At 64.6% G+C, this 55,954-nt stretch carries 57 protein-coding genes and 2 pseudogenes (1 of these 59 cut by a window edge); 12 read left to right on the top strand and 47 right to left on the bottom strand.

Annotation, left to right across the window (positions count from 1 at the left end; genetic code table 11):
- Window positions 1-48: 48 nt before the first annotated feature.
- The 19 genes from AAC640_RS10585 to AAC640_RS10675 form a co-directional block, all read right to left on the bottom strand.
- A complete protein-coding gene (locus tag AAC640_RS10585) occupies window positions 49-1,347 on the bottom strand; it encodes an AAA family ATPase (RefSeq protein WP_340266091.1) in 1,299 nt (432 codons plus the stop codon).
- A 24-nt stretch (window positions 1,348-1,371) separates the two neighbouring features.
- Window positions 1,372-2,709 (bottom strand): hypothetical protein, encoded by a 1,338-nt coding sequence (locus AAC640_RS10590; protein WP_340266092.1) that lies wholly within the window; start codon window positions 2,707-2,709, stop codon window positions 1,372-1,374.
- A complete protein-coding gene (locus tag AAC640_RS10595; protein ID WP_340266093.1) occupies window positions 2,706-3,608 on the bottom strand; it encodes a DNA adenine methylase in 903 nt (300 codons plus the stop codon). The genes AAC640_RS10590 and AAC640_RS10595 overlap by 4 nt, the downstream gene beginning before the upstream one ends.
- A 257-nt stretch (window positions 3,609-3,865) precedes the next feature.
- On the bottom strand, window positions 3,866-5,860 hold the full coding sequence (locus AAC640_RS10600) for an ATP-binding protein (RefSeq protein ID WP_340266094.1): 1,995 nt from the start codon (window positions 5,858-5,860) through the stop codon (window positions 3,866-3,868).
- Window positions 5,853-7,250 (bottom strand): SIR2 family protein, encoded by a 1,398-nt coding sequence (locus AAC640_RS10605; protein WP_340266095.1) that lies wholly within the window; start codon window positions 7,248-7,250, stop codon window positions 5,853-5,855. The genes AAC640_RS10600 and AAC640_RS10605 overlap by 8 nt, the downstream gene beginning before the upstream one ends.
- Before the next feature lie 195 nt (window positions 7,251-7,445).
- Window positions 7,446-9,431: an ATP-binding protein gene (locus tag AAC640_RS10610; protein ID WP_340266096.1), complete on the bottom strand. Its 1,986-nt coding sequence runs from the start codon at window positions 9,429-9,431 to the stop codon at window positions 7,446-7,448.
- Between the two features lie 36 nt (window positions 9,432-9,467).
- Window positions 9,468-9,599, bottom strand: coding sequence for a hypothetical protein (locus tag AAC640_RS10615; RefSeq protein ID WP_340266097.1), 132 nt, complete (start codon window positions 9,597-9,599; stop codon window positions 9,468-9,470).
- A gap of 325 nt (window positions 9,600-9,924) precedes the next feature.
- Window positions 9,925-10,506: a class I SAM-dependent methyltransferase gene (locus AAC640_RS10620; RefSeq protein WP_340266098.1), complete on the bottom strand. Its 582-nt coding sequence runs from the start codon at window positions 10,504-10,506 to the stop codon at window positions 9,925-9,927.
- A 139-nt stretch (window positions 10,507-10,645) separates the two neighbouring features.
- Entirely contained in the window at window positions 10,646-11,098 is a 453-nt protein-coding gene (gene fabZ / locus AAC640_RS10625; RefSeq protein WP_340266259.1) for a 3-hydroxyacyl-ACP dehydratase FabZ, read from the bottom strand.
- Window positions 11,099-11,117: 19 nt separating this feature from the next.
- On the bottom strand, window positions 11,118-11,399 hold the full coding sequence (locus tag AAC640_RS10630; protein ID WP_340266099.1) for a hypothetical protein: 282 nt from the start codon (window positions 11,397-11,399) through the stop codon (window positions 11,118-11,120).
- 25 nt (window positions 11,400-11,424) lie between these two features.
- Window positions 11,425-12,051 (bottom strand): MATE family efflux transporter, encoded by a 627-nt coding sequence (locus AAC640_RS10635; protein ID WP_340266100.1) that lies wholly within the window; start codon window positions 12,049-12,051, stop codon window positions 11,425-11,427.
- 74 nt (window positions 12,052-12,125) lie between these two features.
- Window positions 12,126-12,863: an MATE family efflux transporter gene (locus tag AAC640_RS10640; RefSeq protein ID WP_340266101.1), complete on the bottom strand. Its 738-nt coding sequence runs from the start codon at window positions 12,861-12,863 to the stop codon at window positions 12,126-12,128.
- Window positions 12,864-12,886: 23 nt separating this feature from the next.
- Window positions 12,887-13,690, bottom strand: coding sequence for an oxidoreductase (locus AAC640_RS10645; protein ID WP_340266102.1), 804 nt, complete (start codon window positions 13,688-13,690; stop codon window positions 12,887-12,889).
- Window positions 13,691-13,751: 61 nt separating this feature from the next.
- A complete protein-coding gene (locus tag AAC640_RS10650) occupies window positions 13,752-14,654 on the bottom strand; it encodes an NmrA family NAD(P)-binding protein (RefSeq protein ID WP_340266103.1) in 903 nt (300 codons plus the stop codon).
- Window positions 14,651-15,010 carry a winged helix-turn-helix transcriptional regulator gene (locus AAC640_RS10655; protein ID WP_340266104.1) on the bottom strand — a complete coding sequence of 120 codons (360 nt, stop codon included), beginning with the start codon at window positions 15,008-15,010 and terminating at the stop codon, window positions 14,651-14,653. Before AAC640_RS10655 ends, AAC640_RS10650 begins: the two co-directional genes overlap by 4 nt.
- Complete coding sequence (locus AAC640_RS10660) at window positions 15,007-15,213, bottom strand: hypothetical protein (RefSeq protein ID WP_340266105.1); 207 nt, start codon at window positions 15,211-15,213, stop codon at window positions 15,007-15,009. The genes AAC640_RS10655 and AAC640_RS10660 overlap by 4 nt, the downstream gene beginning before the upstream one ends.
- Before the next feature lie 28 nt (window positions 15,214-15,241).
- Window positions 15,242-18,427 carry an efflux RND transporter permease subunit gene (locus tag AAC640_RS10665; protein ID WP_340266106.1) on the bottom strand — a complete coding sequence of 1,062 codons (3,186 nt, stop codon included), beginning with the start codon at window positions 18,425-18,427 and terminating at the stop codon, window positions 15,242-15,244.
- Window positions 18,424-19,539 carry an efflux RND transporter periplasmic adaptor subunit gene (locus AAC640_RS10670; RefSeq protein ID WP_340266107.1) on the bottom strand — a complete coding sequence of 372 codons (1,116 nt, stop codon included), beginning with the start codon at window positions 19,537-19,539 and terminating at the stop codon, window positions 18,424-18,426. Before AAC640_RS10670 ends, AAC640_RS10665 begins: the two co-directional genes overlap by 4 nt.
- 52 nt (window positions 19,540-19,591) lie before the next feature.
- Window positions 19,592-20,206, bottom strand: a complete 615-nt coding sequence (locus AAC640_RS10675) for a TetR/AcrR family transcriptional regulator (RefSeq protein WP_340266108.1) — start codon at window positions 20,204-20,206, stop codon at window positions 19,592-19,594.
- A 90-nt stretch (window positions 20,207-20,296) separates the two neighbouring features.
- Between AAC640_RS10675 and AAC640_RS10680 the strand changes: the two genes are divergently transcribed.
- From AAC640_RS10680 to AAC640_RS10690, 3 genes are all read left to right on the top strand, one after another.
- A complete protein-coding gene (locus AAC640_RS10680; protein WP_340266109.1) occupies window positions 20,297-21,748 on the top strand; it encodes an efflux transporter outer membrane subunit in 1,452 nt (483 codons plus the stop codon).
- Window positions 21,749-21,988: 240 nt separating this feature from the next.
- Window positions 21,989-22,912, top strand: coding sequence for a LysR family transcriptional regulator (locus AAC640_RS10685; RefSeq protein WP_340266110.1), 924 nt, complete (start codon window positions 21,989-21,991; stop codon window positions 22,910-22,912).
- Between the two features lie 19 nt (window positions 22,913-22,931).
- A complete protein-coding gene (locus AAC640_RS10690; RefSeq protein WP_340266111.1) occupies window positions 22,932-23,240 on the top strand; it encodes a hypothetical protein in 309 nt (102 codons plus the stop codon).
- A gap of 15 nt (window positions 23,241-23,255) precedes the next feature.
- On the opposite strand, the gene AAC640_RS10695 is transcribed toward AAC640_RS10690, so the two are convergent.
- The 11 genes from AAC640_RS10695 to trbB are packed head-to-tail and all read right to left on the bottom strand — an operon-like array spanning window position 23,256 to window position 32,791.
- Window positions 23,256-23,480, bottom strand: a complete 225-nt coding sequence (locus tag AAC640_RS10695) for a DUF2274 domain-containing protein (protein WP_340266112.1) — start codon at window positions 23,478-23,480, stop codon at window positions 23,256-23,258.
- Entirely contained in the window at window positions 23,477-24,682 is a 1,206-nt protein-coding gene (locus tag AAC640_RS10700; RefSeq protein WP_340266260.1) for a TraB/TrbI/VirB10 family type IV secretion system protein, read from the bottom strand. Before AAC640_RS10700 ends, AAC640_RS10695 begins: the two co-directional genes overlap by 4 nt.
- Window positions 24,683-24,696: 14 nt before the next feature.
- Window positions 24,697-25,713 (bottom strand): P-type conjugative transfer protein TrbG, encoded by a 1,017-nt coding sequence (gene trbG, locus AAC640_RS10705; RefSeq protein ID WP_340266113.1) that lies wholly within the window; start codon window positions 25,711-25,713, stop codon window positions 24,697-24,699.
- Window positions 25,710-26,393, bottom strand: a complete 684-nt coding sequence (gene trbF, locus AAC640_RS10710) for a conjugal transfer protein TrbF (protein WP_340266114.1) — start codon at window positions 26,391-26,393, stop codon at window positions 25,710-25,712. Before trbF ends, trbG begins: the two co-directional genes overlap by 4 nt.
- A 6-nt stretch (window positions 26,394-26,399) precedes the next feature.
- A complete protein-coding gene (gene trbL / locus AAC640_RS10715; protein WP_340266115.1) occupies window positions 26,400-27,707 on the bottom strand; it encodes a P-type conjugative transfer protein TrbL in 1,308 nt (435 codons plus the stop codon).
- Between the two features lies 1 nt (window position 27,708).
- Window positions 27,709-28,011 carry a putative entry exclusion protein TrbK-alt gene (gene trbK-alt / locus AAC640_RS10720; protein WP_340266116.1) on the bottom strand — a complete coding sequence of 101 codons (303 nt, stop codon included), beginning with the start codon at window positions 28,009-28,011 and terminating at the stop codon, window positions 27,709-27,711.
- Between the two features lie 5 nt (window positions 28,012-28,016).
- Window positions 28,017-28,775, bottom strand: a complete 759-nt coding sequence (gene trbJ, locus AAC640_RS10725; protein ID WP_340266117.1) for a P-type conjugative transfer protein TrbJ — start codon at window positions 28,773-28,775, stop codon at window positions 28,017-28,019.
- The gene (trbE, locus tag AAC640_RS10730) at window positions 28,772-31,207 is read right to left on the bottom strand and encodes a conjugal transfer protein TrbE (RefSeq protein ID WP_340266118.1); all 2,436 of its coding nucleotides are present in this window, start codon (window positions 31,205-31,207) and stop codon (window positions 28,772-28,774) included. The genes trbJ and trbE overlap by 4 nt, the downstream gene beginning before the upstream one ends.
- Window positions 31,204-31,476, bottom strand: a complete 273-nt coding sequence (locus AAC640_RS10735) for a VirB3 family type IV secretion system protein (protein ID WP_340266119.1) — start codon at window positions 31,474-31,476, stop codon at window positions 31,204-31,206. The genes trbE and AAC640_RS10735 overlap by 4 nt, the downstream gene beginning before the upstream one ends.
- A complete protein-coding gene (locus AAC640_RS10740) occupies window positions 31,476-31,808 on the bottom strand; it encodes a TrbC/VirB2 family type IV secretion system protein (RefSeq protein WP_340266120.1) in 333 nt (110 codons plus the stop codon). The genes AAC640_RS10735 and AAC640_RS10740 overlap by 1 nt, the downstream gene beginning before the upstream one ends.
- Complete coding sequence (gene trbB, locus AAC640_RS10745) at window positions 31,805-32,791, bottom strand: P-type conjugative transfer ATPase TrbB (protein WP_340266121.1); 987 nt, start codon at window positions 32,789-32,791, stop codon at window positions 31,805-31,807. Before trbB ends, AAC640_RS10740 begins: the two co-directional genes overlap by 4 nt.
- A gap of 155 nt (window positions 32,792-32,946) precedes the next feature.
- Here trbB and AAC640_RS10750 point away from each other — a divergent pair, with 155 nt between their 5' ends.
- Window positions 32,947-34,134: a hypothetical protein gene (locus AAC640_RS10750; protein WP_340266122.1), complete on the top strand. Its 1,188-nt coding sequence runs from the start codon at window positions 32,947-32,949 to the stop codon at window positions 34,132-34,134.
- Window positions 34,135-34,178: 44 nt separating this feature from the next.
- Here the strand turns inward: AAC640_RS10750 and AAC640_RS10755 are convergent, their stop codons facing one another.
- The 11 genes from AAC640_RS10755 to AAC640_RS10805 form a co-directional block, all read right to left on the bottom strand.
- Entirely contained in the window at window positions 34,179-34,610 is a 432-nt protein-coding gene (locus tag AAC640_RS10755) for a ribbon-helix-helix domain-containing protein (protein ID WP_340266123.1), read from the bottom strand.
- 9 nt (window positions 34,611-34,619) lie between these two features.
- The gene (locus AAC640_RS10760; protein WP_340266124.1) at window positions 34,620-36,593 is read right to left on the bottom strand and encodes a conjugal transfer protein TraG; all 1,974 of its coding nucleotides are present in this window, start codon (window positions 36,591-36,593) and stop codon (window positions 34,620-34,622) included.
- 19 nt (window positions 36,594-36,612) lie between these two features.
- Window positions 36,613-38,370, bottom strand: a complete 1,758-nt coding sequence (locus AAC640_RS10765) for a relaxase/mobilization nuclease domain-containing protein (RefSeq protein ID WP_340266125.1) — start codon at window positions 38,368-38,370, stop codon at window positions 36,613-36,615.
- A 238-nt stretch (window positions 38,371-38,608) separates the two neighbouring features.
- Window positions 38,609-39,520 (bottom strand): lytic transglycosylase domain-containing protein, encoded by a 912-nt coding sequence (locus AAC640_RS10770; RefSeq protein ID WP_340266126.1) that lies wholly within the window; start codon window positions 39,518-39,520, stop codon window positions 38,609-38,611.
- A 4-nt stretch (window positions 39,521-39,524) separates the two neighbouring features.
- Window positions 39,525-39,860 carry a DUF736 domain-containing protein gene (locus tag AAC640_RS10775; protein ID WP_340266127.1) on the bottom strand — a complete coding sequence of 112 codons (336 nt, stop codon included), beginning with the start codon at window positions 39,858-39,860 and terminating at the stop codon, window positions 39,525-39,527.
- A 36-nt stretch (window positions 39,861-39,896) separates the two neighbouring features.
- On the bottom strand, window positions 39,897-40,442 hold the full coding sequence (locus tag AAC640_RS10780) for a S26 family signal peptidase (protein ID WP_340266128.1): 546 nt from the start codon (window positions 40,440-40,442) through the stop codon (window positions 39,897-39,899).
- Window positions 40,439-40,945 carry a DUF2840 domain-containing protein gene (locus AAC640_RS10785; protein ID WP_340266129.1) on the bottom strand — a complete coding sequence of 169 codons (507 nt, stop codon included), beginning with the start codon at window positions 40,943-40,945 and terminating at the stop codon, window positions 40,439-40,441. Before AAC640_RS10785 ends, AAC640_RS10780 begins: the two co-directional genes overlap by 4 nt.
- A complete protein-coding gene (locus AAC640_RS10790; RefSeq protein ID WP_048578566.1) occupies window positions 40,942-41,208 on the bottom strand; it encodes a helix-turn-helix transcriptional regulator in 267 nt (88 codons plus the stop codon). The genes AAC640_RS10785 and AAC640_RS10790 overlap by 4 nt, the downstream gene beginning before the upstream one ends.
- A 131-nt stretch (window positions 41,209-41,339) precedes the next feature.
- Window positions 41,340-41,870, bottom strand: coding sequence for a DUF2285 domain-containing protein (locus AAC640_RS10795; protein ID WP_340266130.1), 531 nt, complete (start codon window positions 41,868-41,870; stop codon window positions 41,340-41,342).
- Between the two features lie 31 nt (window positions 41,871-41,901).
- The gene (locus AAC640_RS10800; RefSeq protein WP_340266131.1) at window positions 41,902-42,123 is read right to left on the bottom strand and encodes a transcriptional regulator domain-containing protein; all 222 of its coding nucleotides are present in this window, start codon (window positions 42,121-42,123) and stop codon (window positions 41,902-41,904) included.
- Between the two features lie 147 nt (window positions 42,124-42,270).
- Window positions 42,271-42,543 carry a DNA -binding domain-containing protein gene (locus tag AAC640_RS10805; protein WP_340266132.1) on the bottom strand — a complete coding sequence of 91 codons (273 nt, stop codon included), beginning with the start codon at window positions 42,541-42,543 and terminating at the stop codon, window positions 42,271-42,273.
- 174 nt (window positions 42,544-42,717) lie between these two features.
- On the opposite strand from AAC640_RS10805, the gene AAC640_RS10810 reads away from it, so the two are divergent.
- A complete protein-coding gene (locus AAC640_RS10810; protein WP_340266133.1) occupies window positions 42,718-42,939 on the top strand; it encodes a helix-turn-helix domain-containing protein in 222 nt (73 codons plus the stop codon).
- A gap of 158 nt (window positions 42,940-43,097) precedes the next feature.
- Here AAC640_RS10810 and AAC640_RS10815 read toward each other — a convergent pair.
- Both AAC640_RS10815 and AAC640_RS10820 read right to left on the bottom strand, forming a co-directional pair.
- Window positions 43,098-43,939 (bottom strand): annotated as a pseudogene (locus AAC640_RS10815) (DUF932 domain-containing protein).
- Between the two features lie 286 nt (window positions 43,940-44,225).
- Window positions 44,226-44,525 carry a DUF736 domain-containing protein gene (locus AAC640_RS10820; RefSeq protein ID WP_340266134.1) on the bottom strand — a complete coding sequence of 100 codons (300 nt, stop codon included), beginning with the start codon at window positions 44,523-44,525 and terminating at the stop codon, window positions 44,226-44,228.
- A gap of 377 nt (window positions 44,526-44,902) precedes the next feature.
- Between AAC640_RS10820 and AAC640_RS10825 the strand changes: the two genes are divergently transcribed.
- Complete coding sequence (locus AAC640_RS10825; protein ID WP_340266135.1) at window positions 44,903-45,703, top strand: TIGR02391 family protein; 801 nt, start codon at window positions 44,903-44,905, stop codon at window positions 45,701-45,703.
- Between the two features lie 5 nt (window positions 45,704-45,708).
- On the opposite strand, the gene AAC640_RS10830 is transcribed toward AAC640_RS10825, so the two are convergent.
- The 3 genes from AAC640_RS10830 to AAC640_RS10840 all read right to left on the bottom strand — a co-directional run bounded on the left by AAC640_RS10830 (window position 45,709) and on the right by AAC640_RS10840 (window position 50,573).
- A complete protein-coding gene (locus AAC640_RS10830) occupies window positions 45,709-47,451 on the bottom strand; it encodes a retron Ec67 family RNA-directed DNA polymerase/endonuclease (RefSeq protein WP_340266136.1) in 1,743 nt (580 codons plus the stop codon).
- 294 nt (window positions 47,452-47,745) lie between these two features.
- The gene (locus AAC640_RS10835; RefSeq protein WP_340266137.1) at window positions 47,746-48,312 is read right to left on the bottom strand and encodes a hypothetical protein; all 567 of its coding nucleotides are present in this window, start codon (window positions 48,310-48,312) and stop codon (window positions 47,746-47,748) included.
- Window positions 48,313-48,500: 188 nt separating this feature from the next.
- The gene (locus AAC640_RS10840; RefSeq protein ID WP_340266138.1) at window positions 48,501-50,573 is read right to left on the bottom strand and encodes a ParB/RepB/Spo0J family partition protein; all 2,073 of its coding nucleotides are present in this window, start codon (window positions 50,571-50,573) and stop codon (window positions 48,501-48,503) included.
- Window positions 50,574-51,064: 491 nt separating this feature from the next.
- Between AAC640_RS10840 and AAC640_RS10845 the strand changes: the two genes are divergently transcribed.
- Both AAC640_RS10845 and AAC640_RS10850 read left to right on the top strand, forming a co-directional pair.
- Complete coding sequence (locus AAC640_RS10845) at window positions 51,065-51,367, top strand: hypothetical protein (RefSeq protein WP_340266139.1); 303 nt, start codon at window positions 51,065-51,067, stop codon at window positions 51,365-51,367.
- A gap of 27 nt (window positions 51,368-51,394) precedes the next feature.
- Window positions 51,395-52,795 carry a competence protein CoiA family protein gene (locus tag AAC640_RS10850; protein ID WP_340266140.1) on the top strand — a complete coding sequence of 467 codons (1,401 nt, stop codon included), beginning with the start codon at window positions 51,395-51,397 and terminating at the stop codon, window positions 52,793-52,795.
- Here AAC640_RS10850 and AAC640_RS10855 read toward each other — a convergent pair.
- Window positions 52,792-53,682, bottom strand: a complete 891-nt coding sequence (locus AAC640_RS10855) for a DUF4238 domain-containing protein (protein WP_340266141.1) — start codon at window positions 53,680-53,682, stop codon at window positions 52,792-52,794. The two genes, AAC640_RS10850 and AAC640_RS10855, sit on opposite strands and share 4 nt — an antisense overlap.
- A gap of 33 nt (window positions 53,683-53,715) precedes the next feature.
- Here AAC640_RS10855 and AAC640_RS10860 point away from each other — a divergent pair, with 33 nt between their 5' ends.
- The 4 genes and pseudogenes from AAC640_RS10860 to AAC640_RS10875 all read left to right on the top strand — a co-directional run.
- Complete coding sequence (locus AAC640_RS10860) at window positions 53,716-54,318, top strand: hypothetical protein (protein WP_340266142.1); 603 nt, start codon at window positions 53,716-53,718, stop codon at window positions 54,316-54,318.
- Between the two features lie 134 nt (window positions 54,319-54,452).
- Window positions 54,453-54,722 carry a CopG family ribbon-helix-helix protein gene (locus AAC640_RS10865; protein WP_340266144.1) on the top strand — a complete coding sequence of 90 codons (270 nt, stop codon included), beginning with the start codon at window positions 54,453-54,455 and terminating at the stop codon, window positions 54,720-54,722.
- Window positions 54,719-55,012, top strand: coding sequence for a type II toxin-antitoxin system RelE/ParE family toxin (locus AAC640_RS10870; RefSeq protein ID WP_340266146.1), 294 nt, complete (start codon window positions 54,719-54,721; stop codon window positions 55,010-55,012). The genes AAC640_RS10865 and AAC640_RS10870 overlap by 4 nt, the downstream gene beginning before the upstream one ends.
- Window positions 55,013-55,468: 456 nt before the next feature.
- Window positions 55,469-55,954 (top strand): annotated as a pseudogene (locus tag AAC640_RS10875) (recombinase family protein) (its annotated part continues 540 nt past the right edge of the window); the annotation flags it as partial.

Here is a 55,954-nt window from a genome sequence, read left to right on the forward strand (position 1 = left end):
GTGTCGCAACCCTCTGGAATCATACCGGAGCTCGATCGTCCACCGTCATTACGCCGCCGTTTCGAGACAGCCTCTAAGCTCTTCGGCCGCCGCCTCTTCGCTCGCTTGAGCGGCGGCGAATTCGTCGCTGATCCGCGCGCGGCTATTCAGGATCGTGGCAAGGTCGTCGCGGATGCGGGCGATCTCGCGATCAAGGCGCTGCAGTTGGGTAATGGCGCCCGAATCGGCGCCTGATCGATCGAGAATACTGTCGCACAAGGGACAATCGCCATTGTCGAGGGAGGTTTGGACCTTTGCTGCGACATGGACGGTCCCGCAGAGCGCGCAGCGGTCCTCCGACAAGGTGGCGCGGACGATGGGATGGTGGTCGACCGAGGAGGATTGCTGCAGCCGGCTTGAGAATAGGCGCCGATATTCGAGCTGCGTCTCAGTGAGCGAGGCGCTGAGGTCGGTCCACTTGAGGTCTGCGTCGCGCAGCTCGCCCTGCTTGCGCCGCATGCGCTGCTCCGCCTCGGCCTGCCGGGCGACGAGCGCGTCATGCTGGGCCTGAAGCTCAGCGCCCGTTGTGTGGTCATCGGTTTCCGCACCCTTGAGCAGGTCGGCGAGTTGCTTGATGCGATCGGCGACGTGCCGGGCGGAAAAGCGGACGTTGCGGCCGCGCGAGCTTTCCCGGTCCATGTCGCGCTGGAGCTTGTCAGCTGCCTTGGCCGCGACGGGATCGGCGCCGAAGGCGAGATACAGTGCGTTGGTGAGCGCGGCGTCGTCCCACATCAGCAAATGCCGACCTTCATCAAAGGTGGCGACGAAATGCATGAGGAAAACAAACTGGGCGAAATCCTCAAGACCAGTCAGCGCAAGTACCTTGGCATGATAAAGGTCTGTCAGATCACTACCGTCCTCGTCGCTCGATTGGCGAACCTCGGTCGCGCCGGAGGCCAAGTCGCCGATCGAGAGGCGTGTGATGCCGGCGTTGCCGAACAAATCGCGGGTGACGCTCACGGTGGTCGTCGGCCACGCGAGATCGACGGTGACGCTCGCGATCGGGCGGGCATGCTCGCTAATGCGGCCGCTGAAATAGTCGTCGGCCCGATCGGCACGCCCGGCGTTGCGGAGATAGTCTTGGGCCGACTGGAACTTGCGGCTGGGATCGGGGATCGCGCCGGTGATCGCGAAATTGATGGTGTTCAGGAAAGTGGACTTGCCGAGGCCATTGGCGCCGATGAGGCAGAACACCGGACGTTCGATATCGGCGCTGGCGTTCGGCTCGTTGGAGTAGAGGTCGAAGTTCGCTAGCGCGACCCGGGCGATCGTCGGCAGGGAGATCTTATGGTCGGCAATTTCAGGCACCCGGCATCTCCCCCCAACTCCACGTTACGCGCGCTCAAATACCAGGCAGTGTTCGGACAACTCGAATCCCCCTCCATGTTGCGAGCTATTGCGCATTGATCGGATAGCGCCGCTCTCGGTCAGGCGAAAGCCCAGAGGACGCACGCACTCGACGAGAATGGAGGCAACATCGACATGGATGCCGCCATATTGGCTGTCGCCGATGGCCACGACCGCGTGCCGGCCCGGCGCGAGGATCCGGCGCAGCTGCATGAAAATCATGGCGAGATCGTCGAAATAGAAGCCGATCATCTCGGGAATATGGGGATTCCACAAATCGCTCCTAGCGCGGCGCAGCGCATCAAGCGTTTCGTCGAGCGCCGCAGAGGCCACGATACGCTGCGTCTCGCGCCATTTCATCTGCACATGCGACCGCAGCGTCTGATGGCGCAGCGTGCGATTGTCTGGGCCGGACTGCAGATATCCGAGCATCCACAGTTCGAGATTGTAGACGTCGGTGTAGTCAAATGAGTTGGGGTATGGCGGCGAGAAGACCGCCACGTCCGCATGATCGACGCCCGCCAGTGCGCTCCGGGCATCGCCGCGATGGACGACATGGCGGCCCCGGCGCGGCCCGGAATAGGAGGTGAGGTCGGCGGCGGCCATATCGATCGCATCGTCAAGGCTGGCGATGAGATCGGCGGCCGAGCGACGCCGCGTTTCCCAGCCGCGGCGGTAGCGCCGCCCTTTGCCGTTGATGGTGACGTTGCTGTTGGGGACGAGCACTGACCCCAGAAGCACCCTGAGCAGGCGTGCCTCGTCCATCGGCAGGTCGGCCGATGCCCGCACAATCGCGCGGATCGTCGCATAGACGTCGGCGGCGAAGACGAAGCGGCCCTTCACACCAGGCTCGGCCAACGTCGGCGGCATGCCCGCGATTGGGAGACCGTCGCTTGCCTCGATTTCAAGGTCCGACAGCAGGCGATCATAGGCCGCGCAGAAGTTGGCGGCCGGCACAGGGGTCAGCTTGGCCTCGATAAGATCGGCCAGGAATGGATTGACCTCGACGACATCGGAAGAGATGCCGAGCATGCGGCAGGTCACGGCGGTCGTGCCGCTGCCACCGAATGGATCGAGACATCGATCGACTTTGTACGGCAGCGCACCCAGCGTGTCGGCAACGAATTTGGGCGAAAAGGCTTCTTTGAAGTGAAACCAGCGCTGGAAAGGAATGTTTGCCACCCCCTGGTTCGAAGAGGTCGGCGCGGCTTCGGCATAGCATTCAAGCCAGTTGGCGACGTCACCTAACGCGACTTGGCGGCGCGCCAGGCGCTGCGAGGTGCGAACCGTCTCTGCAAGTGGGGCGCGCCAGAACTCAGTCATACCGCCGCTTCGCGTTTGCGGCCGGCGATCAGGTGCTGGGCGAAGTCAGGCTCAATGTCTGACGATTGGATGAGCGCGGCGAGCACCGCGCGGCGTTCTAGGTCCGGCAACTGGGCGAGTTTGTGCACCCATCGGCTGGTCTTGCGACGGATGCGTTCGCGTTCGCGAAAGCTGCCGCCAATCGGCGCATAGTCGTGGAGATCTGGGGAGAATTCGAAGTTCGCCCATATCCGCTCGCGGCGGAGCCCGGCATGGCTGACATTGACGAGTTCCTTAACCTCCCATCCGCGAAGCGCCTGCTCGTAGAGCGGAGAAGGATAACCTGAGATCATGACCCGGCAGCGCAGTTGCAGAACCGCGTCGAGGAGCTTGCAATGGTCCTCGTCACTATATTCGTGCCGGTAGTAACGGCGGTTCTTCTTGGTTGCCGCGACATAGGGGGGGTCTAAATATACGAGTTCGCGGCCGTCGAAGGCGTAGCCCGAGAGAAACGCTAGCGCGTCGGCATGGTGCAGCACAAGGCCAGGAACGTCCCAGACGCTCGCCGCACGGATAACGTCTTCATCAACGTCGATGCCAACGCTGACCCGGGCGGGGCGCTTGTTGCGCATGATCGCGCCGCCGCCGAGGTGGGTTTCGATATAAGTGTCGTGCGGCGGCATCAAGGACACGATGTCCTGCCAGAGCCGCCCTTTTCCGCCTGCATATCCCATGCACTGACCATCGCCATTTCTGACGATGCAGTCAAGCGCGATGATCGGTTTGAGATAAATAAATGTGTTCGTGAGGATCGCACTGAACTTGCGCTCGCCAACGGCTGTACTTAGTGCAACTTCGACATTGTGAACGCCAAGAGCGGCTTTCTGCACATGGCGATAGTCTACGGCCTTCAACATCACCGACCATGCCGGAGTAGCCTCTGCGGCTTATGGGTAGAAAGCGGCGGCAATCGGCGGTGTGTGGCGGGCCACGCCCGATGAGGATGAGCACTATACCTACGCTGTGGCACTATGATTGCGCCACCGCGAAGCGTCTTTCTCCGCCAATTGCCGCCGTAGCGGGTAGCAGCCTGTTCGTCCGGGTCGGCCCCTTCTTGGTGTCCTGGAATGAGCCGCCACACAATGCCGATGAGCGGCGCTGGCGGACACCCGCCTCGTCAGGCACCCCAAGCATCGATGATCTGCGACAGCGGGAACGGATTCTGTTCCTTGCGCCACTCATGATAGGGCGCGGCCGTCTGACTATAAGGACCGGGTTGAGGCCGGTCGAATTGAACCCGCGTCGGAATATGGAAGGCGCTACCGAATACGATTGCCTCGCCTGACGACAGGATAGTCACCTGATCGAGCAGCCGTCGTGCCTGCATCGGGATGATGCGCCGAAAATGATCGATGTCGTCAGGGTTTTGCAGGCGGTGGCTGATGAAGTTGGCGCACTGGCTGATGATGGTCTGACTGATCTCGCTCGGCCGCTGGCTGGCGATGATGAGTGACAGGCCGAATTTGCGCCCCTCTTTGGCGATGCGCTCGTATGTCAGCCGCGCTAGGCGATGACCGCGATCCTCGTCTGACCGGGCCGGGCGGGCATAATTGTGCGCCTCTTCTAGAACAAGCACCCACGGATGCTTATAGCGCGAGGCTGCGGGCAGGCGCTCACGCGCCTCCAGCAACACCCGCCCGATCACCGCGCAAGCATAGGGGAGAACCTCGTTGCTCAACATCGACAGGTCGAGCACCGATACTTTCGGTCCCGTTGCAGCACCAAGCCCGAAGCGTGCGAACCATGAGGACAGCTTCTCGATCTTCGTATCGGTCTCCTCATAGTTGAGGAAGGCGCGCCATCGCTTGTCGTCGAGGCGGGTCTTCAGCCGCAGCTTCAACGTCGTCAGATGGGCATCGACGCGAAACGTATCCTCCTTGGAAACGGCGCGATTGATGAGCGAGGGGTCGGTCAGCGTTGCACGCGCGATAGGCAACGGAGAGTCAGCAGTGCGCGCGCCGGCCTCCGCCGTGCCGCTACCACCGACAATCTTGGCGCGAATCGCGTCTTTCAGCTTCTCCGCCTCCGCCGCTATGGCGGCCTGATTGTTCATGACCTCGGTGTTGAAATCGCTGGCTGACCGATGAGCGGTAAACAGGCCGGCGAACGGGTCTGTATCAATGTCAGTATCGGCGAGGTGGCCTATCACGGCATCGCAATAAGAGCCGGCTGCCTTCTTCTTGATTTTCGTCAGTTCGCTCAAGAGCTGGTCGAGCGCGCTCATGCCATTCTGAAGAGCTCCCATACTGGCGGCGGCAGTCGCGCTGCCGCCCTTGGCAATCGCCCACCAGTCCTTCAGCACGGGCTCTTGCGTCTGTTCCGACGCGCTCAGCCACGCACAGATTTCCTCCGCGTTCAGAAACCAGAGCGGAAGGCCGAACTCGTTTCCATTGAGGTAGATGCGATCCGGCAAGCGTTGCGCCGCTTCGGCCGTCGGGAAGGCTTTGGCGTATTCGCCATTGATGTCCAGGATGAAGACGTGCGGCTCCTCGGCCGCGCCATCGAGCGCAGCCATCGCCTTCTGGATCAGGCTCGACACCGAGAAGGATTTGCCCGAGCCGGTATTGCCCACGATCGCCAGCGGCCGCGAGAACAGGTCGTTATAGGAAGCCCGCACGACGTTGCGGTCCTGGCCGCTCGGGAATCCGATTTTCAGATCGCAATCAAAATCCTTCGCGTCGTAGCCCTCCGGCTTGTTGCGGCGAGGCGGTATCTCGAACACCGCACGAAGGATGTCGGGCGATCCGATTTCCGCTGGCGTGTCGAGCGTCGGCAGCACGGAGATACCCGGACTGAAGGCGGGCTCTTCGTCCTTGTGCTCGATCGTTCCGAGCAACTGGACGCTGGCGACCCGGCGCGGCTTCATCAGTTCGAGACTGAGATCGTCGCCGCTGCCGGGGTCGAAGGTCTCACGAGCCTCCAGATCGGTGATGATGCCGATCACGGTCTCGCCGGCGCCGAGCGAGAAGGTCAGATAGGCGTTGATCGCGATGGCCGCTTGCACGCCGTCCAGCGTCGCGCGCAACGCCGACCGAGTTTCGGGCAGCAGTTCCACCTTCACCCGGAAGCCTTGCACCGAGACGATATGGCCGACGAGGCGGGGGTTATCCATCCGCGCTCTCCGTGTCCGCGACGGCTGACGTCGCGGAGGAAGCGATCTGCTTTTCGAAGCGGCGCAAGCGCAGGAAATCGTCGAGCCACTGCACATCGGGCATCACCGTTCGAGCGAAGTCGTCGAAGGTCGCGTGCTTAAACGGCGTTGCAGCGAAGGTATCCGTCGCGGGACAGAGGACGAAAGCGCGCTTGCCGAGATCCTTGTATCGCCGAATGCGCGCGATCACCGGACTATTCGGATTGGGTTCGACCACAAGCATCACCAGCGAAGGATTCATCAGCGCGTTCTCGATGATGCGGCTGACATGATCGTCGCCAAAGCCATAGCCCAGCACGAGAAGGAAGGTTTGGGGGATGCCAAGCCGCACCTGAAAAGACCGGAACAGGTGCGCGTAGGGCATCGCGAGCGTCTGAGCGAATTTGTTGGCAGTCGGCAGAATTCCGACCGAGGGGGTGCCTCCAGCCAAAGCCGGAAGCACCCCGGCTTTCTGCTCAGATGTCAGGCTAGCGTATGTCTGGAACGGCATCAGGTCGGGATGTCGCGCGCGCATTTCATGGCCGTGCTCGAACCAGTGGATTGAGCCGTGAAGCTTGTAAAAATGGAGGAACTTGTCGAAGCGTCGGACGCGGCCCTCCGCCACCTCGCCCGGATAGTAGATGTCCAATCCATAAACGGAAGGATCGAACCGGGCGGAGGCGCGGCCTGTGAACCCGTCGAAATACTGGACTCCTAGAAGCTCCAATGCCTGCTCGAAGAGCGTGTCGTAATTGAGCGTGAAGAGATGAGTGCGTCCGAGATTGCTATCTCGCGCCACAAGCTTGGACAGAAACGCAAGATGCGGCGCGATCTTGTCGGCGGACGTGACCAGCCCGGTATCGGGTAGTGAGAGCGCGCACTCGGCGAAGATCGCCATGCGAAGCCGATCGACGAACCAACGCAGATCGGCAACGCTGGGCTCGGGCGTGCTCGGCCAGGTCACGGCGGAAAATGGCCCGCCAGGCGACTCTGCGACGACCAGAGCGTTGGCGACGAACGAAAGCCATGCCTCGAAACCGATAGGCTCATCGTCGTCGAAGGCGGCAAGAAGGACAGCGTTTTTACGGGCTTCGATGATTGGAGTAACTGAGGCTGGAATGTCGGGCAGCGCCTCGATCGTGCCGAATACGGCCGTTTCGAGATTGGCCATCGTCTTGCCGCCGGCGGAAACAGACGTGCCCGATCCCGTCAGAACGACGAGATTCTCCATTCGTAACCATTCGGATATTAGGGCTTGAAGGCGGACACGCCCCTGCTTCTGATCGAGGCCCGCTAATAGATCCCCGACGCCGCCGTCTTCGGCGAGGCCGATGAGCTGATATTCGATAGGTGCCGACGGCACGGTCGTCATAATATTCCCCCAGTCAGTCCCCCCGATCGTGACTGGCTCTAGCCGAATACTTCTGAGCCTGCACCATGCATATCCATCACGAGCCTTTAAACGATACCTGATAGGGGCGGTGATTTGCTATTCCCGAGCTGATGCCGGGCACAGTTCTTGATAACGATCTTCCATCGACGCACGTCGTCACGGAGCCCTTGAGTACTAAGAATGTAGGCCTAAGCCGCCTTGGCGGGGGGCTGGCTCAGCGACGAAGGTATCCGCGTCGAGACCGGCATCACGAAGAAATGGCGCTTCGGCCAGACGGGCGTAGAGATTAAGCATTCTTGTCTCGGCGCGCTTGATGAATGTCTCGTAGGCCATCGGGATGATCTTCGTGCGGCCTTCCTCGCGGACGCCTTCGCGCGGCGTTAGCTGTGATCCTAAGACGAAACAGGTGACGCGCGTGGCATCGTCGATCAGGCCACGGGTCTGCAATTCCACGACATATTTCCACGCCTGATTCTTCTGGTCCATGCCGATTGGGATTCCCGGCCGTTTCAGTTCGACCACGACCAGATGCGCGACGCCGATTACCTCATGCTGATCGTCGAACGCGGGACGCGCGAACAGGCCGACGCTGCCGTCGGGAAGGATCACGAAGTCAGGCCGATTGAGACTACCTTGGGCGGTGCCGCCGAGCAGCCGCTTGATGACTTCCGACATGCCGCGATTGGAGGTGAATTCGATGCTTTCGAATTCCGGACCGAACACCCACAAGCTACGCTCAATAAGTGGCTGCAACTCCCGAACCTCATCGGCGCGCTCGTCGCGGAGTTTATCGTGCAGTTCGCGGATCAGCTTTAACCTGTTCTGGATTTCATCTAGCGCCAACTTGGCCGTAGCGACGCTCCAGTCTGCGAGAATGTTGTCGAGCTGGTCCAGTTCACCCGGCTTGAGCCCATGCAGTCGCGCGAGCAAGCTATATTGCGAAGAAGACGCTTCAAGATTGGCAAGAACGCCGGCGACTTGATCGATCTGGTCGGGCGAGATGCCGGGACAGGTATCGATGACCTGATCGACAAACCTATTCCACCGCTCGCGCGCGCTCGGGGCGATTTGGACGACCGTCGACGCATAGCGCTCGCGAACCGCCTCCTTGGTTTCCGAGCGCCGCTCGGCGCTGAAAGCAGCGATTTCCTCGCGAATTTTGTCTTGTACAGCGACCTGGGTCTTTTTCCAGGTTTCGTTACCTTGCTGGAACCCCGACCAGTCAGGCAAAATCGCGTCGGTATCCGCTAGGAAGTCAGCGAAGACGATGAAAGTGAAGCGCTTGGCCTCACTGGAACGGCCATCAAGCACACGTTCGTAGTCGGTCCCGCGCCAGCCGCAATCGCCCACCAGCCGGTTGTTAACGTGCCAAGCGATTCCGTGCTGGCGGGTCGTGCGATCGGCGCGCTGCGAGTCGATCATCAGAATCTTTGCTCTGCCGATCTCTGGGATGTCGACGAAGCTCTTCCGCAGGAAATCCCGAGGAATGTCGTCGAAGCTGACGGCTTGACCGTCGACAGATACCTCAAAGTTCGGATCGGTAAGAAAGCGAGTACCGAGCACTTCACGCACATCGGCGGCACTGAGCCGGAGTCGGGTCGGCTCTACAGCGCTGACTTCAACACCGTGGCTGGTTCCCGCCTCGCGCTTGATGATCTGCCAGTCGAAGGGCCGATGGCCGCCTCGCGAAACGCGATAAGTGATTTTCTCCCCGGCCGCTTCGACGGTGATGTCATAGGGATTGGAGAACGCGAAACCGCCATGCCGGCCGCGCCCATTGCGTCCATAGATGCGGCGCGGTGCCAGCTCGGCGAGGTCCGCGGGCGGGGAAACATACTCACCTTCGGCCTTCACCCGGTTATAGTCGAACACGCCCCAACGCTGCTCGAATTGCGCGGCGGTCATGCCGCGGCCATTATCTTTGATCGAGAACTTCCGGGAGCCGTCGTTGGTGGGCCAGATTATATCGACCTTCGTCGCGTAGGCATCCCAAGCATTAGCAACAAGTTCGACTAGCGCGACAGAAAGGTCCGAAATGATTGGGCCAGCATGGCGATCAAGAAATCGCGGATCGAATGCCAAATATGGTTGCTCAGACGCCATAGCTTCCCCCCGATAGACCTTCTTAGCGACCGATTGTGCCAGCGCATCAAAATTCAACAGTTGGGCATCCGGGTGAGGGGCGAGCCAAGTCGATCACGATGCTGAACTGTAGCCCATCACCTCGCCCGGTGACGGCAGGCGTAGCCATTGCGGCGTCTGGATGGGCAAGGCGGCGGAAGGCGGCCAGCGGCGGTATGGCAGGCCACGCCCGATGAAGATGGGCATTATTCCTACGCCGTAGCGCTACGATAGCAACTGGCTGCTGCCGACCACGTATCGCCGTTCCCCTTTGGTGACGTGAACGGCCCTCCGAGCGTCTCGACCCTCCGGACAGCCGCTCCACATTGCCTTTAGTCGATGACGACGGCTTCTTTAAGCCGCCCCTTAACGATAGCGAACCGTTCCGTTTCCCATCTCCGATGCGCTATTTCGGGAAAACTCAATCGGGAACAGGGTTTGGGAAACCCTCTCCTGTCATCCTCGCGCCTACGCGCGCTGACACGGGGCATCTCGCAAGACGTTCGTTTGTGGGATGGCCTGCTGTGGCGCGTCAAATAGGTTTGACCGCCTCGTAGTAGTTGTTCCCGCCTTCGTCGGATCGGCAGTCGTCCAATCGCAGCCCAACGCTAGTAAGGTGCGCCGCATATGCATCCGCCCCCAGCGACATTGATGCACGGCCCGTTAGCGTATCATTCCAACGGCAGACCTCGCGTGGGGCGCTGAACAGAAACCGCCCGCCGGATTCCAGCACATTAGCAACGCTAGTGAGAAGTTTCCTCTGGTCGTCCTCGCCAAGCAGAAAGATAAGCCCGATCGAGATCGCACCGACAAAGTTTCTGCCAAAGAAGGAGCTGTCCTGAGCCGGTTCGCAGACGGCGGGCATGTCGGGGAAGTTAAGCCGGTAAGCGGAAATCAACGAAGGCGATGCATCGACGCCCCATACTGAAAAACCGTCATTCACCAGTGATTGGGCGATCGGCACGCCGGAGCCGCACCCTATGTCCAAGATTACAGCCGACCGGGGCATGCGGTCTTTCGCCCAAGATCGAACCAATTTTGCGCCGACCTGCGAGCGAATGGCCATAAACTGGTCGGCGACTGCCTCCCACCCAGCGGATTGGTCTGTCGTCATCCTTCACCTCGCAATAGCCGCTCTTCTAGCGGCCCATACAACAGCGCGCACCATTCCCGTTTCGGCATCCCATTGGGAAAGCCCGGCCCATCTTGATCGCCGTTCGCTTGTGGGAAAGCGCGTAGCTAGGCGCGAAGCATCAAGACAGCGGATCGGCGATCATCGCGGTGAAGTCGACCTCGCACGTCACCTTGCCGGCGACGCTGGCGACGCCCCGCAGCTTGCTGATGCGCGCGCGCTGCTGAAGGAAGCTGGCCTTCAGGTCGAGCAGGACACCCGGCTCCACGGGCGCGCGGAACTTCGCGTGCTCGATGGACAGGAAATAGACCAGCTTGCGGCTGCCGCTGACACCGAGCGTTTCCACTGCGAGGATACCTGCAGCCTGCGCCAGCGCCTCGATCTGCAAGAGGCCAGGCATGGTCGGGCGGCCGTGAAAATGCCCCCGGAAGAAGCCCTCGTTCATGCTGACGGCCTTGACCGCGTGAATGGCCCCGCCCGGCACGAGCGTCTCGACGCGATCGACCAGCAGCATCGGATAACGGTGCGGCAAGGCCGCGAGGATTTGCGCGATGCTGCGCGCGCCGGTGTTTATGCCGCGCCCTTGCGGGCTGTCACTTTCGGCCGGTGATTGCACGCACGATCGCCGCCTGCGGATCGCCGGCGATATCGGCGCGCCCCGATGGCGCGGGATAGGCGATGTTGCGGCCGGTGATCCGGTCGACGATCTCGGACTGGGGATCGATAGGCGCGCGGTCCTCGGCCGACACATAGCGAGCAACGGGCGCCTGACGCGATGCGCCAGTGATCGCGTCGATCGCAACCTGCTGGATGTCGCGCACCGGCGCCGCCGGCGCGCCCGCGCCGATCATGCTGGTGAGAAAGAGGATGACCATGATGTTCTCCTTGATGATGATGGTTTCAAGGTTGCCCGCTGCCGAGCGCGGGGCCGCCGACGCGAGGGCGCGGCCAGATATGCCCGCGCCAGGCGGCCCACAGGCAGATGGCGGCAGCCGCCACCTGACCGAGCGCGACGATCAGCGAGAGGGTGTGAAGATCAGCGCCCCACTGCGCGACCGCAAGCCACCCGATGCCGGCGGCGACCGCGAGGCGCACGGTCCCGGCAAAGGTGGTCCATCCGGGACGACCCGACCCCTGCGAGACGAAGCTGAGCACGAACGCCGCCGCCATCGCCGGATAAGACAGGCCCGCGACATGGAGATAGACCGCACCGTCCTGCAGCACGCCGGGATCGCGGCTGAAGATGCCGAGCCAGAGCGTCGGATGCACCGACACGATCAGGCCCACGCATCCGGTGAAGCCAGCCCCCAGGATCGTGCCCATCGCCGCGATGCGCTTCGCGCGATCGATCCGGCTCGCGCCGATGCAGGTTCCGATCATGGTCAGCATCGCGCTCCCCAGGCCGAACAGCACGGGTATGAACAGATAATCGAGCCGGGCGCCGATGCCGTAGCCGCCGATCGCGGCCTCGCCGAAGCGGCCGACCGTGCCGGTGACGATGATGACGGCAAGGTTGATCTGGATCACGCCGACGGAAGAGATCAGCCCGACCCCGAGCACGTCGCGGAAGAGTGCGCTGCGCAGCGGGTTGATGGTCAGCGTCAGTCCGGCGCGCCCCGTGAGCAGATAGCGCAGCAGGATGAGACTGGCGGCGCTGTAGTAGATCGTGACGGCAAGGCCCGCGCCCGCAATCCCCAGGCCCTGCAGCGAGCCACGCCGAAGATCAGCAGCGGCGACAAGGGCACGAGGATGACGACGCCCATGAGGGAGACGAGCGCGGGCGTCTTGACGTTGCCAGCGCCGCGCAGCGCGGCCGAGCAAAGGTTCACCACCCAGATCGGAACAGCGCTCAGGGACAGCCAGCGCGAATAGGTGATGGCCTGCGCGAGCGCGCCACCACGTGCACCAAGCCCCTCGAACAGCCACGGCCCCCACAACCAGATCGCGGCCATGAACAGGAGGCCCATGACGATGCCGAGCATGGTCGCGTGCAGCACATGATCGTCGGCGTCGACGTGGCGGTCGGCTCCGATCGCGCGCGCCACAGCGGAGGCAACCCCGCCGCCAATCCCTCCGGCCGACATCATCGTCATCAGCATCCAGACCGGGAAGACGACCGAGACGCCCACCAGCGCGTCGGTGCCAAGCCTGGAGACATAGTAGGTCTCGATAATGCCGACGAGCGTTTGGGCCACGAGCACCGCGATCGTCGGCAGGGCCAGACGCAGCAGGATCCTGAGCACGGGCCCATCGAGAATGGCGTGGCGGATCGCCGCCTTGCGATCATCCAGGGCGGTCGCCGGCCTGTCCTGTCCTGGCCCCTGTGCAGCGATGCTCATCTCGCAATCCCTTTGATCGCGTCTTAGGCCTTGAGGCCGAAGGTTTTGCGGATGCCCTTGTCGACCGGGGCGGCAGGCGCGAAGCGGCGCAGGATGCTGAGCAGCTTGGCGCCGCGATCGGCCGGATGGCGCATCTGGTATTTGCCCTCGATCGCGGCGACGATCCGCGCCGCGACCGCCGCCGGCGCGGTGCCGCCGGCGACCTGCTTCTTGACCGCATCGACGGTGTCCAGGAATGCCCCGGTATAGGCCGGGATATGCTCCTTCGACTGCCAGGCATTGGTGTCGAGGCTCGTGCTGGTGAAGTTGGGTTCTACCAGCATGACGCGCACGCCGAACCCGCGCACTTCGTGATCGAGCGATTCCGACAGGCCCTCCAGCGCGAACTTGCTGCTGGCATAGAGGCCCATGAACGGCGCGGGGAGGAAGCCGAGCACCGAACTCACATTGACGATCAGGCTTGCGCGCTGCGCCCGCATGACGGGCAGCACGGCGCGCATGACCCGCAGCGCGCCAAACAGGTTGGTGTCGAACAGCGCCTGGGCCTCGCTGTCGCTTGCCGCCTCGACCGGACCGACCAGCGACACACCGGCATTGTTGATGACGATATCGATGCGCCCGGCCTTCTGGAACACATGGGCGACGGCTTCGCGCACCTGGGCGTCATTGCAGACATCCATCGCGACCAGCTCGATGCCGGGAACGGGGCGCACCTTGTCGGGGTTGCGCGCGCCGCCGAAGACGCGGTAGCCCCCCTCGGCCAGGGCCTTGGCGGTCGCTGCACCGATCCCTGAGGATACGCCGGTAATCAGCACGGTCTTTTGCATGGCTATCTCCTGTTCGAGGCCAGTGGATGAGGATATTGGAGCAGTAAGGTCGCGTTCGCGTTCAGGCCTGCGCGCGATAGGCCTGCATATGCCGCAGCACGAATGCCTCGACGCCCATCGGCGGTTTGCCGGTGATGGTTTCGACGTCGCTGGTCATGCGATCGTAGCGATTTTCCTGAATGAGAAGCGCCATCGTGCTAAGATGAGCAAGGACATGCTGGGTCAGCATACCGCTGGCTTCGAGCGCTTCGCGCCAAGGCTCAAATGGCACATCGACATAGGTGATTGTCTCACCCAGGCCCCTGGAGAACGCCGCGGCAATATCGTTCATGTCGTGCGAGCGGGCGCCGGTCAGTTCATAGACCTTGCCGATATGCTCATCGGGCGCCTGCAGGATCGCGGCGATCGCCCTGGCGACGTCCTCGCTCGCGATCGGCGAGATTTTGCCATGTCCGAAGGGCAAGCGGATTTGCCTATGATCGCGGACCGATTGCATCGACAGGCGCAGAAAGAACGTATCGAGAAAAGCCGTCGGGCGAACATGGACGAGCGGGAGCCCCGACCAGTTCAGTGCCTGTTCCGCCAGCCAATGCAGCTTCTGTTGCGGGCTGTCGGTGCTCGCCGTCACACTCATCTGCGACACGGTCATCTGCGATATATTGACGAATGCACGGACCCTGTGATGGCGGGCGACCGCGGCGATGTTGACAGCCGCCTCGAGATAGGTCGGCGAGACGCTCATACCGAAGTAGATATGGTCGCACCCTTCGATCGCGCGATGCGCTGCATGCAGATCGAGAAGATCGCCCACGACTATCTCGGCGCCTCGATCGGCAAGTTGGTTCGAGCGGTCGCCGATCGCCCGAACCATCCCCCTGACCTTGAGACCCCGTTCCAGCAGAATGTTGCACACGGCGTAGCCGATGGTGCCCGCGGCGCCTGTGACCAGAACCGGTTTCGTCATTTCATGCTCCTTTGGGGTTGCCCCTTGTCCAGCGGCTCAGTTTCGCCGTGCAGGCGCGTGGCCCATCGTGCGATCGCCAGCAGGATCGGACGGGCGGCCTCGCCGATATCGGTCAGGGCATAGACCTGGCAGTCGGCGGGCGGCGGCAGCGTCGTCCTGCCGAGGATGCCCGCTTCTTCGAGATCGCGCAGCCGCCCCGCGAGGATGTTCGCCGACACCCCCGGAATGGCCGTCCGCAGCCCGGAGAACCGTGCCGGCCCGCCTCCAAGCACGCGGAGGATAGGCAGGGTCCATTTGGCGGACAGAATATCCTCGGCGATCAGGAGCGGGTCGTCGGTCTCGGCGCGGCGCCTCATGTCTGGGTGGGCCGGTGCGCAGGCCGGTCCTGCGCCGTCGGCGCTCCGGGCAATCCCGCCTCGATCCGCCTGACGCGCTCCTCAAGGCCCGCGATCCAGCGGCGCTGCTCCTCAACCGGATCATAGTCTGCCGCCCAGGCCAGCGCCTCGACATAGCGTTTCGTGCCGGACCACAGGCCGCGCAGCCATTCTCCTAATGCCATGGACCATCTCCTGATCGATTGGACGTGCTCATGTCGGGCGCTCCTGCGGCGCGGCGTCGTGCGTCGGGCCATCGGCAGGACCATGGGCGAGAGCGGGGGTCGCGGCGCGATCGTCGCCGGACGGGGGCGTGATGCGATACCAGAGCGCATAGAGGGCGGGCAGGAACAGCAGGGTGAGGACGGTCCCGCCCAATGTGCCGCCGATGAGGGTCACCGCCATCGAGCCCCAGAACACCGAGCTGATGAGCGGCACGAACGCCAGCACGGCGGCCAGCGCGGTCAGGATGACGGGCCGCGAGCGCTGCACCGTCGCCTCGACCACCGCATCGAACGGCGTGAGGCCCGCACGCTCATTGTCATGGATCTGGCCCATCAGGATCAGCGTGTTGCGCATGAGGATGCCGGCGAGCGCGATGAGACCCAGGATCGCGTTGAACCCGAAGGGCTGGCCCGTCAGCAGCAGGGTCGGCACGACCCCGACCAGGCCAAGCGGTGCGGTCAGCAGCACGATCCACATCGCCGAGAGGCTGCGCACCTGAAGGATGATGACGATCATCATCAGCACGAACATGATCGGGAAGACCGGCGCGAGCGCCGCATTGGCCTTGCCCGCTTCCTCGATCGAACCGGCCATGTCGATATGATAGCCGGCGGGCAGATCCTTGATGATTGGCTGCAGCTTCTTCATCATCGCGGTCGAGACGTCAGGGGGCTGGAGCCCGTCGGCGATGTCGCCGCGCACGGTGATGGTCGGCACACGGTCGCGGCGCTGGAGGATCGGATCCTCCATGCGGACCTCCATGCGACCGATCTGGCTGACCGGCACGTGCTGACCCTGGGCGCCGGTGAGCGTGTAATCGCCGATCCGCGCCGGGTCGAGGCGATCGGTTCCCGATGAACGGACCACGACATTGACGGTGCGGATGTCCTCGCGGGCCTGGCTGACGGTGACGCCGGTCAGAAGGAACTGGAGCTGCTGGGCGACATCGCTCGACGTGAGACCGATGGCACGCAGGCGATCCTGATCGAGCACGAAGTGCAAGGCGGGCGCCCGATCGCCCCAGTCGCTGTTGACGGTGCGCATCATGGGATCGGCTTGCAACACGTCCTGCACCTTCGCCGCGATCGTGCGGACGGTGGCAAGGTCGGGACCGCCGACGCGGAACGCCACCGGGAACGGCGAATAAGGGCCGAACACGAGCTGGGTCGCGCGGACCCGGGCCGCAGGGGCAAGACCATTCGCCGCGGCCTGCCGCAGCCGGACCTTCAGCGCATCGCGTGCTTCTTCGTCGGGCGTGCGCACGATGATCTTGGCGAAGGAGGGATCGGGCAGTTCGGGCGAGAGCGACATGAAGAAGCGCGGGGCGCCCTGTCCAATATAGGTGGTGACGACCTTGGCTTCGGGTTGCTTGCGCAGCCATGTCTCGACTTCCTGCGCGGCGCTGGCGGTTTGCGCGATCGCGGTGCCCTTGGGCATCTGCACCTCGACCAGCACTTCGGGCCGGTCGGACGCGGGGAAGAACTGCTTCTTGACGATGGGCATGCCGGCGCCCGCGACGAGGAAAGCGCCGAGCGTTGCGAGCGCGACCAGCTTCTTGCGTCGCACCGCCCAACTGATGACCCCGCGGACCTTCTGGTAGCGCGGCGTCTCGTAGATCGCGGCGTGGCCGCCCTCGACCGGCTTGATCTTGGGCAGGAGCTTCACGCCCATATAGGGGGTGAAAATGACCGCCACGAACCATGAGGCGATCAGCGCGAAGCCGACGACCCAGAAGATGTTGCCGGCATATTCGCCGGCGGTCGACTGCGCGAACCCGACCGGCATCAGGCCGATTACCGTCAGCAGCGTGCCCGCGAGCATCGGCGCTGCCGTATGGCTCCACGCATAGGCCGATGCCTTGATGCGGTCATAGCCTTCCTCCATCTTCACCACCATCATCTCGATGGCGATGATCGCGTCGTCGACGAGGAGACCGAGCGCGAGAATGAGCGCACCGAGCGTGATGCGGTCTAGCACGCGGCCCGTCGCCCACATGATGACCAGCACGACCGCGAGCGTCAGCGGCACGGCGGCGGCTACGACGATGCCGACGCGCCATCCCAGACTGATGAGGCTGACGATCATGACGATCGCGAGCGCCTCGAGGAAGGTGTGCATGAACTGGTCGACGGCCTCGGAGATGTTCACCGCCTGATCGGTGACGGGCGTCAGGCTCATGCCGACGGGCAGCTCGGCGGTGATCTTGCCAATCTCCGCCTTGAGCGACTTGCCGAGATCGAGGCCGTTCCAGCCCTCGCGCATGACGACGCCGAGCAGGATGGTCGGCTCGCCCTCGCTGCGGATCAGGAAGGTCGCCGGATCCTCATAGCCGCGCTCCACCTTGGCGATGTCGGAGAGGCGTAGCGTGCGGCCGTTCGAGACGATCGGCACGTCGCGCACCTTGGAGAGATCGTCGAACGCGCCGTCGAGACGCACCACCGTCTGCTGGCCCTTGGTCTCGATCGCGCCGGCAGGCGTGATGAGGTTCTGGCTGGCGAGCGCAGCGAAGATGTCGCGCGGAGAGACGCCGAGCGTCGCGAGCCGATCCTGTGCGAATTCGACATAGATGCGCTGTGGCCGTTCGCCGATGATGTTGATCTTGTTGACGCCGGGGACGTGCAGCAGGCGCTGGCGCAGGCTCTCGGCCTCGCGCGCGAGCAGGCGCTGCGGCTCGCCCTTAGCCTTGAGCGCGTAGAGGGCGAAGGTCACATCGCCATATTCATCGTTGATGAAGGGACCGACGACGCCCTGGGGAAGGTTCCTGACTTCGTCGCCCAGCTTCTTGCGCGCCTGATAGAATTGCTCCTGCACCTCGCGCGGCGGCGTCTTGTCGATCAGCGTCAGCGTTGTGAAGGCAAGCCCCGGACGCGTGAAGGTCTCGCTGCGATCATACCAGCGCAGCTCCTGCAGCCGCTTTTCCAGCGGCTCGGCGACCTGATCCTGCATCTCCTGCGCGGTGGCGCCGGGCCAAGCCGTGACCACAGTCATCACCTTGATGGTGAAGCTCGGATCCTCGGCGCGCCCAAGGCTGAGGAACGAGAAGATGCCCGCGCCGACGATGGCGATCAGGAAAAAGAGAGTGACGGCTTTTTCGCGGACCGCGAGCGCGGAGAGGTTGAATCCGCGCTTCTCGGATACGCCCGCAGCGGCGGCCTCGGGGCCATGATCGCTCATCGGGTCGCTCCCGCGACAGGGGCGGCGATGCGCACGGCCTGACCCTGGTGGAGCATATGCGCGCCCATCGCCACGAAGCGCTCGCCGGGCTTGAGGCCCGACGTGATGGTGGCGGTCTCTTCGCCGAGTGCGGAGATGCGGACCGGACGCCATGCAATCGTTGCGGGCTTGCCGTCGCGGATCACCCAGACCCCCGGACCCTTGCCGGCATCGCGGATGGCGCCGAGCGGCACCACGGTCTGAGCCATCTCTCCGGGCTGCGACAGCGCGATGGTGACGGTCGAACCGAGCGGCGCGCGCATGGGCGCGCCGTCGAGCACATAGCGCGCCTCGAAGGTGCGCGTCGCGGGATCGGCGGCATTGGAGAGCTGGCGCAGCCGCGCCGTGCCCGTTGCCCCGTCAAAGGTGCGCGCGCGGGCGGCCGAGCCGATCGCGGGACGCACCGTCTCGGGGAGCTGGACCAGCGCCTCGCGCGGACCGGAGCGGGCGAGCCGCACGACGATCTGACCGGCGGCGACCACCTGGCCGGGTTCGGCCAGCGTCTCGACGATAATGCCGTCGGCATCGGCCAGCAGCACGCTGTAATTGGCTTCGTTGCGCGACACGCGGGCCTGCGCCTCGGCCGCCGCGAGTTGGGCGCGCGCGGAATCCGCCGCCGCCTTGGCCTGATCGTAGGCCGACGCCGAGACGGCGCCGGCACCGACCAGATCGCGCAAACGCTTCTCGTCGGCTGCCGTCTGCACGGCGCGGGCACGGGCCGCCTGCACGCTTTCCTGCGAGGCGCGGGTGGTGAGCGCAAGATCGGTCTGGTCGATCCGCATCAGCGGCTGTCCGCGTCGCACCGGCTGCCCTGCATCGACGAGGCGTTCGATGACCTTGCCGCCAACGCGGAAGCCAAGATCGCTCTGCACCCGCGCCGCGACCACGCCGGTGAATTCGCGGGTCGCCTCGCCGGCCTGCGAGGTCGAGCTCACGCGCACCAGCGGGGGCTCGGTGCGCGGATCCTTGTCCGACTTGCCACAGCCGGCGAGCGCGAGCGCCAGCAGCACCGGCGCGATGAGAGTTTGGCGATAGCGATTCGTCACGCGGCGATCCTCCATGAGGAGGTCCATTTGTATCCGTGTGACTATTGTGTCAAGTGGTCACTGGTCCAGATCAATGAGCTTATGGTGCGAGACTGCGCAGGATCAGGCCGCACACTTCGATCTGCGCATCGGGGAGCAGGTCGAGATTGCGGTCGAGATGGAGCGGGTCGATGAACGGCATCATCGTGTAGAAGATGGCGCGACAGGTTTCGTCGATCGGCGTCTTGCGCTCGAACTCGCCATTCTCGCGGCCCTGCTTGACGATCTCCGTCAGCATGGCGTTGAGCGTTGCGAAATAGGCCTCAGTCGAACTCCAGCGCTCGGCCGCCGACAGTGCCGCGATCTCGTAGATCTTGCGATCGTCGAAGAAGAGCTGGACGCTCAGCTCGGTCAATGTCCTGAACATGCGGCGCAGACGATCCGTGGCGCTGCCGCCCTCGTCGATAGCCCGGCGCGCCTCGATGGTAAGGCGGTCCAGTCGCTCGCTACAGATGGCCTCGCCGATCGCCTGCTTCGACTCGAAAAAACGGTAGATATAGGCCTTGGAAAAACCGATCTCCTTGGCCAAGTCGGAGACCGTTGTCTTGCCATAGCCGTAGCGCGCGAAGCACTGATGCGCGGCGGCGATGATCTGGTCTCGCACGGCATGTTCGGCGGGCCCGCGTGCGGGTGCATCAGGGGGACTGGTTGTCATCGCCCGATCTTAGAGCTTGCGGTCGAGATTGACAACGGGTGACTACGCCGCATATTGGTCACACCGATCTGTGTTCCTGTTGAGGGTGTGATGCGGCCCAAATCTTTGATCCTGTTAGCCGCCAGCGGCTCGCTCTTGCTCGCCGGCTGCGCCGTGGGGCCGCGCTATGTGCGCCCTGAAACCACAGCGCCCACCACCTTCCAGGGGGCGCCGGCGGTCGAGGGGCGGGCCACGGCGGCGGCAACGGTCGATCTGGTAAACTGGTGGCGCTCATTCAACGATCCGTTGCTCACCAGTCTGGTCGAGCGGGGCCTTGCCCAGAATCTCGATCTTCAGCAGGCCGCCGCCCGCGTCATGCAGGCGCGCGCGGCACTCAAGGGCGCGAACGCCGCGCTGCTGCCGTCCGGTCAGGTAAGTGGGCAGGCGGGCGAAGTCTATCAGTCGCTCGAAACCCCGATCGGACGGATCGGCAGCGCCTTCCCGCAGTTCGAGCGCTCGACCGAGACCTATGATCTGAGCCTTGGCGCGAGTTGGGAGATCGACCTGTTCGGCGGCCGCGACGCCGCCCGTGATGCCGCCCGCGCCGACTGGCAGGCCTCGCAGGCGGGCGCGACAGCGGCACGGCTGTCGGTCGCGGCGCAAGTCGCCGACACCTATGTCGCGATCCGGATGCTGCAGGCGCGCCTCGATGTCGCGCGCGCGCAGCTCGATACCCAGCAGAAGCTCGTCGACCTCATTGGCCTGCAATATAGCAAAGGCGTAGCGGCCGAGCTGCAGCTTCGGCAGGCCGAAGGCGCGCTGTTCCAGGTGTGCGCCGCCGTTCCGGCGCTGCAGAACGAACTCGACATGGCGATGAATGCGCTCGACGTGATGCTTGGCCTGCAACCCGGCTCCACGCGCGTCGAGCTCGCGGTCCTTGCCCCGATACCGCTTGCCCCCGCGGTCTCGGCGGCGGGCGGGCCGGCCGCGCTGCTGCGTCGTCGGCCCGACATCATCGCGGCCGAGCGTACGCTGGCCGCCTCCAACGCCCGCATCGGCGTCGCCGTCTCGGAATATTATCCGAAGATCTCGCTGAGCGGCTTGCTCGGTACGGCGACGACGGCGGCGGGCGGACTGTTCACTGGAAATGCGACGCAAGCCAACGGCATATTGGGGCTGCGCTGGCGGCTGTTCGATTTCGGCCGGGTGGACGCGGAGATCAAGGCGGCCAAGGGCCGCAATGTCGAAGCGCTTGCCGCCTATCGTCTGACGGTGCTGCGCGCCTCGCAAGATGTCGAGGACGCATTCTCGACCCTCGTCCAACAGGAGGCACGGTCGGCGGCCCTGGCGCAGGGCGAAACCTCTCTGACTCGCGCGCGCAATGCGTCGTTCGCCGCCTACAAGGGCGGCTATGCGAGCCTCATCGAAGTGCTCGATGCGGACCGCCGCCTGTTCGAGACGCGCGATGGAGCCATCCAGGCGCGCGCCGCCGCCGCGCGTGGTGCGATCGCCTCGTTCCGGGCGCTCGGAGGAGGCTGGAACCCGCAAGGCGACACCGGTTGATATTCGGAATGCGCTTGTTTGCCATGCTGCACATGGCGAGGTTTTCTGGCTGCGGCGACCATCTTTACGGTGGCAACCCGCGTCTTTGTACTCGACTTCCGGGACAAAACTGGATCCGAGCGAGCACCGATCATCCGCACGAGGCAATGCAATTTCGCGAAAACCGGGGGCCGTCTGATCGCAGGCGCTCATGTGGCTGAAGGAAGCATTAGCGCAAACTGAGGGCTCGGTGATTACGGTATGACCTTTTATATCCGACAGCTTCGCTACGCCATCGCGGCTGCCGATCACGGTAGCTTCTATCGTGCGGCCCGCGCGCTAGATGTTGAGCAATCGACGCTAAGTCGCGCCATCCAAAAGTTGGAGCGTTCGATCGGGATGCGAATCTTCGAGCGCTCTCGCGCCGGCGTCACAATGACGCTGGCCGGCACCACGTTTATTCGCGGCGCAAAGCCAATGGTAGCGACGGCGGACAAGCTTGTGACGATGATGCAAGCGGCAGGTCAGGGCCGCGCTGGGGGCCTATTGCTTGGACACAACAGCCCGGTCTCCGCAGGCAATCTCCGGGCGACGCTTATGAACTGGCACGAGGCACATCCCGATGTCGAAGTGGAATGCGTCGAGGCTGATCGTAGCGTTCTCCTCGCCGGACTTGATACGGGCGAGATCGACATCGCGATCCTGATGGGAACGCCAAGCCATGACGGATTTCGCTGCGAGCCGCTTTGGAGCGAACGAATGCTTGTCGCACTGCCGGCGTCGCATCCGCTCGCGGAAAGGGACGTCGTTCACTGGACGGACCTTCGGAGCGAGCATTTCATGCTGCCAGCAGCCGACCCCGGACCGGAAATCCGCGACATGCTCCTCGGCAGACTGGCGATAGCAGGCGGCAAGCCGGACATCCGAATGTTTCAGGCCAGCCGCGAAACCGTCCTCAGCTTCCTAGGCGCCAGCTCCGGCGTGAGCATCGTGTGCGAGGGATCGACCGGCGCGATTTATCCTGATGTCATCTATCGGCCAATTCACGGCGAACAAGGGCCAGCGCTGACCGAATATTCGGGTTGCTGGCGCGATGACAACGGCAATCCGGCGCTGCATCGCCTCCTCGGGTTCATCAAGACACGCTATGCGCTGTCCTTTTGTTTCTCACAGAGATTCCAATAATATCTTGGAGTTGATCGGCATGACGCAAGGCAAGACTATCATCATCGTGCTCGTCACTTTGGTCATCGGCTTCACGGGCGGATTCGTCTTGCGGCCCGTTATTTCGCCGATCCAGCCAGCCGATGTCGTAGCTGTCGCTTCGCCGGCGCCCGCGGCGCCTGCCGAGGCGCGCGGCACGCAGTATTTCGTCGCTCACATCGACGAGGCGCGTCAGGTGGTGGCCGGGTGTCGTGACGGCTCGGTGCGTGGCGGCGAATGCGCCACCGCCGAGGAAGCGATTATCAAAGTCGATGCCGAGGAGCGCCGGAGGAAGTTCCTCGGCAACTGAACGGCGCGACTGCGATCAGCCTTTCGCGCCCCGCCGCCCGCGCGAGAATCCCCGGTCGCTCGCCATGAATCGGGCAAGCATCGGGGCGACCAGCTTTTCCGGCGTCACCGCTTCGCCGCCCGTTTCGGTCGCCAGGGCGGCGGCATAGGCGGCGAGATCGCGGTGCACGGCGGCGGGCAGCTCCACCGTCAGCTTGACGGGCCGGTCGTCGGTGAGTGGCCCGAGCTTCAACTTGGTCATCGCGTTTCTCCGATGGGTTCGAGCACAAGATCGCGCGTGATGACCACGCGCAGCGGGTGCCCTGGCCGGATGGTGAGCGTCGGCTGCACATTGAGCTGCCGCCGCACGATCTGCTGGCCGGTCTGATTGATGGTGTCCTGCGAGCCGCGCCGCAGCGCGCGGGTCAGGTCGTCCTCGCTGTCCGCGCCCAGCTCGGCGCCGACGCCGAGTAGCGTGGAGACGGCCGCCCCCCTGAGCAGGTTGCCCCAGTGCTGGTTCACGCGGTCCTGTAGCCCCGCGAAGCCCGCGCCATCGGTGCCGGGCTGGCGCTCAAGAACGATCGAGCGGCCGTCCGGCATGATAAGCCGATCCCAGGCGAGCAGAACACGGGTCTGCCCGGCGGCGATCTGGCTGTCATATCCACCGATCAGCCTCGCGCCCTGCGGAATGAGAAGGATGCGGCCGGTGGGGCTGTCATAGACGTTCTGCGTGACCTGCGCGGTGATCTGGCCGGGAAGGTCGGACCGGATGCCGGTGATGAGCGCGGCAGGAATGATGCTGCCGGCCTGTACGATGTTGGGCGACGCGGGCGCGGCCAGTCGCTCCACGCTCACCGTGCGTTGGCTCGATGCCTGCGCCATGAAGGCACGCTTCGCCGCCTGATCGCCCTGAGCCGCGCTCGCCTGCTGCGGCTGCGGCGCGGCTTGGTCAGGCAAGACGAGCGACGGAGCCGGCGTCGCTCCGTTGCTGCCCGCGTTCCCACCGAGGAATACGCCGCTAATGCGGGCGGCGTCGCGTTCCTGCTGGGCGCGTTGGCGAGCCGCCTCTGCGGCCTGGGCATGGGGATCGAGTTGGCCCGGCTGCGCGCCGACCGGCGGTACCGGCACGTTCTCGCCGCGCTGCTGGGCGGACACGATCGGCCGGCCGAGATCGCCTGGAAGCGGCGGGCCGAGACGCGGCGCCTGCGCATAGTCTCGCGGCCCCGACGTGATCGTCTCGGCCGTGGCGCGGTTCTCGGTGTTGTAAAGTTCTTCCGCCTGCCGCTCGCCGGCCGGTTTGAGGGCGTAGATCAGCGAGCCGCCGATGGCGAGCCCGGCGACGACGCCCATGACGGTCAGCGCCTTGCGCGACAGCCGCATCACGCGCGGCGGGTCGCCCCTAAGCTGGAATGGCGTCGGATCGGCGAGCGCCGGCTGCGGTGCTGCCGGCTCGGCGGCAGGCATATCGGTGCGATCGTTCACGGCCGCCGCTCCCGCCCATCGTTGCGCGCGATGCGGACGCGCTGCTCGCTGCGCCGGTCGCCCAGGTGCAACTCTGCGGCGGCGAACAGGCGATCGACCACCATGTAGCGGCCTTGCACCCGGTAATTCACCAGCTCGGCGTCGCCGGCCGCGCCGGTCACGAACAGCGGCGGCATCTCGCCCTGCGAGATCCCGGCAGGAAACTCGATGAAGACCTGTCGGCCATCGTCGAACGCGCGGACCGGACGCCACGGCGCGCGGTCGCCGTCGATCCGATAGCGGAAATTGAGCGCGGACACGTCCACGCCGCTCGCTGCGGGTGCGGCGGATGCCGCCGCCGCATTGGCGCTGCGTAGCGCGATGAGCTGGTCGTGCGGGTAGGTCCAGGATACCGACGCCATGTAGGTCGAAGGCGTCGCGCGCAGTTCCAAGTGATAGGTGCGCCGATCGGTGTTGATGACGAGGTTGGTGGCGATGTCGGGCCGCGTGGGCTTCGCGAGGATATGCACGCGCGCGGTCGGGCCGCTACCGCTGATCGTGTCGCCGATAATCCAGCGCACAGTATCCCCGGCCGCGACCGGCCCCGGCCCAACGAGCTGCTCGCCTTCCTGCAAGGCAATGTCCGTCACTTGTCCGGGCGCGGTATAGACCTGATAGAGCGCACCATCGGTCCACGGATATTGCTGGATGGCGTTGAGGAACCCGTCGCGCACCGGCTGCACTCGGGCGGCGGCATTGGCGGCGCCGACGCGGCGGCGCGGATCGGCAGGCTCGGGCGGCGATCCGGATTCGCCGACCGGCTTCAACTGGCCGGGCAGCGGCAGCGGCTCGGGGATCGTCACCACCTCGACCGCGCGCGGCGCTTCGGGCGCGGGCGTCGCTGCGATCTCGCGTGACCGATCGTCGTAGGCGATGGTGGGCGGCCGGGCGGACGTGGTGGCGCAGCCGGCGAGCGCGGCGACGGAGGCGATCAGCGCCGCCGATGCAACGCGGGGAAACGGTGGGCGCGTCATTGCGACAGCTCCTTTGACCAGTTGAGGGCATTGACGAAGACGCCGAGCGGGTTCTTGCGCAGCGCGTCGGGCGTTCGCGGCGGCTGCACGACGACGGTGAGGATCGCGGACCAGCGTTCGGTGGCGGCAAGGCTGCCGTCCTGATAGCGGCGCTCGGTCCAGGCGACCCGGAAGCTGTCCGGCGACGCGCGGATCACGCTGGACACGTCCACCGCGACCTGCACCTTGCCGACCTGGGTGAACGGGTCGTTGGCGCGGGCGTAATCGTTGAGCGCCAGCGCGCCCTTGTCCGTGGTGAAGTCATAGGCGCGGAGCCAGTTCTGGCGGACGATGACCGGATCGGCCGGAATGCTGCGCACCTGCTCGATGAACCGCGCCAGGTGGAACGCCACCTGCGGATCGGTCGGACGGTAGCCGGCGTCGGCCGGCGCGACCGCCTGCGCTTCGCCGAGCCGATCGACCTGCACCACCCACGGCACGATATGACCGCGCGCGGACTGCCAGATCAGCCCGCCGGCCAGGCCCCCCGAAAGAGCGAGCGAGCCGAAGAAGGCGAGCCGCCAGTTCTTCGCCTGCACGCGGGCCGAGCCGATGCGGTCGTCCCATGCTTGGGCGGCGCGCTGGTAGGGTGTCGTGGGTTCGGGCGTCTGCCCATAGCGGATGGTGGGGCGTCGGAACATGGGCGGCTAATCCTTCTGGCTGAGATCGACGGATGCGCCGCTGCCGCCACCGTCACCGGAGCGCAGCGTGTGGGCGGCGACGGTCGCGCCGTGAGTCATGGTCTGGCGGCGCTTCATCGCGGCCGCCCAGGCGGGTGAACCGTCCGGCGATGGCGTTGGTGTTGACGGGTCGCCAGAGATCGTCCCGCCGGTGGCGGTCACGGCGGCGCGGCCGCCCGAGCGATAGCTGTCCTTGAGGGAGGCGGCCGCCCGGCGGAGCGGCGACATGGCTGCGCCTACGGCAGCCTTGCCGACGCCGCCGGCCCCGCCCGCGACGGCGGCAGCGCCGGTCTTCCCGGCCGAGCCGAGCGCATAGGCGCTGCTGGCGGCCCCGGATGTGAAGGCCGCGCCGCGCGCTGCACCGCCGATCGCGCCAGCGGCCGCACCGGCGCCAAGACGAGCGGCGGTGGCACCGCCTACAGCCAAGCCGCCGGCCGCCAGCACGGTGCCTGCCGCGGCGCCCGCGCCAAGCGCCGGGCCGCCCGAGACAATGCCGTTGGCGATCGACGGGCCGAAGATGCCAAGCCCGAGCAGGCAAAGCGAGGCGAGCGCGACGGCCATCGCGTCCTCAATGCTGGGCTGCGCGCCGCCGAAGCCGGCGCGGAACTCGTCGAACAGGGTCGAGCCGATGCCGATGATAACCGCGAGCACCAGCACCTTGACGCCGGACGAGATCACCAGCCCCAGCACGCGCTCGGCCATGAAGGCGGTCTTGCCGAACAGGCCGAACGGGATGAGCACGAACCCGGCGAGCGTCGCCAGCTTGAACTCGATCAGCGTGATGAAAAGCTGGATCGACAGGATGAAGAAGGCGAGGATGACCAGCGCCCAGGCAAACAGCAGCACGGCGATCTGGATGAAGTTCTCGAAGAACGAAACCCAACCCATCAGATCGGAAATGGATTCGAGGATCGGCTGGCCGGCTTCCAACCCGACCTGCGCGACGCGGCCAGGCTGGAGCAGCTCGGCGGCGGTGAAGCCGGTGCCCGAGGCTTTCAGGCCGAGACCGGCGAAGCTCTCGAAGACGATGCGGGCGAGGCTGTTCCAGTTGCCGATGATGTAGGCGAAGACGCCGACGAACAGCGTCTTCTTGATGAGGCGGGCCAGAATGTCGTCGTCCGCGCCCCAGCTCCAGAACAGTGCCGCAAGCGTCACGTCGATGACGATCAGAGTGGTGGCGATGAACGCCACCTCCCCGCCGAGCAGGCCGAACCCGCTGTCGATATAGCGGGTGAAGACTTCGAGGAAACGATCGACGACGCCGGTGCCGCCCATGTCAGTTCTCCTGTGGCGTGGCGCCATCGGCGATGCGAGCGGCGGGACGCGCGCCGGGCGCGAGAAAGCGGCGGCGGTTCTCTGCCCAGGCCCGCAGGCAATCGGAGTCGCTCGCGCCCGCAGCGCCGAGCGACTGACACCGGCGCAGCTCGATCAGCAGCGGGTCCGTCGCCGGGGTCTCGGCGAAGGCCGCCGGCACCTCGCGCGCGGGTTCGGGCGGCCGGCTCATCTCGATCGCGGTCATGGTGATCGCGATGGCGACGAACACGATCGCGCCGAGCCGGGCGAGGAGCTTGCTGTCCACGGGCATCAATCGTGGAACATGCGGGCGTTGCCCGGCTGGTAGCCGGTGCGCGGGCTGAGGAACCGGCGGAGCTGCTCGCGGGCCTGCGCCTGCGCAGCCGCCCGCTGGGCCATGTCGAGCGACTGCGCCCGGCCCTGCGCCGCGACGAGCGCAGTCAGATCGGCGAGCTGCTGCGATTGCAGGGCGATGAGCTGGTTGCCGGCTTGGGCGGCTTGCAGCGCGCCATCGGCCGACTGGCTGGCGTTGACGAGGCGGTCGAGCGTGGCTCGCGATCCGTCGAGGTTGCCGACGACGCCGGCCTGCACCTTCAGCGCATCCTCGAACGCGCCAACGCTCGTTTCCCAACGGCTGCGCGCATCGTCGACGAGTGACTTATCCGAGCCGGTCAGATTGGTGCCGCGATAGCGTTGCGAGAACACCTGGTCGATCGAGCGCACGTTGTAGGCGATGCGCTGGGCTTCGGAGAGAAGCTGCTGGGTCCGCTGGAACTGGCTCTGTAGCTGCTGGAGCTGGCTGAACGGCAGCGAAGTCAGATTGCGCGCTTCGTTGAGCAGGCTCGTCGCCTGGTTCTGGATTTGCTGAATCTGATTGTTGATCTGCTGGAGCGCGCGCGCCGCTTGAAGCACATTGGAAGCATAATTGGTCGGGTCATAGACGATCCCGCCGAACTGCGCGTAGGCCGGGGTCGCGGCGGTGATGCCGATGACCCCCGAAGTGGCGAGGACGCCGGCCACGATGGCGCGGCGCAGTATCGTATTTTTCATAGCGGTAACTCCTGCTGGCTGGGGGGAAGAAGCTCGACGGCCCAGGTGCAGCCGCGATGCCGCAGCCATTCGGCCGCGAAGGCGGATGCCCCGTGCGTTTCGGTGATTTCAGCGATGCGAAGCTGGTCGGATTTCGACGATGCAGCGGCGAACGCCAGCGCGATCTCGCCCAGGCCCAGCTCGAACAGGCGGTTGCCGCGCCGTGACTGGCAGTAATAGTCGCGCTTGGGCGTCGCCCGGCTGAGGATTTCGATCTGGCGGGCGTTGAGACCGAATCGCTCGTAGATCGCCGCGATCTGCGGTTCGGCCGCGCGCTCGTTCGGCAGGAATATGCGCGTCGGGCAGCTTTCGATGATGGCTGGCGCAATGCTCGACGTTTCGATGTCCGCAAGGCTCTGGGTGGCGAACACGACGCTCGCGTTCTTCTTGCGCAGCGTCTTCAACCACTCGCGGAGCTGGGCCGCGAAGTCGGGGCTGTCGAGAACCAGCCAGCCCTCGTCGATGATGATGAGCGTGGGAGAGCCGTCCAGCCGATCGCCGATCCGGTGGAAGAGATAGGACAGCACCGCGGCGGCTGATCCGGCACCAACCAGACCTTCGGTCTCGAACGCTTGAACCGTCGCCTTGCCGATCCGCTCGGCCTCAGCGTCGAGCAGCCGACCCCACGGGCCGCCAATGCAGTAGGAAGCCAGCGCCTGCTTGAGCTGCTGACTCTGCAACAGGACGGAAAGGCCGGTGATCGTGCGCTCGCCGATCGGCGCAGACGCCAGCGAACCGAGCGCGGACCAGATATGCTCCTTGGCTTGCGGATCGACCGCGACGCCTTCGGACGCGAGGATCGCCGCCAGCCATTCGGCCGCCCAAGCGCGCTCGGCCGGATCGTCGATATGGGCGAGCGGTTGGAGCTGCACGCCGTCGCCGGCCTCGTCGGCGAGCATCCCGCCGAGATCCTGCCAGTCGCCGCCCATGCCGATCGCGGCGGCGCGGATGCTACCACCGAAGTCGAAAGCGAAGACCTGGGCGCCGGGATAGCGGCGGAACTGCATCGCCATCAGCGCGAGCAGCACCGACTTGCCTGCACCAGTCGGGCCGACGATCAGCGTGTGACCAACATCACCGACGTGAAGGGAAAACCGGAACGGGGTCGAGCCTTCGGTTCTTGCGTAGAGCAACGGGGGTGCACCGAAATGCTCGTCCCGTTCCGGCCCCGCCCATACCGCTGACAGGGGGATCAGGTGGGCGAGATTGATAGTGGAAATCGGGGGCTGGCGGACGTTGGCGTAGCTATGGCCGGGCAGGCTCCCCAGCCACGCCTCGATCGCGTTCATGCCCTCGGGAATGACCGTGAAGTCGCGCCCCTGGATGACCTTCTCCACCAACCGCAACTTCTCGGCGGCGATGGCGGCATCACTGTCCCAGACCGTCACCGTCGCGGTGACGTAAGCCATGCCGGCATAGTCAGCGCCCAGCTCCTGCAGGGCGGTGTCGGCGTCGGCGGCCTTGTTCGAGGCGTCACTGTCCAGCAGCGTACTCGCCTCGTTAGTCATCACTTCCTTGAGGATCGCCGTGACGCTCTTGCGCTTGGCGAACCATTGGCGACGGATGCGGGTCAGCAGCTTGGTCGCGTCGGTCTTGTCGAGCATGATCGCGCGGGTGGACCAGCGATACTCGAAGGCGAGCCGATTCAACTCGTCGAGCAGGCCAGGAAAGGTGACGCTCGGGAAGCCGGTGACGGTGAGCGTGCGGAGGTGATGGTCGCCGAGCTTCGGTTCGAGCCCGCCGGTTAGCGGCTCATCGGCGAGCAGCGCATCCAGGTGCATCGGCGTTTCCGGCACCCGCACGCTCTGGTGCCGGGTCGAAACCGTGCTGTGCAGATAGGTCAGCGTCTCGGCGTCATCGAGCCACCGGACCTCCGGCACGAAGCCTTCGACCAGACTCAAGACGCGGTCGCTGCGGTCGGTGAAGCCCTTGAGCAGCTCCCAAGGATCGACGCCGGTTGTCGAACGGCCCTCGTAGAGCCAGCCTTCGGCGCGCGCGGCTTCCTCGGCCGGCGGCATCCAGAGCAGCGTCAGATAATAGGCGCTCTCGAAATGGGCACCTTCCTCGCGGAACTGTTCGCGCCGCTCCATATCCACCAACGCCGACACCGGATCGGGAAACGCGGACTCGGGATAGTCGAACGCGGGCGTGCGCTGCGCCTCGACGAAAATCGCCCAGCCCGATCCGAGCCGGCGGAGCGCGCTGTTCAATCGGGCGCTCGTAGCGACCAGCTCGGCCGGCGTCGCGCTGTCGAGATCGGGGCCGCGAAACCGCGCCGTGCGCTGGAACGACCCATCCTTGTTGAGGACCACGCCTTCGCCGGCCAGCGCGGCCCAGGGCAGGAAGTCGGCGAGGCGCGCGGCCTTGCTGCGGTATTCGCGCAAGCTCATCATGGCTGCATCCCTGTCGGATAGCGGAGGTGGCGGCGTGCAACGTCCACGAACTGCGGATCGCGCCGCGCCGCCCAGACCGAGATCGCGTGGCCGATGGCCCAGATGACCAGGCCGGCGATCCACAGGCGCAGGCCCAGGCCGATCGCGCCGGCCAACGTGCCGTTGACGATGGCGAGCGCCCGCGGCGCACCGCCAAGCAATATCGGCTCGGTCAACGCCCGGTGGACGGGGGCGTGAAAGCCCGCAATCGGTTCGGCCCCGTCGAGCATCAGACTAGCGCCCCGCCGCCGAACGAGAAGAACGACAGGAAGAAGCTCGACGCGGCGAAGGCGATCGACAGGCCGAACACGATCTGGATCAGCCGGCGGAAGCCGCCCGACGTATCGCCAAACGCCAGCGTCAGGCCGGTCACGATAATGATGATGACCGCCACGATCTTGGCCACCGGCCCCTCGATGCTTTCGAGGATCGACTGGAGCGGCGCTTCCCACGGCATCGACGATCCGCCGGCATGGGCCGGAACGGCGAGGGTCAGCGCGAGGACGCTGGCGGTGGCGGCGAGCATGACGCGGTGTGCGCCATGCCGAAAGGCATGGATCATTGCAGGTCTCCCGGTTGGGTGGTGGAAAGCGGAACGAGGCGATAATCGCCGGTGGCGGGGTCGAGCCCTTCGACGCGGGCCAGCTCGGCGAGGCGGCGGCCGTGCCCGTCGCGGACCAGCACGGCGATCAGGTCGATGGTCTCCGCCAGCAACGCGCGCGGGACCGTGACGACGGCCTCCTGGATGAGCTGCTCCATACGGCGTAGCGCGCCGAGCGCCGTGCCGGCGTGGATCGTACCGATGCCGCCGGGGTGTCCTGTGCCCCAGGCTTTCAGGAGGTCGAGCGCTTCAGCGCCTCGCACCTCGCCGATGGGAATGCGGTCAGGCCGTAGGCGCAGTGAGGAGCGAACAAGATCGGACAGCGAGACGACGCCATCCTTCGTCCGCATAGCGACAAGGTTGGGCGCGGCGCATTGCAACTCGCGGGTGTCTTCGATCAGGACGATGCGGTCAGTGGTCTTGGCGACTTCGGCCAACAGCGCGTTGACCAGCGTGGTCTTGCCGCTGCCGGTGCCGCCCGCGACAAGGATGTTGGCACGGGCGGCGACGCCATCGCGCAGCGCCGCGGCCTCTGCGGCTGACATAATCCCCGCCGCTGCATAGTCGTCCAGCGTGAACACTGCGACCGCAGGCTTGCGGATTGCGAAGGTGGGTGCGGTGACGACGGGCGGAAGCAGCCCCTCAAACCGTTCTCCACCTTCCGGCAGTTCGGCCGAGACGCGCGGAGATCGAGCGTGAACCTCGACACCGACATGGTGCGCGACCAGACGCACGATGCGTTCGCCATCGGCGGCGGACAGCAGCTCGCCGGTGTCGCTGATGCCTTCGCCGAGCCGATCGAGCCACAGCCGACCGTCCGGGTTCAGCATCACTTCGATGACAGCCGGGTCGTCGAGCCAGGCCGCGATCGACGGCCCGAGCGCCGTGCGCAGCATCCGTGCACCACGCGTCTTGGCCTCAGATCGGATCGGAGTAATCGTCACGATGGTCCCCTGGTCGGGGTCGAGCGTTCATCGCCCGACGTCAGGGGTTCATCAAGAAGGCCGTAAAATACCCCGCTGCAACATCTCTCTGTTGGCGTAGCGCGAGCGGCGGTGGATACTTGCGGAGTGCGGATTCAGGGCGCGGCGATTACAGGATGGCTTCAAACTATCGCTTTAAGGACCAGATCCGAGTCGCGCCTGAGAAGCTGATCGAGTTCGCTTGGTCAGCTCCGATGCGCGACTTGGCCAAAAAGGTGGGCATTTCGGATGTGGGCCTGCGCAAGCTTCTGACGGGATACGGGATCGTCCTTCCGCCGCAGGGACACTGGAACCGCGTTCATGCCGGACGGCGCGTTCCCGATCCACCAAAGCCGGACCCGCGAAGACCGGGCCAGCGCCAGCACTTGTATCTGGACGAACGCTTCGCCGACATCCTCGATTGTGAGCCGCTAGCTAGTCCCGATGGCCCGTTTGCCAGCGCGTTTGTCCCAGAAAGCCTCGACGACCTGCGGGAAATGCTAACCCGAAAAATCGGGCGGGTCGGCCTGCCCCGAAAGCTGGACCCACTGCATCCCGGTTTGGCTGGCATCCTGAAGCGCGAACAGGAGTTGCGAGCCAAGGCTGCTCAGGCTGACCGCACTTGGGGCGTTGCCAAACCCTTATTTGATAATCCCGTTGATCAGCGTCGACTACGGATTCTAAACGGGCTTTTTTGGGTACTCAAGAAGCAGGGCGCTGCGGCAAATGCATATGAGCGCGAAGCAGAGATTCACGCCCAAGCCACGGTCGGGAGCATGCACATCTCGATCTCCCTCGAGCCGAAGCGTGGCCGCTCCTACGCAAATCGCTGGTCCTACCCTGATCAGGCTGCAGCCCTTCCAGCGTCCACCCCTCTCGTTCTCTCCATTCGTCCATCATGGGATAGCGAGCTTGAAAGATCGTGGGAGGACAAGGACAAAAGCAGGATCGAGACATGCCTTGCGGACATTGTCGTCGAGACAATCGTGGGTGGCGAGGCAGCCTACCGCCGTTCGCTCCGCCAGGAGATCGAACGGATCGAGCATGCCCTGAAAGCGGAAGCCGAAGCTCAGCGCAGGCGGCTTGCCCAGGCGAATGAGGCACGGCTGAAAGCGCTCCGCCGCAGCGGAGAACTATTACGGCAGGCTCAGGACATCCGATCGCTCATCGCAAGTGTCGAGGAAGCGGTGACGGCGGGAGAGCATGATCTTACTGGATTGGAACTGAAGGACTGGGTCGATTGGGCGCATGGCGTCGCCAACGAAATCGATCCCGTCAAATCCGGGCAGGTCAAAGAGCACCTGCGCCCTCCGAAATCCGAGTGAGCATACAGGCGGACGGAATAGCCAGGAATCTCCAAACTATCAGGTCAGCCGTCCGGAGAGCGATTTTGCAGTTCCGACCCGATGTCTTCTGATATCTCATCCACCAAGCTCTTGCCGCTCGCGTAGCGCCGACCGAGCGTTTCAACGAAGCCTTCGTAGCGCTTACGCCCCTTCACCTGAGCGGCCGCTTGGTCTTCGTCGGGCAGCGGCGGCGTGACGGAAAGCCAGAAGCGGACGAACAGCGCCAGCGCCTCGGTCGTCAGGCCGGTGTTGCGCTCCAGTCGCTGCAACTGCCGCGACAGGCGATCGAGGCGGCGGGCGAACGCCGCCTCCATCCGGTCGGCACCGTCCGGCGACAGATAGGATGTGACCGCGGCTTCCACGATCGCCGAGCGCGAGATACGCCGCCGGATCGCCAGTTCGTCAATCTGCTTGGCAAGCGCGGGCGGGAAATAGACATTGAGCCGGACGCGCACGATCGCCCCCTACAGCTCGATGCCGTCGCCGGGGTCGAGCGAGGCTTGGCGCGCTAGTCCCTGCATACGGCGACGCACGGCCGCCTGCCGGGCCGCATCGTCTTGTTCGTCATCGACGATCGCGAACTCTTGAGCGGGCGGCGGCGATGTTTCGGGCGCAATAGCGACATGCTCGGGCAGTTCGGGCTCACGGCGCAGCCCGCCATTGGCGGCATCTTCCTGCGCCCGGACGATCCGCGCCAGGTCGCCCGGATCGGCGGTGGCCGCGCGCCCGGTCCAGTCATCGGGCCGCGCCGTGCCTGCGGGCGGCTTGGGGGCGTCCGTGATCCGCTCGGACAGGCGGCGGTCCTGGAAGTAGCGCACCTTCTTCGCCCGGATTGGATGGACGCCCGCCACCATCACGATCTCGTCGTCGGGCGGGAGCTGCATCACCTCGCCGGGGGTGAGGAGCTGGCGCGCAGTCTCAGATCGCGACACCATCAGATGCCCGAGCCACGGCGACAGGCGATGCCCAGCATAGTTCTTCATTGCCCGCATTTCGGTCGCGGTGCCGAGTGCGTCGGACACGCGCTTGGCGGTCCGCTCGTCGTTGGTCGCAAAGCTCACCCGGACATGGCAGTTGTCGAGTATCGCGTTGTTCGGCCCGTAAGCCTTCTCGATCTGATTGAGCGACTGCGCGATCAGAAACGCCTTGAGCCGATAGCCCGCCATGAACGCCAAGGCGGACTCGAAGAAGTCGAGGCGCCCGAGCGCCGGGAACTCGTCGAGCATCAAGAGAACGCGATGGCGGTTGCCCTTCGGCGTCAACTCTTCGGTCAGACGGCGCCCGATCTGGTTGAGGATGAGGCGGATGAGCGGCTTGGTGCGCGATATGTCGCTGGGCGGCACGACCAGATAGAGCGTCGCCGGCCGCTCGTCCTCGACCAGATCCGATATGCGCCACTGACAGGCCCGCGTGACCTGCGCGACGACAGGATCGCGATAAAGCCCGAGGAACGACATGGCGGTGCTGAGCACGCCCGATCGTTCGTTGTCCGACTTGTTCAGCAACTCGCGCGCCGCGCTGGCGACGACGGGATGCACGCCAGTTTCGCCCAGGTGCGGCGTCGCCATCATCGCGGCCAGCGTCTGCTCGATCGTTCGCGACGGATCGGAGAGGAACGATGCCACTCCGGCCAACGTATTGTCCGGCTCGGCGTAGAGGACATGCAAGATCGCGCCGACCAACAGCGAATGCGATGTCTTCTCCCAATGGTTCCGACGCTCGAGACTGCCTTCGGGATCGACCAGCACGTCCGCGACATTCTGCACATCGCGCACTTCCCACTGGCCGCGCCGCACTTCCAGCAGCGGATTGTAGGCGGCCGACGCCGCGTTGGTCGGATCGAACAGCAGCACCCGGCCATGCCGCGACCGGAAGCCGGCGGTGAGCTGCCAGTTCTCGCCCTTGATGTCGTGGACGATCGCCGAGCCCGGCCAGGTCAGCAGCGACGGGATGACCAGCCCGACGCCCTTGCCCGATCGGGTTGGCGCGAAGCACAGCACATGCTCGGGGCCATCGTGACGGAGATAGTCGCGGCCGAGTCTGCCCAGCACCACGCCATCGGCGCCGAGCAAGCCGGCGGCGCGAACCTCCTTCTCGCTCGCCCAGCGCGCCGAGCCGTAAGTCTCGGCATTCTTCAGCTCGCGCGCGCGCCACACTGACATGCCGATGGCGACGGCGATCGACGCGAACCCGCCGGACGCAGCGATATAGGCGCCTGTCAGGAATATGCGCGGTGCGTAGGCGTCGAAGCTGAACCACCACCAGAAGAAGGCCGGCGGTGGATAGACCCGCCAACCGCCGATGATGAACCACGGCGGGCCTAGCTCGGGCTGGTAGGCCAAAGCCGCGGCCGTCCACTGCGTCGCGCCCCACACACCGGCGAGCACGATCAGGAACACGGTGATGACCTGGCCCCATAGGATTTTTGTCGCGGACATGGATGTCTCCTTGCGTTGGCTAGAGGCTGAGGCCGCGCTTGCGGCCCATCATGAGGTCGAGCCCGCCTCCGTCGCGGACGACGCCGGACACCTGGCGGCCGAGCTGCTGTTCGAGGGCGCTGGCCCAAGGCACGAGGCGGAAGCCGAGTCCGTCGTCGATCATGGCGAAGCGGCCGGACGCGAGCGCGAGGCGCTGGCGGACGACACCGGCGACCTTCTCGCCGGCTTGCGTCGGCCGGTAGGCCAGTCCGGTCTCACCGGCGATCTTCGCCCCAACCGCGTCCAGCTCGCGCCGCCGCAGCGTGTCGATCAGGCCGCGCTCGAACACGGTCCGCTCGCCATAACGCCGGGCCAGCCCCTCGCGGACGAGATGATCGGTGCGGGCGTCCATAGCGCGGCGCACTTCGGCACCGAACCCACCATCCGCGACGCCAGCGCCGCGCTCCATCAGCCGATGGTCGAGCCAGGTCGCGCCGGGCGCCTTCACCTGCGCGGCGAGGTCGAGGTCCGACCGGGTGGCGAGGATCAGGGTGGGCTTCGGCTCGCCGGGCTTGCCGATCGCGCGTAGCTCGACGATCCCGCCAAGCGCCGGGCTGTGCTCCAGCGCCTCGATGCCGGGCAAGCGGACATGATGGCTGCGCCCGTCCGTGCCGTCGATCACGGCATAGGCGGTGCCGGTCAGCTCGTCGTGCAACCCCTTATCGATCAGCCGGCCGGCGATGGGTTTATCCGGCGCGCCGTTCACGACGGCATAGCCGTCGAGCGGCCGGTCCTGCCCGTGATCCTTGAGCGCGTGACCGATGGTGCGGATGATGTCGCCGCGCGCGGCCAGCTCGCGCAACTTCGCCTGCGCGCCCTCGGCGACCGCCCATTGGCCCGGCTCGCCCTCGGCGGCGAGCCCCATCGTCTCAAGGTGCTGCAACCGGCCGACCATCAGCCGGCGCAGGCGCGGGTCGTCCGGGCCGGGCCGCTCGGGACGCAGGTCGATGACGCCCAGCTCGTCGGCGGTGCGTTGGATCTCGGTGTCGAGCCGGGTCCAGCGCTCCGCCGTCACCTCGCGGTCGAGCGCACGCTGGATTTCATGCTCGGGTTTCGGCCCCAGCTCGGCTTGGGCCAGTTCCTCCGCGCGGGAGCGCAGCCCATGACTGATGTAGTCGCGCGCCATGACGAGATCGGCGCCTTGGTCGGTGACGCCCCGCACAAGCAGATGGACGTGCGGGTTGTCGGTGTTCCAGTGATCGACCGCGACCCAATCGAGCCGCGTCCCCAGGTCCGCCTCCATCTGCCGCACAAGGTCGCGGGTGTATTCGCCAAGGTCGGTCAGCTCGCCCGCGTCTTCGGGCGAAACGATGATGCGGAAATGGTGCCGGTCATCCTTGCAGCGCTCGGCGAACGCGCGGTCGTCGGCGCGATCGGAATCCGCATCGAACATGCGCGTCGGCGAGCCATCGCGGGTCACGCCTTCGCGCTTCAAATAGGCAACGTGCGCGAACAGTGGCGCCATGCGCCGGCCGCCGATACGGTGGCGCACCGGCAGCGCCTTCACCAGCACGCGCCGGCTAGAGCCGAACAGGCGGCTGCGCGCGAACGCCGTGCGGCCTTTCCCAAAGCTCGACTGGCCGCGCCGACGCGATCCGCCCCAGCCGCCACGCTGGCTCCCGCCGCTCATCGCGGCGACGCGCAGAACCTCGGCGACCAGGCCGCGCGCATTGCGGCCTTGCGCCTTGCTGCGTTTGGCCTTGCCCGGCCGGATGCGGAACTCGCGCTCCTCGCTCATGGCCGGGCCGCTTTCCGCCGAAAACCGGCCGTGGTGCCGTTCGGCGCGTTGAAATGCCTGGCTTTTTCCTTCCGAGCGGCACGCTCGCCGACCGACGCCCCCATGTGAAGCCACGGAAAAGCCCCGGCTTTTCGGCGAAACGGGGTGGGGCTTGTATCTTGCCCTCGTCTGTTTCTGCCGTTTTCCTCCTCCCCAGCCACTTTGCTGCTTCGGACGGATGAAGGGAGCGACGGGCCGATCATTGCGGTCGACCCGCGCGAGCGCGGGACACGAACAGGATGTCGTGTGCCACATTGGGCGACGGATCGGTCGTGCGACCGCCGTCAGATTCGACGCTGCCTGAGGGCGTTTCCGGCATGGTTTCGCTGCTGCCGGACGGCGCGCTAACGGCCTCTGATGCGGCGCTCCCCGTGCGGACAAACAACGCGGCGCGGCGCCAGGCGAACGGATCAGGCGGCACGCTCACCGCCACCTCCACAGCGCCCGATGCGCCAGTGATCGGCGCGAGCTGGGCGAGATAACCCACCGTCTCGGGCGGCAGCGGACGGCCGCGCGACACGAAGTCGTCGTAGCGGCCCGGTCCCGCATTATAGGCCGCCAGCATTGCGCTCGCGTTGCCGTAGCGATCGTGCATCTCGCGCAGATAGGCCGCGCCCGCCATGATGTTGTCGCGCACGTTGAACGGATCGGGGCCGAGGCCGTAGCGGGTGCGCAGCGCGCCCCAAGTCGCGGGCATGATCTGCATCAAGCCCATCGCCCCGGCGCGCGAGACGGCGCGGGAATTGCCGCCGCTCTCGACGCGCATCACCCCCCATATCCACGCCTCGGGAATGCCGAACCGCCGCGCTGCTTCGGCGACATGACCGGCATAGGGATGGACGGCCGTCGATCGCGCGGCCGGCATATCTTGCGCCAACGCCGGGACAGGCGCAGCGCTGCTGAACAACAGAACGACGGCAAGCGCCAGCGCCGATCCGACTCCGTTCCGCCGCCAGCCTGCCAGCGTGCTCGCTGCGGTAAAGGGTGCGCGCGGAGCGCCGGCCTTCGGCCGCCCTTGACCTTCGCTGCGCGCCCCGGCCGGCCTGCGACCGAGCGGGACGAAGGGATGAGACAGCTTTCCCGCGAACAAAGGGATGGGTGGGTAGCGCACGGGCTCAGTCCTGCTCGCGCGATTTCGGTTGACGGTTCCAGCGCAGCGACCACGCCGACTTGTCGCCCGTGTTCTGGAACAGCGCAGCGCGGATCGGCTGCGCGAACGCGGGATCGTCAATGCGCAGCGAGACGTATTCCCCGGCGCGTTCGCCGGTCTCGTTCCAACCGGCGCCGATCTCCGGGCCTTCGCCGCCGTCGCCGCGGTGGACGCGCCAGTCGGGCGCCCTGTCGGCGTCGCTGTCCTCGGCCGGAACGATGGAGATACGGATGTCGAGCGTGGCCGTTTCGATGATGCCCTCGTATCCGTTGGCGGTGCGGATGAAGCTGCCGATCTGCATGATGATCTCCTTTGGGTTGGCAGTTGAAAAAGCGGGTCAACGCCAAGTGAGCGGCGCGTCGGGCGTATCTCGGGTAAGGATCGGGATGGCGCGGCCGAGCACGGTCGAGGCCTGCAGCGGGCCGAAATAGCGGCCGTCCATGCTGTCGGCGTGATCGGGGTTGAGCATCAGCAGTTCGCCGGTGCGCAGCTTGCGGCAGCCCTGCCAGACCGGCAGCGGGCGACCCATGCCGTCACGCTCGCGGGCGACGACAACAGGCCGAGTATCAATGCTCACGACGGCGCCAATCCGGCACACTCGCTGCCCCGGCGTGGCTGAGACATGCTTCAACAGCGGCACGTCCTCGCCCAGATAGCCGCGCGCTGCCAGCCATTGGCCGAGATGCTCGGGCGGCATGACTGCGACCAGTGCCCCAACGGGAGGATCTCGCTCGGGCTCGATCCGGTAGAGGCCGAGCGGCGCGCTCGCGCTGGCGTTCCAGACGACGCGCGGGAGCGGATCGAATACCGCCACGGCGAGGAAAGACGCGCCGAACAGCGACGCGGCGGAGGCCGTCGCAATGGCCCATCCACGGCGGGTCATCGCTCTATCTCCCGGCGTTTCAGCCAAGCGCGATGGCGCTCCATCGTATAGGGGCGCGGCTGATGTCCGGCGGCGATGCGGTTGTGGACGTGGCGCCAATGATCGGGCGCGGCGTCGCAGGGATCGACGCCGGCCGCCTCGGTCGCGTCGATCGCGGCGAGGACTTGGCTAACTTTGGGCCAGCCCTCGATCTTGAGAAGGATGTCGCCGCCCGGTCGCACGAACGGCAGCGTCGTGAACGGCTCGTTCGCACCGACCGCGCGCACGATGTCGATGCGCGAGCTGACCGTCCCGTAGTCGTTCGCTGCCCATCGGACGAACGCGAACACGGCGCCGGAACGGAAGCGGACGATGCGGCGACGGCGATCGACGATCTCGTCCACGGCGACGCGCCCGAACCTGATCCAGTGCTCGATCCGCTTCTCGATCCACGTCAGCTCGACGCGGGTCATGTCGTCGTAGGACGGCTGGCGGTGGCGCATCGGGGATGGCGGGACGGTCATCGCCGGCTCCGGGCGATGGCCGAATCCGCGCGCGGCATGAGGTCGTTCTGACCGGGATCGGAAGTCGAATGCTTGATACCGATGTCTGCCCAAGCGCGCAGGTCATCGACCGAATAGACGACGCGACCACCTATGCGGCGGTAGGCCGGGCCGGTCCCGAAATAGCGGTGCTTCTCAAGGGTCCGGCCGGACAGGCCGAGGAAGCGCGCGGCTTCCGGTGTGCGCAGGAAGCGGGGCGGCAGGTTTGTGGGCGTATCGGACAAGTGACGGCTCCTGCGGGCGGTGGCGGCAGGAGGCGAAACTGGCAGGGCAAAGGCGGCGGCGTAGGGTATGAAGATGTGCAGCTGCACGGATGCGACCACCCCCTTGCGGGGCATCGAAGGATGCATTCGGATCAGCGGATGCGGAGCAGTTTGCGGTAGTCGCCATTCATCATCGCGATGCCGTCGCGGACCAGGCGCACCACGAAGGAGCGCGACGCCGACATTTTCCAGTCGCTCGCCGAAAGTCGGGTAGCGTCGTCGCGCCCCAGCGCGGTCGCGATCTGGCGATAGGTTGCGCCCTCGTCGCGCAGGTCGAGAGCGCGCAACATAAGATCGAGGCGGGCTAGCCGATAGGCGGTGAGCGGCCAGCCGCGCGGCAACGGCCCCGCCGCGCGGCCGAGCAGACGACGGTGAAAACGCAGAAGGCTCGCGATGCGGGTGATGAAGTCCCTGTCGAGCGGGATGACCGCGGCGAGCCGCTGGCCGGGCGTAGGATCGCGCAGCCATAGCCGATGTTCGCCAGACGCATCGGCGACGATAACATGGCGTCCATCGATTCCGGGATGGTCGGCGAGCAGCGCGCCGAGCGCGCGAGGATCGACCGGAGAGGCGCTCTCGAATCCATCCGGTGCGGCGTCGAGAATGACCGTGACGGCGGTCAACTCCGGGCGCCAGGCGACCGGCTCTGACAGGTCATCCGGGGCCGTGGCGAAAAGATAACCCCCAGCGCCGCGCGAACGCCGCCTCGGCAGCGTTCTTCGCGACGGCGCCGCTGGCGATGCGCTTCTGCATCTGCGCATGTTCGGCGCGATAGGTGTCGTTGCGGCGAAGAAATTCGGCAGCTATATCGGCGCGACCGAGCGCGTCGGACAAACTGCCGGTGCGTCGCTGGCGCCGGCTCGGAGGCATCGGCATGGCATCCTCCCAATCGCGCCTGGCGCGGATTTCGGAGGACCGAACATCTGTATCGTCAACAATATCCGATAGCGCGAAGATCGCGCACAGCTATGTCGCCAACGCGGCAACACTGTCGCCTAACTCACGCCAAAATGGACATAATTCTTAACGCTTTAGCGGACGCTCACAACCCAGCAGGTGCGCATAACCGATCTCGGTCATCCACCGTGCGCGTGCAAGATGGCTCTCGTGCATTGTCTTCGCGCGATCCGGCTCGGTGGTCGCGTCGATCCCGAAAATTACGGCGGCGGCATCGCGCCAGTCCGCTCCCTCGGTGTCGGCATCGAGCAGGCGAAGATAGTCCGCGAGGTGGCTTTGGTCATAGGCTGTGAGCTGCGCGGATTCCGGCACGCGGTCCTCGAAATGGCATATGCTCATGGCGCCCCCGTCATGTCTGCGTTAACCAACCTAGACCAAAATCCTGTTGTTGCTATGCGCAAGTCCTGCATAGCTCATTGCATCTTTCGCAGCGTCAAGCGGCCTCACCGCGACGATACACCTTATATGGGATAAACCGCATAATGTGTATCGTCCAGTTTGCTGTGTATGGACATGCGGCTCCTCGTGGGAATCAACTTTGCTAGGCTCAGGAGGGATAAGGGCTTTACTCAGGAGCGCTTTGCCGAAACGTCCGGCTTTACCCAACAATATGTAAGCGACCTCGAACGGGGCCGACGCAATCCAACGGTTGTCACCTTGTTTCACCTGGCGTCGGCACTTGGGGTTACGCCAGTCGAACTGGTCGCCGAGATCGACACATCTGAGACCGAATAGCTTAGTTCTCAATCCGCGAGCCGGGCTTTAGCACGGCGAGCGCGCCCGTCACCGCGCGGATCTTGGGACGCGCGGCCACCGCCGATCCGCCGCAGCGGATCGGCGCGAAAACGGCCAAACCGCAAGGCCGGAACCTCCGGCCCTGCGGTGGCGAACGATCATGCCGCTTTGAGTCGCTGCATCCCCTCGGCCAGCGTCCAGAGCGCGCGATTGAGTGTCACATTCTGGTCAATACCGTTGATCGCACGGGTCTGCGCGCGGCGGATGCGGCCCTCGGCATTGCGCTTGCGCCCCTGCAAACCGCCCCGAACGACATTCTCCTGAATGACGTTAAACGTGGTCCATAGGCTGCGGTCCATATCCTCGCGGCGGCGCGGCTCGACGATCTGCTCGGGCCGAACCGGGCTTTCATCCTCCCCATAGCGCGCAACAAGGCTCACCTCGCCAAGCAAGCGCTGTTCATCCGATGAAAGCTGGATCGCCTTCATCGATTCGCTGGCGTCGATCAGCCGGGGGAAGTCCTCGGCGACGATAAACACGCCCTCGATGATGTCATGCTCGATATCCCTTTGTGCGGTACGCGGATCTCCTCGAACCGCTCGCCCGCAATCATGCTGTTGGTGCAGACGAAGCGCAGCATCCCGGCAAACATCTGATAGGCGCTGGTCCCGTCATGACTGTTGACAATGATGACCTCGGCAGCCTCGGGCTTCCCTATGCCGTCGTCCCGGCGCAGGCGCAGCATATGCTTGGCGTGGCCGTGGCGCGAACCATCGCGCGGGACCGACTGGACCGCAAAGAATGGCGACCATCCTTCCCGGCGCAACCCCTCCACAATGTCGATAGTCGGGACATAGACGTAGCGATCCGAACGGCTGTCGTGCGCCTCGCGGGCGAAGATGGAGGGGACGTGACGATACAGCGCCTCGTTGTCCAGCGGCTCCCGCCCGCTGATTTGATGAGCGTTGCGGCCGAACCGGGTGGCAAGCTGGTAGTGCATTTTGGCCTCCTTTGGGCTTGGGGTTCGCGCAGCGGAGCGCCGCGCTGAAACCCTGCCCGTCGGCGAGACCGGGGGTGCAAACGGAAAGCGGCTTCGCGGGGAACCGGCTGCACGGAACGCGCTCGCGCGTGGAGGAAGCTGGGCGGAAGCCGCTTGAAGTGCGCCAGGGGCAGCGCCCCAAGCATATCACGACACGCCGGGCCGATCGGTCCGTCCGCTTGAAGAATCGACGAAACAAATGCACGAAGGCACCCCGCTCCGGTGGAGCGGGGTGCCTTGTCGGGGATCAGCGAGACCAGATCAGCGCGTATTCGCCAGCGGTTTCGGTTTCGGACAGTGTGGCGTAGATCGGAGCGGGGAAGCTCGGATCGTCCAGCTTGACCGAGATGTAGTCGCGACCTTCGCGGCTGGTCTTTTTCCAGGCGGCGCCGATGTCCATGTTGGCGGCGCTGATCCGGAAGTCGGGGGACTTCTCGCCCTCCTTCTCGACCGGGCGAAGGGTGGCCTTGGTGTTGAGCATGAGCGTCTTGATGACGCCGGTGAACTCGCGCTTGCTGTTGGCGGTGAAGGTGCCGATGGTAGCCATGTCGTAATCTCCTGTCTGCTCGGGCCACGCCCATCGCGGCCTCGATGGCTCGGCGTCGGCCGGGGCCCGATCGACCCCGCACCGCTTGCGGCTGGAACGCAGTGGAGGTTGGGCGACGGGCGGCTTTTTGCTTCGCGATGCAAAGCCGCAGGCGGCGGAAAAAAGCCGCCCGTCGCCCTTGCGGGAAGGCGATCGGCCTCGATTAGACAAGCCATTGGGAGGCCGCCGGGTGTTCGGCTAGGAAGGTAGGGAGTTTCTTATGACCGGCAATTATGTCGGCAACTCTGCCAACGGCCTTGCGAGATGTTCATTATACGTTCCAAAGTGCTGCCGATTCGACAAAGGGAGGCCGTGGAGACGCGCGGGAAACAGGACAGGTGACGAAATTGTTTTCGCAGGATCAGCTCGAAGCCATCGCTGGCGCGCTCGGCGACACGGAAACGGGACTCAAGGGGACCGAGATCGGGATGCTGATCGCGACCTGTCAGATGACCGATCCGGGCGAGATGACCAAACGGCACCGCATCTACAACGCCTTCGCCACCAGCCAGAACGAGCGGCAGGATCGCACCCGTATCCTCGGCTTTATCCGCCATGCGATGAAGCCCGCCCGTTATAGCCGCGAGCCGCACCGTTACGAGCCGATGCGCGCCAGTCTCAACCAGGCGCTCGCGTTCGCCGGTCTCGTGGTCAGCGAAGCCGGAAAGATCGAAACCGTCGAACAGGTGATGACGTTATCGGAAGCCCAGCGCCGCGCGAAGGAATTGCGCACCGATCTGGAGACGCGCGGTGTCCACCCTGATGTGCTGCGATTCTGCCGCGCGGAATTGTTAGCCGACGATTATTTCCATGCGGTTCAGGAGGCCGTTAAAAGCGTTGCCGACAAGATGCGGGTCAGGACGGGCCTGACCGATGACGGCGGAACGCTGGTGGACCGCGTGTTGGGCGGTGATCCGCCAATGCTGACGATCAACCCGCGCGGCACGGTGAGCGAGCGAAGCGAGCAAAGCGGCTTTGCCAATCTCATCAAAGGCGTCTTCGGTATGTTCCGCAACACGACCGCCCATGAAGCGCGCATCCACTGGCCGATGACCAAGACCGACGCGGAGGATCTTCTGACGCTCGTATCACTCATCCATCGTCGGCTCGATACCAGCCATATGCCGCCGCGTTCCTAGTCGGGTCAGGGCGGCGGCGGATTGGCGGCGTAGTCATCCAAGGCCGCGACGATACGGTCGAGCAGGCCCGCGAATTTTGAAAAATTGATCGTGTTCTTTTGCGGCTGCACGACCTTCTCAGCGAACCGGGCTTTCCCGTATTTCCCTGCTTCGCCATGCTTCTTGTTGGGATCAAACACCTTGCCGTCGATCACGGTTTTCAAAAGGGCGGGATCGAACGAATCCTCGATGCAGCTTGTGCCTTTTGCGCCAATTTCCGGCGTTTTGATAAGATAGAGGTTGGCGGCGAGCCGGTAGAATGGGTCATTAGACGTCCGCGAGATATTGGGAGCGCCGAGATTTTTGGCAATGCTGAATATATCTTTGGCACCATCGTCATTGTCGATCAGCACAATGATGGGGTTGGGCAAAGGCCGGTGCCGGTAGTGCTTGAGCGCATCGGGAAATTTCCGAATGAAGTGCAGGAGATCGCCAGCGCCATTGCCGATTTGCAGCACATCGTGGACCGTGCTGGTGAAGTTCATGAACTTCACCGTTGGCTTGAACTTCCCTTTGTCCATCACACCGAGTTGGGGATGATAGGCGGTGAGCTTCTCCATCGCCGCGCGAAGATAGACCGAGTCGGTCTTACCCTCAGGGATGATGAGCGGCTTGGGCGCGACGACGAAGTTCCGGTAGAACAGGAAACGGATGTAGAGCCTTCGCGTGGCTGTCGAGGTTTTCTCACCCTTCTTCTCGGCCGAGGTGCGCGTGTCGACCTGGTCGCGCACATGATAGACATGGCCGAGCCTACCTTGCAGTGCCGCGAGCGACGCCGCGGCCTCCTTGACGTCGGGATCGCCGGGCTTACCACCCGCCAGAGTGGCCGGGATCATGCGATAGTAGGTGCCGCTGCTGAACAACGACCAGCACATGGCGCGGACCGTCCGGTAGTATTCGGGGGTAATGTTCGGCTTTTCGTTGATGAGCAGGCCCGTCGCCATCTGGCGCGAACCGCGATATTGCATCCGCGTCTTGGCCGGATTTACCGCAAAGCCGGCCTTATCGATTTCTTTCAGCAGCGGCGCGCCCAGCGTCCAGTCGTGCTCCGACCCGACGATTGGGGCGGCGACATCAGCCGGGAACGCCTTGGCGTTCGTGGAGAAGGTGATGTCGTCGGCGTAGCGCGAATAGGTGCATTTTTGCGCCTTGGCGAAGCGCACGAGCCGAATGTCCAGCAAGTGACCAATGATGTTTGAGATGACTGGTGAGCAAGGGCTGCCCTGCGGCAGTATGTCATCGTGGCAGGCAATCTGCGCGATCAGGGTAGCGATCTTCGGATCGAGGGCGAAGCGCTTGTCCTTGATGAACATGCCGCGGACGCGGCCGAAGTTGATCGATGGGAAGAAGTCCTTGAGGTCGAGGTTCAGCACATAGCGCCGCCGCCTGTGGACGTTGGCGTTGGTAACGATCGACAGGTGCTTGGCAAAGCCGTGCGATAGGTGACGGCGCGGCGAGCCCGCCTTGTCGATGTCCGCCAGCGTCAGATAGAGGACATTGGCGAGACGGCGCTGCAGCAACTTCAATTTGGGGGTCGGTGCGAGGATGTCGCGCGGGGTTCCATCGCGCTTCGGAATAGCAAAGGCGGTATATTTCTGCGCGGTCGGCAGATGGTAGAGCAGATAAGCGAGCGCCGCCGGCTTATAACCCAGGATCGCGGCTAGATCGTCGAGCGACTTAGCCGCTTGCAGTTTTGCCAGACTAGACACCAAACCCCCTTAAACAGGTGGCTTACAGGCACTCCTATGCGTTCGATCGATCGTCCGCTCAGCCGTAAAGCTGCAATAGGGATTGATGGAAGCATCACTGCCCAACATCGGTGTCTTATATCGCGATACGCGATAACAACTCTGCCTGTAAGCCTGCGGGCGCTTGTCCGCCAAAGCGCTGAAAACTTCAATAGTCGACCTGCGAGCGAGGAGCAGTCCCGGGAAGCGCGAGATCGGAATGCAACGGCTACTTCTGGCAGCATAGAAGGCTTGTCAAAACGAGGCCTACTGCCGTCAGCCGAATATCTCGCTGCCGGCCGCGCGCATATCGTCGACCAGTTTGACCGCGAAGGCGTCGATGCGTTTGTAGGGTTTGTGGTTGGCAATCCCGGCCGAAATATCACCAAAACCATCGTTGCGGCGCGCAATATTCCAGGCACGCACACGGGACCGGAGGTCGGCGTCCGCGAGAATGAAGGCGGCAGCGGCTGTCCAAATGAACTTGCGCCGCGCGGCTGTGAATGAAAAGCGCCTGGCGACCACTTCGGCGTAGTCGCGAGCGCTGAGCAAGGTGCTCGCTTGCCAGCGCGTTTCGCAAGGCTCGAGATAGAAATCCATCACGGCGCCGTATTGGGCCTGGGTCGGCAATTCGGCGCCATCGATATCATATTGCGGGATAGTCTGGCGTAGGGCGAAGCGCTCAATCGTGCCTTCCCGTCCGAGGAAGCACGCAATTTTCTGACGCTTGTGCTTGGTGGGACGCTTCGTTCGCAAATGAACACTGCCCGCAAGGGACAGGTCCAGCTCCCAAGGACGGGTCGTCACTCTGTCGGCGACGGCGGAGGATTCGGCTTGCGTCATGATTCTGCTCGGCGTCGGACATAGCCAAGCGCCGGTTCAGCGACCAGCCGGTATCAGCCGATCGTCATTTTCATCCTATTCCATCCTGAGCCCAAAAAGGACGGCCGCGCCCGAAGGCGCGGCCGAAATTTTCCCTCCGAAACGGATGGAAGGCCGGGACCGTTTTCACGGCCCCGGCCGAAAGCCGCCTATTCGGCGGCAACCGAGTAGAACGCTTCGCCGTCCCGCGCTTCGGTATCGAAAGCCTCCGCTTCGGACCGCTGCTCCACGCTCCCGACGTCCTCGTCCTCGACGGATACGGGCTGCTCCGGCTCGGGCGTCCGCAGCACGGCGGGAAGCCAGCCGGTCCCGGCCAGAAGCTGCTCGGCGGCCTGCGCCATGTCCGGCTTCTTCATGTCCACGATGCGGCGGGCGGCGTCCTCCGACACGCCTTCGGCGACAGCCTCCACGATATGCGCCTTGGTCACGCGGCCAAGATAGCTGTCCACGGTGGGCGTCCAGTCCTTCGTCACGTCCAGCGCCAGCGCGGTCGCCAGCCTGTCCGCCGTTTGCAGCGAACGGGGCTTTCGGTCCCACGGCAGCCGCAGCGCGTTGACGGTGCGGGACACGCAATGCGCCAGCAGCACAGTCCGCATCTGATCCGTCAGCCCGACGATGTAGCCCCACAGGTCCGCCACGTCGCGCGGCATCCGCTCGACCCACGCCTCGTGCTGCTCGTTCGCCCGCGCCGCCAAGGGCGTGTCCTCGATGCCGTCCGCATGGCTCCCCAAGGTGGTCAGGGTCGGGCGAACCTCAAGGCAACCCGCCTCTGCATAGCTGTAGAACAATTGTGCGGTCAGGGTGTGGGTGAGAGCGATCAACGCCGTATCGGGCCGTTCGGCCAGCGCGACGCGAAGCGCCAAAGTCCTGTGCGCGGACAGGTCGCGGGTGAGGCTGTCGGAAATTGGCTTGCCCGGTTCCTCGTCCTCTTCGATCTCCTGCACGTCCTCGTCGCCATCCTCGTCCTGCAAGTCCCCGCCCATCTCTGGGGCCGCTGCACCGCCTCCTGCTTCCTGCTCGGGCTGCGGATCGGCCAGCGCTTCATCCTCGGAACGGACGAAGCCGCGCTCGATCCTGACGGTGCCGTCATGGTGAAGCACGACGAACGCTCCGCCATGCGCGATCACGATGGCATCGTAGGCCGAACGCTTGGTGGAAATAGCGTCGATCTCGTCGGACACCGCCTCCAGCTTTTCGGCCACGTCCTCCGGCAACTCGTCATAGGACGAATAGCCTTCGGCCAGTTCGTCGTGCTCGTTCGCCAGCGCCTCCAACCGCGTCTCGTCCTCGTCGGACAGGGGAACCGTTTGCGGATAGAAGCGCCGCATCCCGTGGGCGTGGGGATAGTCGATATGCGCCGCGGCCCATTTCCAGCCCTCGGCCTGAACCTCGCCCGCGATCTCGCGTAGCTTCTCGGCGGCAAGCATGTCGAGCAAGCCCGCATCCTCGAAAAACCCGCCCTGATCCTCGCTGAACAGGTCGCGGATGATGGTGCCGCCTGCCTCGATATAGGCATCGGCACCGACGAACACCGCGCGCCGGTCTGTAGCGGGCACGTTGGCGGCGGTCATGTCGCGCCGGATGATCCACGGTTCACGATTATGGTGCAGGTTCTCGAATACCTGCTCCTGCCGGGTGTGGTCCTCTGTGATGGCGAAGGCCATAAGCTGGTCCAGCGTAAGCCCATCCTCACGATAGACCTGCAACAGCTTGGGGCTGACAGCGCCAAGGCGAAGCCGCTGCTTCACCACATTGGTCGACACGCCGAACCGCGCGCCGATCTCCTGCGCCCCCCAACCCTTATCGTTGGAGAGTTCCGCGAACCGCTCGAACTGATCGGCGGGGTGCATGGGCGTCCGGGTGACATTTTCGTCGAGGCTGATCTCGGCAGGATCGTTCACCGTATCCAGCCAGCAGCGCACCGGATGGCTTTTCCTCATCTGCTTGCGCTTGGCGCATAGCAGCATCGCCTGCCTGCGGCCTTCGCCAGCGGTAACGAGGTACTGGCCGGTCGGCGTCCCGTCCTCCTTGACTTCGGGTTCCACGACAAGGTTCTGGATCAGCCCCTTGTGCTGGATCGATGCGGCCAGCGCATTGATAGCGACTTCCCCATGCGGCACCTTGCGGGCATTGCGCGGGGACTTCTTGAGCTTGGCGAGCGGCACGAAGATTTCGACACCCGATACAGGCTCGGCAGCTATGGTTTCGGTAACAGCGTTCATCACACTACTCCTTCTAAAACCACACACACCCCGGAATGGGGTGGGCGGCGAAAGAGCGACCGGCAGGCCCGCCGGCGGAGCCGGGCAGCACCCGCAGGGCCGGAACGCAGAGGAGGTAAGCGCGCGTCGCGCGCGTTGCGGCCCGGCGCGGCGGGCCTAAAGGGAAGCGACGCCCACCCCATCTCGGGGAGTGCAACGACCACCAATGCGATCGGGACGGCGCAGCCTTGGCCCGATCTCCGCAGCTTGGAAAAACCGCAATCCGCGGGGCGGATTGGCTGATTGGCGCATCAGCGCCACCCCGCCATGCTGATCGTCACCCGGCAGGGCCGAAACCCGTCAGGGGTTCGGTCGGAGCGCAGCGAAGATAGAGCGGCGGTCCCGCAGGGAGGCGCCAATACTACCTCCATTTCCCTCATTATCTTTGTAGGAAGCTTGATCCCAGCAATCGATGTTCTATAAAAGTTCTCATCTTTGAGGGGGCAGCATTCTTGGCCGAAGTCATTATCGACGATCGCTTGATCGAACCGGGCGAGCCCTATTTCGCCATCTATGTGGACCGCCCGCGGGGTATCAGCCAGACGGTCGTGGCCGACTTGGACATGGACCTGATCGGCCCGGTGACGCCCGAACAGGCGCAACCACGAAAATTGAGCGGTTTCGAGCTTCCCGCGCTTGAACTGATCGACAAAGCCCAGGCGCGCGCCGCCGAGCAAGGCGTGCGCAAGATCCTGCTCGTCGACCCGCTCGGCTTGTTATCGCTCGCGCGGATCAGCCGCTATGGGCTCCGCTGACCACCGCACCTCGCAGGGCGACCGTCTGTGAAGGGCGATCGGCAGCGAACAATCCGTATCGCCGATTTCGAGTTGCCGCGCGGCGCGGTGTCGGTCGAGCAGCTCATGGCGATGCCGCGAGAACGCTGGGAGCATCTGCGCCGCGAAATCAATCTTCGGCGAAGCGACGAACCCGATCGGCCCATCGCGCGCTGCCGGCTATGCGAGGGCAGCGTCTTCATCCGCGCGCAGGCTGCCGGTGACGATCATATCCCCGGTTACGTCCATTTCCCCGGCGGCGCCATCGACTGTCCCTGGTACGAAGGCGGGACACTGACACCGGATGCAGCCCGCGCGGCGCAGTATCAGGGTCATCAGGAATCGGCGCTCCACCGCCATTTGTGCCAGAGGATTGAAGCGCTCGCGAAAGCCGATACGCGCTGCGTCGAGTCGGCGATCGACACCTATTTGCGTCCGGCGATACACAAACGCGGCCGGTGGCCGGATGTCTATCTCGACATGGGCGAATTGGGCCGCTTCGCCCTGGAGGTGCAGCTCTCCAAGCCCTTCGCGCCCGAGATCGCGGCCCGGCATCTTCATTACGAACGGGAGGGCGTCCGGCTATTGTGGATTTTCCACGAGCTGGCCGACCCGCTGCCGCAGGGCTTCCACGATGTCATTACCATGCAGCGAGGCAACGCCTTCATTTTCGATGACCTCGCCCAAGCCGCCTCGATCGAGCGCGGCAGGTTGGTGCTGCGATGCTTTCTGGAGGACGGCAAGGGAGGTTATCTCAAGCCGCGGCTCATCACGCTCGACGACCTCGACACCACGTCCGGCCGCGCAGTGTTCCTCGAAGACCGCCGCAGCGAGCGCCTGCTTGCCTATTGCAAGGACGCGCGGAATCGCTGGTGGAAGGCGATGCAGGCAGCGCGCGAGGACAAGCCGAAAGCTCCGTTCTATAGCGACAAATTTGATCCGGCCTGGGCATCGGTTCGCGCGCATGTTCCCGCGTTGTCCGATTGGAAGGAAGACTATTGGGAAACCCACAAGCATCGCGGTCAGCCTCATCTGGCGAGTCTGTTCGCGATCCTATGCTCGGTCGCGCATAGCGCCGAGGCCGGTGCGGACACGCTCTATATTACCCGCCATGCCGGCGACGGCGCGCTGCTCGCCATGCTCAATAGCAAATTGAGTTCAGCGGAGTTCGCCCCCTATGCGGACATGATCGAAGCATTTCTCGGGGCAACCGCCAAAGCGGACCTGCTGACCCGCCCGTCGCTGCAAAAGATGCTGACCAATGCACGGGCCGAGCATGGTCAGGTCGATAGCGATCACCCCATCTGGTCGGCGGCTGCAAGGATGTTCCCCGAGGCGCTCGACGGGCTTGTGCGTGCGGAACTCAGCGACCTCGGGCGATTGCCCGCCTGGGCGATCGCTGCGCCCTAAGACTTACGGTAGCGGAAGCCTCTTGTGGTCCGCTGCACAAAGCTGAAACCCGCCCATTCGAGGTCTTCGCCAAGGAAAGCATCGTCAGCCAGCATATAGCGCGCGCTGCCTTCCAGAAACTGCACGAGATACTGGCGATTGACGACACGGGCGAAATCCGGCGGCACCGCTTCGATGCCGAAACCGGGTGGTCCGCCGGCCATAATGAACGCGCCCCAATGCCGGTCGAGGGTGAGCCACCAAGTTCGCAGTGAATTGAACGCTGCCCCGAAGACGGATTCGTGTCCGGGATGCGAGAAGCGAACCGCAGGATTCGTCGACGACCGGAGCGGGATCGGCGTTCGGCAAATGGTGACGCTAATCTCGGCAGCGTCGGCGGGGAGCATCGTCTGCATCGCTCCGGCGCGGAACAACTCATGCGCGCCGCCAGGGTCGGCTGCAATCCAAGCGTGCATCTCGCGTTCGTCGTCGGTGAGTTCGTCCTCCAAGTCTCCGGCCAAGAAGCGCGCGTGCTGTGTCTCAATAAAGCGCAGCATTTCGTGATTACGGAGCTGGAGGTGACGCGCGAAGCCGTAAAGTGGCAATCGATCGGACTCATCGAGACTCGGGCAGTCTCCGCTGCTGATCTTGCGCCAGGTCGGCCTTTCCGAAAACGGGGTCTCGATAACTCTGTTCAGCGGCTTTTCGATCGATGCGGGGGAACCGTTGTCATCGTAATCATGAAGGTGTTCCTCATAGCCGATGCTCTCGATGGATTTTCGATCGGCGACCACGACGTCGCGGTGGCGTTCAAGCACGATGACCTTGTTCTCATCATCGGCGCACGCGAACCGGCGCATATAGAACTGCGGCACGTAGTGATGCTTCTTGGGCTCATTCGCCGACACGCATTACTCCCGGTAGAACTCGTCCTGCAGCGCATGATCGACGGCGAGCATATGCCTACTTACCGAGACGATGACAAAGCTCAAAGGAGTCGCCGAATGCCAACTATCGACAAGCCGACAGCGGCGGAGCGCATGATCGTCTCGGCCATTGCCATGTCGGATCGCGGAGATGATCCGCTCGCGATCCATGTTGTGGCCTCATCGGCGCTCAACCTACTGCGCGAGTTGATCGAAAAGTCCGGCGACGACTACATCGCGAACGTCTTGAAGCTGGGCGCGTTCGCCGCCGCCTCAGCGAAAATAAAGGGCGATCCGATCACGTTGCCGACCAATGCCGAAATGGATGCCCTTATCGACAAGGTCGCCGGCGGCATCGAAGCTGGCGAGGTCAAGGAGGCGTCAGACCTTACCATCAACCTGACCGCTGACGAGCGGCGCAAGCTGATCGGCTACATCATCCGGCCGTTCAACTTCCTGAAGCATGCGCAGCACGATCCGTTGGCGACACTCGACGAAGGCGATTTCAACCCGGACGGCGCCATCATCCACGCGCTCACGGCCTTCTCGATGATCTGTCCGGGCAAGCCTCTACCCGACGCAATCACGCCGTTTCTGGCGAAGCACGGGCTTTCATAAGCGGTAAGGTGGCGGCGTCCGGGAGCGGGCACCTTGTCGCTTGCAGCAACGCGGCGTATCTTTCGTATGCGGCCTACTAGCACTTCTCAGCGATTTCGATTATATTTTAATCGGATTGATAGTAGGTAATAAACATGGCGACCGAGACGAAAGTGCTGACCGCGCATGTTCCCCTAGGACTCGCTGAGAAGGTTGAAGCGATGGCGTCGCGGCTGGAACGCTCGCGCGGCTGGGTGATGAAGCAGGCTCTCGCCGCCTGGGTCGATCAAGAAGAGGAGCGCCACCGCATGACGCTCGAAGCTCTGGAGGATGTCGATGCCGGCCGCGTCATCGATCATCAGGCGATTCAGGCATGGGCGGACAGCCTCGGCACGGATAGGCCGCTACCGCCGCCCGTAAAATGAAGATCCAGTGGACCAGCAAGGCGTCCTCGGACCTCGTGCGCCTGCACGCGCACTTGAGCCCGGTAGCCCCCGAGGCGGCGGCGCGCGTGGTCCAACAACTCGCTCACGCTCCGGATCGGCTGATCGATTATCCGAGGATCGGCGAAAAGCTGGAAGCCTATGAGCCCCGAGAGGTTCGCCGGATCATCGTGGGCAACTACGAACTGCGGTACGAGATCGCGAACGCCACTATCTTTATCCTACGCCTCTGGCATTGCCGCGAAAACCGCAGCTTCGAGTCGGAGGAGTAAGGCGATGGCGACCCAAGGCCATGCCGACGCAAGGGTGCATCGCGGGAAAGCCGCAACGCGCCCCTATCTACGCTACGCCGCGACGGATGCTTTGCGCCAAGGCGCAGCGCAAGGCAGCCTGTCGGGATGGCCGCGCCCCGCAAACTTCGTCGTCGAACGCCACGCCGCCCGGTGGAATGTCCGGACGACCTGCACGATTATGCCGACACGACTTCGCCGCGCCGCTCTCTGTCGCGGTCGAGTCCGGCGTCCGATCGGCTCGAACGAATGCTCGGCTATCAATGGCCCTATCCGGGCCGTCCGCCCAAAGACGATCTATCGGCCTGGACCGTCACCGACGACTGGCCGGAGTGCGTGCCGGTCACGAGTGCCGAGGTGGATGTGTTCGAGGCATGGTTTGGCGATGTCTTCGACGAGCTGTTTGGACCGTGCCAATGATGTGAGGAGTTCGCTGTCATGACCGTGCCGCTGCGCGCCGCCCTCTATCTGCGCGTCTCGACGGCGCGGCAGGCCGAGCATGACGTTTCGATCCCCGATCAGCGCAAGCAGGGCGAAGCCTATTGCCTGTCGCGCGGGCTGGAACTGGTCGATACCTTCGTGGAGGCGGGAGCGTCCGCCACCAACGACCGCCGGCCCGAGTTCCAGCGCATGATCGAGGCGGGCACGAGCAAGCCTGCGCCGTTCGACGTGGTGGTCGTTCACAGCTTCTCGCGCTTCTTCCGCGATCATTTCGAGCTGGAGTTCTACGTCAGGAAGCTCGCCAAGAACGGCGTCAAGCTGCTCTCCATCACCCAGGAAATGGGCGACGATCCGATGCACGTCATGATGCGCCAGATCATGGCGCTGTTCGACGAGTATCAGTCGAAGGAAAACGCCAAGCACGTCCTGCGCGCCCTGAAGGAAAATGCCCGGCAAGGCTTCTGGAACGGTTCGCTGCCACCG

Source organism: Sphingobium mellinum (genome assembly GCF_037860795.1).
Taxonomy (GTDB): Bacteria; Pseudomonadota; Alphaproteobacteria; order Sphingomonadales; family Sphingomonadaceae; genus Sphingobium; species Sphingobium mellinum.

What these genes read in the sequence shown, in the direction of transcription:
- AAC640_RS10590 (WP_340266092.1), bottom strand. Translation starts at nt 2,709, where the DNA reads ATGACTGAGTTCTGGCGCGCCCCACTTGCAGAGACGGTTCGCACCTCG.
- AAC640_RS10600 (WP_340266094.1), bottom strand. Translation starts at nt 5,860, where the DNA reads ATGGATAACCCCCGCCTCGTCGGCCATATCGTCTCGGTGCAAGGCTTC.
- AAC640_RS10605 (WP_340266095.1), bottom strand. Translation starts at nt 7,250, where the DNA reads ATGACGACCGTGCCGTCGGCACCTATCGAATATCAGCTCATCGGCCTC.
- AAC640_RS10615 (WP_340266097.1), bottom strand. Translation starts at nt 9,599, where the DNA reads ATGCCCATCTTCATCGGGCGTGGCCTGCCATACCGCCGCTGGCCGCCT.
- AAC640_RS10620 (WP_340266098.1), bottom strand. Translation starts at nt 10,506, where the DNA reads ATGACGACAGACCAATCCGCTGGGTGGGAGGCAGTCGCCGACCAGTTT.
- AAC640_RS10630 (WP_340266099.1), bottom strand. Translation starts at nt 11,399, where the DNA reads ATGGTCATCCTCTTTCTCACCAGCATGATCGGCGCGGGCGCGCCGGCG.
- AAC640_RS10640 (WP_340266101.1), bottom strand. Translation starts at nt 12,863, where the DNA reads ATGAGCATCGCTGCACAGGGGCCAGGACAGGACAGGCCGGCGACCGCC.
- AAC640_RS10645 (WP_340266102.1), bottom strand. Translation starts at nt 13,690, where the DNA reads ATGCAAAAGACCGTGCTGATTACCGGCGTATCCTCAGGGATCGGTGCA.
- AAC640_RS10650 (WP_340266103.1), bottom strand. Translation starts at nt 14,654, where the DNA reads ATGACGAAACCGGTTCTGGTCACAGGCGCCGCGGGCACCATCGGCTAC.
- AAC640_RS10655 (WP_340266104.1), bottom strand. Translation starts at nt 15,010, where the DNA reads ATGAGGCGCCGCGCCGAGACCGACGACCCGCTCCTGATCGCCGAGGAT.
- AAC640_RS10660 (WP_340266105.1), bottom strand. Translation starts at nt 15,213, where the DNA reads ATGGCATTAGGAGAATGGCTGCGCGGCCTGTGGTCCGGCACGAAACGC.
- AAC640_RS10665 (WP_340266106.1), bottom strand. Translation starts at nt 18,427, where the DNA reads ATGAGCGATCATGGCCCCGAGGCCGCCGCTGCGGGCGTATCCGAGAAG.
- AAC640_RS10670 (WP_340266107.1), bottom strand. Translation starts at nt 19,539, where the DNA reads ATGGACCTCCTCATGGAGGATCGCCGCGTGACGAATCGCTATCGCCAA.
- AAC640_RS10675 (WP_340266108.1), bottom strand. Translation starts at nt 20,206, where the DNA reads ATGACAACCAGTCCCCCTGATGCACCCGCACGCGGGCCCGCCGAACAT.
- AAC640_RS10680 (WP_340266109.1), top strand. Translation starts at nt 20,297, where the DNA reads ATGCGGCCCAAATCTTTGATCCTGTTAGCCGCCAGCGGCTCGCTCTTG.
- AAC640_RS10685 (WP_340266110.1), top strand. Translation starts at nt 21,989, where the DNA reads ATGACCTTTTATATCCGACAGCTTCGCTACGCCATCGCGGCTGCCGAT.
- AAC640_RS10690 (WP_340266111.1), top strand. Translation starts at nt 22,932, where the DNA reads ATGACGCAAGGCAAGACTATCATCATCGTGCTCGTCACTTTGGTCATC.
- AAC640_RS10695 (WP_340266112.1), bottom strand. Translation starts at nt 23,480, where the DNA reads ATGACCAAGTTGAAGCTCGGGCCACTCACCGACGACCGGCCCGTCAAG.
- AAC640_RS10700 (WP_340266260.1), bottom strand. Translation starts at nt 24,682, where the DNA reads ATGCCTGCCGCCGAGCCGGCAGCACCGCAGCCGGCGCTCGCCGATCCG.
- trbG (WP_340266113.1), bottom strand. Translation starts at nt 25,713, where the DNA reads ATGACGCGCCCACCGTTTCCCCGCGTTGCATCGGCGGCGCTGATCGCC.
- trbF (WP_340266114.1), bottom strand. Translation starts at nt 26,393, where the DNA reads ATGTTCCGACGCCCCACCATCCGCTATGGGCAGACGCCCGAACCCACG.
- trbL (WP_340266115.1), bottom strand. Translation starts at nt 27,707, where the DNA reads ATGGGCGGCACCGGCGTCGTCGATCGTTTCCTCGAAGTCTTCACCCGC.
- trbJ (WP_340266117.1), bottom strand. Translation starts at nt 28,775, where the DNA reads ATGAAAAATACGATACTGCGCCGCGCCATCGTGGCCGGCGTCCTCGCC.
- trbE (WP_340266118.1), bottom strand. Translation starts at nt 31,207, where the DNA reads ATGATGAGCTTGCGCGAATACCGCAGCAAGGCCGCGCGCCTCGCCGAC.
- AAC640_RS10735 (WP_340266119.1), bottom strand. Translation starts at nt 31,476, where the DNA reads ATGCTCGACGGGGCCGAACCGATTGCGGGCTTTCACGCCCCCGTCCAC.
- AAC640_RS10740 (WP_340266120.1), bottom strand. Translation starts at nt 31,808, where the DNA reads ATGATCCATGCCTTTCGGCATGGCGCACACCGCGTCATGCTCGCCGCC.
- AAC640_RS10750 (WP_340266122.1), top strand. Translation starts at nt 32,947, where the DNA reads ATGGCTTCAAACTATCGCTTTAAGGACCAGATCCGAGTCGCGCCTGAG.
- AAC640_RS10760 (WP_340266124.1), bottom strand. Translation starts at nt 36,593, where the DNA reads ATGTCCGCGACAAAAATCCTATGGGGCCAGGTCATCACCGTGTTCCTG.
- AAC640_RS10765 (WP_340266125.1), bottom strand. Translation starts at nt 38,370, where the DNA reads ATGAGCGAGGAGCGCGAGTTCCGCATCCGGCCGGGCAAGGCCAAACGC.
- AAC640_RS10775 (WP_340266127.1), bottom strand. Translation starts at nt 39,860, where the DNA reads ATGCAGATCGGCAGCTTCATCCGCACCGCCAACGGATACGAGGGCATC.
- AAC640_RS10780 (WP_340266128.1), bottom strand. Translation starts at nt 40,442, where the DNA reads ATGACCCGCCGTGGATGGGCCATTGCGACGGCCTCCGCCGCGTCGCTG.
- AAC640_RS10785 (WP_340266129.1), bottom strand. Translation starts at nt 40,945, where the DNA reads ATGACCGTCCCGCCATCCCCGATGCGCCACCGCCAGCCGTCCTACGAC.
- AAC640_RS10800 (WP_340266131.1), bottom strand. Translation starts at nt 42,123, where the DNA reads ATGCCGATGCCTCCGAGCCGGCGCCAGCGACGCACCGGCAGTTTGTCC.
- AAC640_RS10805 (WP_340266132.1), bottom strand. Translation starts at nt 42,543, where the DNA reads ATGAGCATATGCCATTTCGAGGACCGCGTGCCGGAATCCGCGCAGCTC.
- AAC640_RS10810 (WP_340266133.1), top strand. Translation starts at nt 42,718, where the DNA reads ATGCGGCTCCTCGTGGGAATCAACTTTGCTAGGCTCAGGAGGGATAAG.
- AAC640_RS10820 (WP_340266134.1), bottom strand. Translation starts at nt 44,525, where the DNA reads ATGGCTACCATCGGCACCTTCACCGCCAACAGCAAGCGCGAGTTCACC.
- AAC640_RS10835 (WP_340266137.1), bottom strand. Translation starts at nt 48,312, where the DNA reads ATGACGCAAGCCGAATCCTCCGCCGTCGCCGACAGAGTGACGACCCGT.
- AAC640_RS10840 (WP_340266138.1), bottom strand. Translation starts at nt 50,573, where the DNA reads ATGAACGCTGTTACCGAAACCATAGCTGCCGAGCCTGTATCGGGTGTC.
- AAC640_RS10860 (WP_340266142.1), top strand. Translation starts at nt 53,716, where the DNA reads ATGATCGACGGCGAGCATATGCCTACTTACCGAGACGATGACAAAGCT.
- AAC640_RS10865 (WP_340266144.1), top strand. Translation starts at nt 54,453, where the DNA reads ATGGCGACCGAGACGAAAGTGCTGACCGCGCATGTTCCCCTAGGACTC.
- AAC640_RS10870 (WP_340266146.1), top strand. Translation starts at nt 54,719, where the DNA reads ATGAAGATCCAGTGGACCAGCAAGGCGTCCTCGGACCTCGTGCGCCTG.